The organism is Limisphaerales bacterium (assembly GCA_014382585.1).
Lineage (GTDB): Bacteria > Verrucomicrobiota > Verrucomicrobiia > Limisphaerales > UBA1100 > JACNJL01.
In genome coordinates this window covers 1-57671 of sequence record JACNJL010000017.1, presented here as the reverse complement: position 1 = coordinate 57671, position 57671 = coordinate 1, and the positions used below count along the sequence as shown (strand labels likewise).

At 57.4% G+C, this 57671-nt stretch carries 49 protein-coding genes and 2 tRNA genes (1 of these 51 running past the window's edge); 26 read left to right on the top strand and 25 right to left on the bottom strand.

Translation table 11 applies throughout. The features are described 5' to 3' along the window. The 3 genes in view from H8E27_01105 to H8E27_01095 are tightly spaced (at most 2 nt apart) and all read right to left on the bottom strand, a layout consistent with a single transcriptional unit that may run on beyond the window. Nucleotides 1–763: the 5' portion of a hypothetical protein gene (locus H8E27_01105; protein MBC8324215.1), read on the bottom strand. The gene continues 545 nt to the left of window position 1, outside the view; the window shows 763 of its 1308 coding nt (coding positions 1–763); its start codon is at nt 761–763; its stop codon lies off the left edge, out of view. Continuing rightward, on the bottom strand, nt 763–1596 hold the full coding sequence (locus H8E27_01100) for an FkbM family methyltransferase (GenBank protein MBC8324214.1): 834 nt from the start codon (nt 1594–1596) through the stop codon (nt 763–765). Before H8E27_01100 ends, H8E27_01105 begins: the two co-directional genes overlap by 1 nt. Before the next feature lie 2 nt (nt 1597–1598). After that, the gene (locus H8E27_01095; GenBank protein MBC8324213.1) at nt 1599–2552 is read right to left on the bottom strand and encodes an SDR family NAD(P)-dependent oxidoreductase; all 954 of its coding nucleotides are present in this window, start codon (nt 2550–2552) and stop codon (nt 1599–1601) included. A gap of 111 nt (nt 2553–2663) precedes the next feature. On the opposite strand from H8E27_01095, the gene H8E27_01090 reads away from it, so the two are divergent. After that, the gene (locus tag H8E27_01090) at nt 2664–3533 is read left to right on the top strand and encodes a phosphoribosylaminoimidazolesuccinocarboxamide synthase (protein MBC8324212.1); all 870 of its coding nucleotides are present in this window, start codon (nt 2664–2666) and stop codon (nt 3531–3533) included. A gap of 96 nt (nt 3534–3629) precedes the next feature. Next, a complete protein-coding gene (locus tag H8E27_01085) occupies nt 3630–4550 on the top strand; it encodes a tyrosine recombinase (protein MBC8324211.1) in 921 nt (306 codons plus the stop codon). 51 nt (nt 4551–4601) lie between these two features. Here the strand turns inward: H8E27_01085 and H8E27_01080 are convergent, their stop codons facing one another. Continuing rightward, the gene (locus H8E27_01080; protein MBC8324210.1) at nt 4602–5012 is read right to left on the bottom strand and encodes a hypothetical protein; all 411 of its coding nucleotides are present in this window, start codon (nt 5010–5012) and stop codon (nt 4602–4604) included. A 215-nt stretch (nt 5013–5227) separates the two neighbouring features. On the opposite strand from H8E27_01080, the gene H8E27_01075 reads away from it, so the two are divergent. The 3 genes from H8E27_01075 to H8E27_01065 all read left to right on the top strand — a co-directional run bounded on the left by H8E27_01075 (nt 5228) and on the right by H8E27_01065 (nt 11031). Next, a complete protein-coding gene (locus H8E27_01075) occupies nt 5228–6418 on the top strand; it encodes a VCBS repeat-containing protein (protein ID MBC8324209.1) in 1191 nt (396 codons plus the stop codon). A gap of 68 nt (nt 6419–6486) precedes the next feature. Next, complete coding sequence (locus H8E27_01070) at nt 6487–9603, top strand: PSD1 domain-containing protein (protein MBC8324208.1); 3117 nt, start codon at nt 6487–6489, stop codon at nt 9601–9603. Between the two features lie 3 nt (nt 9604–9606). Continuing rightward, a complete protein-coding gene (locus tag H8E27_01065; GenBank protein MBC8324207.1) occupies nt 9607–11031 on the top strand; it encodes a DUF1501 domain-containing protein in 1425 nt (474 codons plus the stop codon). Between the two features lie 6 nt (nt 11032–11037). Here the strand turns inward: H8E27_01065 and H8E27_01060 are convergent, their stop codons facing one another. From H8E27_01060 to H8E27_01045, 4 genes are all read right to left on the bottom strand, one after another. Further along, nucleotides 11038–11616, bottom strand: coding sequence for a DUF2062 domain-containing protein (locus H8E27_01060; GenBank protein ID MBC8324206.1), 579 nt, complete (start codon nt 11614–11616; stop codon nt 11038–11040). Further along, complete coding sequence (locus tag H8E27_01055) at nt 11598–12143, bottom strand: YceI family protein (GenBank protein ID MBC8324205.1); 546 nt, start codon at nt 12141–12143, stop codon at nt 11598–11600. Before H8E27_01055 ends, H8E27_01060 begins: the two co-directional genes overlap by 19 nt. 41 nt (nt 12144–12184) lie before the next feature. Then, nucleotides 12185–13759, bottom strand: a complete 1575-nt coding sequence (locus H8E27_01050) for a Gfo/Idh/MocA family oxidoreductase (GenBank protein ID MBC8324204.1) — start codon at nt 13757–13759, stop codon at nt 12185–12187. Nucleotides 13760–13968: 209 nt separating this feature from the next. Then, complete coding sequence (locus H8E27_01045) at nt 13969–14964, bottom strand: ThuA domain-containing protein (GenBank protein MBC8324203.1); 996 nt, start codon at nt 14962–14964, stop codon at nt 13969–13971. Nucleotides 14965–15147: 183 nt separating this feature from the next. Here H8E27_01045 and H8E27_01040 point away from each other — a divergent pair, with 183 nt between their 5' ends. From H8E27_01040 to H8E27_01030, 3 genes are read left to right on the top strand one after another with little or no spacing between them, the layout of a single operon-like run. After that, nucleotides 15148–16368: a PAS domain-containing protein gene (locus tag H8E27_01040; GenBank protein ID MBC8324202.1), complete on the top strand. Its 1221-nt coding sequence runs from the start codon at nt 15148–15150 to the stop codon at nt 16366–16368. Continuing rightward, on the top strand, nt 16361–17734 hold the full coding sequence (locus tag H8E27_01035) for a sigma-54-dependent Fis family transcriptional regulator (GenBank protein ID MBC8324201.1): 1374 nt from the start codon (nt 16361–16363) through the stop codon (nt 17732–17734). The genes H8E27_01040 and H8E27_01035 overlap by 8 nt, the downstream gene beginning before the upstream one ends. A gap of 40 nt (nt 17735–17774) precedes the next feature. Continuing rightward, a complete protein-coding gene (locus H8E27_01030; GenBank protein MBC8324200.1) occupies nt 17775–18764 on the top strand; it encodes a hypothetical protein in 990 nt (329 codons plus the stop codon). A gap of 1 nt (nt 18765) precedes the next feature. On the opposite strand, the gene H8E27_01025 is transcribed toward H8E27_01030, so the two are convergent. Then, complete coding sequence (locus tag H8E27_01025) at nt 18766–18942, bottom strand: DUF4177 domain-containing protein (GenBank protein ID MBC8324199.1); 177 nt, start codon at nt 18940–18942, stop codon at nt 18766–18768. A gap of 81 nt (nt 18943–19023) precedes the next feature. On the opposite strand from H8E27_01025, the gene H8E27_01020 reads away from it, so the two are divergent. The 5 genes from H8E27_01020 to H8E27_01000 all read left to right on the top strand — a co-directional run bounded on the left by H8E27_01020 (nt 19024) and on the right by H8E27_01000 (nt 24992). Beyond that, on the top strand, nt 19024–19452 hold the full coding sequence (locus H8E27_01020) for a DUF4339 domain-containing protein (GenBank protein MBC8324198.1): 429 nt from the start codon (nt 19024–19026) through the stop codon (nt 19450–19452). A gap of 71 nt (nt 19453–19523) precedes the next feature. After that, nucleotides 19524–20777, top strand: coding sequence for a 1-acyl-sn-glycerol-3-phosphate acyltransferase (locus H8E27_01015; GenBank protein MBC8324197.1), 1254 nt, complete (start codon nt 19524–19526; stop codon nt 20775–20777). 69 nt (nt 20778–20846) lie between these two features. Continuing rightward, nucleotides 20847–22694 (top strand): hypothetical protein, encoded by a 1848-nt coding sequence (locus tag H8E27_01010; GenBank protein MBC8324196.1) that lies wholly within the window; start codon nt 20847–20849, stop codon nt 22692–22694. 118 nt (nt 22695–22812) lie between these two features. Then, nucleotides 22813–24240, top strand: a complete 1428-nt coding sequence (locus tag H8E27_01005; protein ID MBC8324195.1) for a sialate O-acetylesterase — start codon at nt 22813–22815, stop codon at nt 24238–24240. Nucleotides 24241–24242: 2 nt separating this feature from the next. Then, on the top strand, nt 24243–24992 hold the full coding sequence (locus H8E27_01000; protein ID MBC8324194.1) for a sialate O-acetylesterase: 750 nt from the start codon (nt 24243–24245) through the stop codon (nt 24990–24992). Nucleotides 24993–24996: 4 nt separating this feature from the next. Here the strand turns inward: H8E27_01000 and H8E27_00995 are convergent, their stop codons facing one another. Further along, on the bottom strand, nt 24997–25776 hold the full coding sequence (locus H8E27_00995; protein MBC8324193.1) for an SDR family NAD(P)-dependent oxidoreductase: 780 nt from the start codon (nt 25774–25776) through the stop codon (nt 24997–24999). 136 nt (nt 25777–25912) lie between these two features. Between H8E27_00995 and H8E27_00990 the strand changes: the two genes are divergently transcribed. Together H8E27_00990 and H8E27_00985 are read left to right on the top strand one after the other, a co-directional pair. Then, a complete protein-coding gene (locus tag H8E27_00990; protein ID MBC8324192.1) occupies nt 25913–26632 on the top strand; it encodes a DUF1028 domain-containing protein in 720 nt (239 codons plus the stop codon). Between the two features lie 38 nt (nt 26633–26670). Further along, nucleotides 26671–27831 (top strand): acetylxylan esterase, encoded by a 1161-nt coding sequence (locus tag H8E27_00985; protein MBC8324191.1) that lies wholly within the window; start codon nt 26671–26673, stop codon nt 27829–27831. A gap of 57 nt (nt 27832–27888) precedes the next feature. Here the strand turns inward: H8E27_00985 and H8E27_00980 are convergent, their stop codons facing one another. Together H8E27_00980 and H8E27_00975 are read right to left on the bottom strand one after the other, a co-directional pair. After that, nucleotides 27889–29184, bottom strand: a complete 1296-nt coding sequence (locus H8E27_00980; GenBank protein MBC8324190.1) for a PQQ-binding-like beta-propeller repeat protein — start codon at nt 29182–29184, stop codon at nt 27889–27891. 111 nt (nt 29185–29295) lie between these two features. Further along, nucleotides 29296–31188: a hypothetical protein gene (locus H8E27_00975; GenBank protein MBC8324189.1), complete on the bottom strand. Its 1893-nt coding sequence runs from the start codon at nt 31186–31188 to the stop codon at nt 29296–29298. Between the two features lie 92 nt (nt 31189–31280). Here H8E27_00975 and H8E27_00970 point away from each other — a divergent pair, with 92 nt between their 5' ends. Next, nucleotides 31281–31496, top strand: coding sequence for a SlyX family protein (locus H8E27_00970; protein MBC8324188.1), 216 nt, complete (start codon nt 31281–31283; stop codon nt 31494–31496). Between the two features lies 1 nt (nt 31497). On the opposite strand, the gene H8E27_00965 is transcribed toward H8E27_00970, so the two are convergent. Both H8E27_00965 and H8E27_00960 read right to left on the bottom strand, forming a co-directional pair. Beyond that, complete coding sequence (locus tag H8E27_00965; protein ID MBC8324187.1) at nt 31498–32040, bottom strand: hypothetical protein; 543 nt, start codon at nt 32038–32040, stop codon at nt 31498–31500. 71 nt (nt 32041–32111) lie between these two features. Beyond that, nucleotides 32112–33161, bottom strand: coding sequence for a DUF1080 domain-containing protein (locus H8E27_00960; protein MBC8324186.1), 1050 nt, complete (start codon nt 33159–33161; stop codon nt 32112–32114). Nucleotides 33162–33418: 257 nt separating this feature from the next. Here H8E27_00960 and H8E27_00955 point away from each other — a divergent pair, with 257 nt between their 5' ends. Then, nucleotides 33419–33889, top strand: coding sequence for a hypothetical protein (locus H8E27_00955; protein MBC8324185.1), 471 nt, complete (start codon nt 33419–33421; stop codon nt 33887–33889). A gap of 55 nt (nt 33890–33944) precedes the next feature. Here H8E27_00955 and H8E27_00950 read toward each other — a convergent pair whose 3' ends face one another. The 6 genes from H8E27_00950 to H8E27_00925 all read right to left on the bottom strand — a co-directional run bounded on the left by H8E27_00950 (nt 33945) and on the right by H8E27_00925 (nt 42407). Continuing rightward, nucleotides 33945–34469, bottom strand: coding sequence for a 2,4'-dihydroxyacetophenone dioxygenase family protein (locus H8E27_00950; protein MBC8324184.1), 525 nt, complete (start codon nt 34467–34469; stop codon nt 33945–33947). A 164-nt stretch (nt 34470–34633) separates the two neighbouring features. Further along, entirely contained in the window at nt 34634–35461 is an 828-nt protein-coding gene (locus H8E27_00945; protein MBC8324183.1) for a phytanoyl-CoA dioxygenase family protein, read from the bottom strand. A gap of 122 nt (nt 35462–35583) precedes the next feature. Next, a complete protein-coding gene (locus tag H8E27_00940; protein MBC8324182.1) occupies nt 35584–36918 on the bottom strand; it encodes a DUF1501 domain-containing protein in 1335 nt (444 codons plus the stop codon). Between the two features lie 23 nt (nt 36919–36941). Beyond that, entirely contained in the window at nt 36942–38060 is a 1119-nt protein-coding gene (locus H8E27_00935; GenBank protein ID MBC8324181.1) for a glycosyltransferase family 1 protein, read from the bottom strand. 17 nt (nt 38061–38077) lie between these two features. Then, complete coding sequence (locus H8E27_00930; GenBank protein ID MBC8324180.1) at nt 38078–39508, bottom strand: DUF1501 domain-containing protein; 1431 nt, start codon at nt 39506–39508, stop codon at nt 38078–38080. 61 nt (nt 39509–39569) lie between these two features. After that, nucleotides 39570–42407 carry a hypothetical protein gene (locus tag H8E27_00925; GenBank protein ID MBC8324179.1) on the bottom strand — a complete coding sequence of 946 codons (2838 nt, stop codon included), beginning with the start codon at nt 42405–42407 and terminating at the stop codon, nt 39570–39572. 79 nt (nt 42408–42486) lie between these two features. Here H8E27_00925 and H8E27_00920 point away from each other — a divergent pair, with 79 nt between their 5' ends. After that, nucleotides 42487–46251 carry a VCBS repeat-containing protein gene (locus H8E27_00920; protein MBC8324178.1) on the top strand — a complete coding sequence of 1255 codons (3765 nt, stop codon included), beginning with the start codon at nt 42487–42489 and terminating at the stop codon, nt 46249–46251. An 83-nt stretch (nt 46252–46334) separates the two neighbouring features. Here the strand turns inward: H8E27_00920 and H8E27_00915 are convergent, their stop codons facing one another. Then, entirely contained in the window at nt 46335–46541 is a 207-nt protein-coding gene (locus H8E27_00915) for a zinc ribbon domain-containing protein (protein MBC8324177.1), read from the bottom strand. 143 nt (nt 46542–46684) lie between these two features. Here H8E27_00915 and H8E27_00910 point away from each other — a divergent pair. From H8E27_00910 to H8E27_00885, 6 genes are all read left to right on the top strand, one after another. Next, nucleotides 46685–46760, top strand: a tRNA-Phe gene (locus H8E27_00910). A gap of 103 nt (nt 46761–46863) precedes the next feature. Further along, entirely contained in the window at nt 46864–48306 is a 1443-nt protein-coding gene (locus H8E27_00905; protein ID MBC8324176.1) for an LptF/LptG family permease, read from the top strand. After that, nucleotides 48306–48725, top strand: a complete 420-nt coding sequence (locus tag H8E27_00900; protein ID MBC8324175.1) for an FHA domain-containing protein — start codon at nt 48306–48308, stop codon at nt 48723–48725. The genes H8E27_00905 and H8E27_00900 overlap by 1 nt, the downstream gene beginning before the upstream one ends. 50 nt (nt 48726–48775) lie before the next feature. Next, on the top strand, nt 48776–49753 hold the full coding sequence (locus H8E27_00895) for an acetyl-CoA carboxylase carboxyltransferase subunit alpha (GenBank protein ID MBC8324174.1): 978 nt from the start codon (nt 48776–48778) through the stop codon (nt 49751–49753). Nucleotides 49754–49761: 8 nt separating this feature from the next. Continuing rightward, nucleotides 49762–50730: a class I mannose-6-phosphate isomerase gene (locus H8E27_00890; protein ID MBC8324173.1), complete on the top strand. Its 969-nt coding sequence runs from the start codon at nt 49762–49764 to the stop codon at nt 50728–50730. Further along, the gene (locus H8E27_00885) at nt 50727–51206 is read left to right on the top strand and encodes a phage holin family protein (GenBank protein ID MBC8324172.1); all 480 of its coding nucleotides are present in this window, start codon (nt 50727–50729) and stop codon (nt 51204–51206) included. The genes H8E27_00890 and H8E27_00885 overlap by 4 nt, the downstream gene beginning before the upstream one ends. Nucleotides 51207–51214: 8 nt before the next feature. Here the strand turns inward: H8E27_00885 and trmB are convergent, their stop codons facing one another. The 3 genes from trmB to recA all read right to left on the bottom strand — a co-directional run bounded on the left by trmB (nt 51215) and on the right by recA (nt 54241). After that, nucleotides 51215–51835, bottom strand: a complete 621-nt coding sequence (gene trmB, locus H8E27_00880; protein ID MBC8324171.1) for a tRNA (guanosine(46)-N7)-methyltransferase TrmB — start codon at nt 51833–51835, stop codon at nt 51215–51217. 94 nt (nt 51836–51929) lie between these two features. Next, nucleotides 51930–53129: an FIST C-terminal domain-containing protein gene (locus tag H8E27_00875; GenBank protein ID MBC8324170.1), complete on the bottom strand. Its 1200-nt coding sequence runs from the start codon at nt 53127–53129 to the stop codon at nt 51930–51932. 2 nt (nt 53130–53131) lie between these two features. Then, a complete protein-coding gene (gene recA, locus H8E27_00870) occupies nt 53132–54241 on the bottom strand; it encodes a recombinase RecA (protein MBC8324169.1) in 1110 nt (369 codons plus the stop codon). A 125-nt stretch (nt 54242–54366) separates the two neighbouring features. On the opposite strand from recA, the gene H8E27_00865 reads away from it, so the two are divergent. Continuing rightward, on the top strand, nt 54367–54669 hold the full coding sequence (locus tag H8E27_00865) for a Dabb family protein (GenBank protein MBC8324168.1): 303 nt from the start codon (nt 54367–54369) through the stop codon (nt 54667–54669). 66 nt (nt 54670–54735) lie between these two features. Next, nucleotides 54736–54811, top strand: a tRNA-Gly gene (locus H8E27_00860). Nucleotides 54812–54961: 150 nt separating this feature from the next. On the opposite strand, the gene H8E27_00855 is transcribed toward H8E27_00860, so the two are convergent. After that, nucleotides 54962–57076 carry an ATP-binding cassette domain-containing protein gene (locus tag H8E27_00855; protein ID MBC8324167.1) on the bottom strand — a complete coding sequence of 705 codons (2115 nt, stop codon included), beginning with the start codon at nt 57074–57076 and terminating at the stop codon, nt 54962–54964. Nucleotides 57077–57671 lie beyond the last annotated feature (595 nt).

Here is a 57671-nt window from a genome sequence, read left to right as displayed (position 1 = left end):
GGGTCTCGTCAAAAAATCGTTTCATCACGATCATGTCCAGGTTCATCATATAAATCACCGCGCCGCCGCCCAGCGACAGGGGAACAAACCGCCGGGCCATGTCGCGCCAATCAATTTTCATGACACTCGGCAGCCATTCACGCGGCATCAACGAGGGGCACCCCATGGTGGCGCCCGCCAACAGGAACGCAGTGAGAAACCCCAACCCCACGCCTACCATACTGTTGAGCGCCGTGGCGCCGTGGAAATGAACCAGTCCAGCCGCCACTGCGAGCCGCACCACCCCCAGCGAGAGCATCGCCCAGCCAAGCCAGAAAAATCGCTGCCGTCCCTGCAACACGCCATACACCATTGGCAGCAAAAGTGCGAACACACCCGAGGCCAGCGTGAGGAACAATATCTCGAGCGAGGGCAGTTTGAGCGATTTCACCAGTGTATCGCCTGAAAATTTCATCCAAATGCACAACCCAACCGCCAGCATAAACACGACGATGCCGATGGCAATTTGTTCGCGGGCGATGGTATGGAAATCTTCCTCGTTTTTTGCTTCCGCTGCCTTGTGAGTGAAAACGGCCTGCAAACCGATGGCCGGGATGGCGATGAGGTTCAACAATGCAAGCATGGCGGTGAACGCGCCGTACTCGGCCGGGGCATCCTTGAGGAAAGGGTGCACCGCGTACGACGTCACACCGGCAACGCCGGTGGCGAGGGTGAGCCAGCCGCTTTGGCGCAGGAAAGTGAGTTTGGATTCGCGTTCGGCCATCAGTTTTGTTTGCGTCCGACAAGATTGGTATAGCGGCGGCCTGGGTGGCGGGCGATGAGATCGGCATCATCCGTGAGTTCGGTGAGTTCGCCATTCGCGTTCAACTCGTGCAGCGTGAGGTTGAGGTCGCGAAGCGTGTTGAGAAATTCAGTGGGATCACCGCCCGCATCGCGAATGCCCTTGGGCCAAAACTCGGTGAGCAAGGTGAGCTTGGGCGAGCGCGTGATGGTGTCGCGCAGGCCATCGATGACTTTGGGTTCGTACCCTTGGACATCGATTTTGATGAGATCGACGGTATCGATTTTGTTTTCGGCAAGTAACGCATCGGGCGCCACGGCCTCCACCTCAATTTTCGGGCGGGATTCACCCGGCGCGTAAAGGCGATTGTCGCCGCGGTTGTCAGCCGAAATGTAAAGGGGCAGTTTGGCTGGTGCATCGGAGGCGGCAACAGGGAATGCCTGCACGTTTTCCGCAACATTGGCGGCGATGGTTTGCTCGAGGTACTTGAAACTGTCGGGATCGGGTTCGAGCGCGATGATTTTTCCGTTGGGTCCCACGGCGCGTGCGGCCAGCGCGGTGTAGTAGCCGATGTTCGCGCCCACATCGAGAAAGGTCATTCCTTCACGACAAGCGATTTGGAAAAAAGCCGTCTCCGCTTTTTCGTAAACGCCAAAGTGCAATGCGCCGGAAACAACGGGGTCATCAGGATTGAGCACCACAACCGCTTCGCCAAAATTAACCTGCGCGGGCAACAGCTGCCGAATGGCCCAATTCGCCAGTGGCCGCAACGGCCACGGGCGCAGCAAATAACAGTAAACAAACTCAGCGAGCATGGTCAGGCGGTTTGCTGGCGGAACCACTCGATGAAGCGCGGGATACCATCTTCGATTTTTGTTTGCGGATGATAGCCAAGGAGGCGCTGGGCTTTTTCGATGTTGGCAAAGGTAATGGGGACGTCGCCGGGCTGTGCGGGTTCGCGATTGATTTCTGCTTTTGTCCCAAGGGCGGTTTCGAGCAACTCAATGAGGCGGCTGAGTTTGACGGTTTGAGATTCACCGAGATTGATGATTTCGCAGCCGAACTCTCGCTCGGTGGCGGCAATGACGCCGTCGACGGTGTCATCCACGTACGTGTAATCGCGCGACGCTGTGCCGTCGCCAAACATTGTGATGGGCTGACCGGCGTGCATGAGTTTTGCGAATTTATGGATGGCGAGATCGGGGCGTTGGCGTGGACCGTACACGGTGAAAAATCGCAACAGGCAAACGTCCATTCCATACACGTGATGGTAAACGTGCCCCAGCGATTCGCACGCAAGCTTGCTGGCGGCATAAGGCGAAATAGCATTGAAGATGGGATCGTCCTCGCCGAAGGGCACTTTGGAATTCACGCCGTACACACTGGACGACGAGGCGATGGTGATTTTTTTGATACCCCGCTCGCGGGCAGCTTCGAGGATGTTCGTGGTGCCTTCGACGTTAACGCGTTGGTACAGCGCCGGTTGCTCAAGGCTGGGACGCACACCGGCGCGGGCGGCGAGGTGGATGATTTGGTCAAAGGTCATACTGCCAAATACATCATCGACCTCAGCACGATTCGTGATGTCCGCGTGCACAAACACGAAGGACTGCGCCCGCGCCTGCAGTTCGCGCAGGGTGTTTTGCTTGAGGGCGGGATCGTAAAAATCGTTGAGGTCATCCAGCGCGCACACCGTGTGGCCGACGTCGAGCAGCCGTTCGCACACGTGCGAGCCGATGAACCCCACCCCGCCGGTAACCAAAATATTCACGCACCGAAAATAACGGCGAACCGGTGCAGTGTCGAGGTTGTCGGCGGGCCGAGAATGGATTGTGAATTTTCCCCGCTTGCCGTGAGGCCGATCTTTTGGATACTCCCGCGTATGCCCAATGACGCATTGCTAGAGCTGAACATTCCTGAACTGACCAAAATCAAAAGCGGCAAAGTCCGTGAAATTTTTGATATGGGAGAACACCTCCTCTTCGTCGCCTCCGATCGCGTGAGCGCATTTGACGTCGTGCTGCCTAATGGCATCCCGCGCAAAGGCGAAGTGCTTACGCAGATTTCTCATTTCTGGTTCGATAAATATGCCGACCTCGTTCCCAACCACCGCGTGGCCGATGGCTTGCCCGAAAATCTCGCCCACCTCACCCCGCGCAGTATGGTTGTTAAAAAAGCCGAGCCGCTCAACATTGAATGCATCGTCCGCGGCTACATCACCGGCAGCGGCTGGAAGGAATACAAGAAGAAAGGCACCGTGTGCGACATCCCTTTGCCCGATGATTTGCTGGAATCCGCCGAGCTTGAGCAGCCGCTTTTCACCCCCAGCACCAAAGCCGACCAAGGCCACGACGAAAATATTTCCTTCGAACAAGCCGTGGAAATTGAAGGCCGCGAAACCGCCGAAAAAGTCCGTGACCTCTCGCTGCAAATTTACACCGAAGCCCGCAACTACGCCCGCGAACGCGGCATCATCATTGCCGATACCAAATTCGAATTTGGCCGCATCGACGGCGAACTCGTGCTCATCGACGAAGTGCTCACCCCCGACAGCTCACGATTCTGGCCACTGGACGAATACGAACCCGGCCGCGGCCAACACGCCTTCGACAAACAATACGTCCGCGACCACCTCGAAACCCTCGACTGGGACAAGACTCCTCCGGGTCCCGAGTTGCCCGAAGATCTCATCCAACGCTCCCAAGCCCGCTATTTCGAAGCCTACCAACGCCTCACCGGAACGGAGTTGTAATTTTAACATTGATGAGCAGAATGTTCAGGATGCTTTTCCAAATTAGTTTTCCTGAATGTCTTGAGCATCCCTGTTAAAATTTCGATCTGTTTTGAAATGCACGCCGCCATTGAAGATTTTTTGCAGCATGTCCGACACGAAAAAGGGCAGGCGGAATCAACGCAGAAAACCTACGCCGCGCTGTTAAACCGCTTCTGCAACTGGGCCGCGGGGCAGGGCATTGCCGATTGGGAATCAGTCACCCGCAAGCATCTCACGCAATTTCTCCAGCACGAACGCCGCCGCAAACCCGAAGGCAATACCCCAACGCAGGACGAACAACTCAGTCCCGATTCCATTTACCTCCAAATCTCCGCGCTGCGGGCGTTTTATAAATTCGCCGCTGAAGAACAAATTGTTTTATTGAACATCGCGGAAAACCTCACCTTGCCGCGCCGTTGGAAGCGCTTGCCCAAAGCGCTGTCGGATCTCGAAATCGAAAAACTCCTCACCCCACCAACCGAAACCACGCCCACCGATCTCTGCACCACCGCCATCCTCGAGCTCGCCTACGCTTCGGGCTTGCGTCTAGCCGAACTGCGCGGGCTGCGGCTCGAACAATTGCACCTCAAGGAAGGCTTCGTCACTGTCATCGGCAAAGGCAACAAGGAACGCGTCGTGCCAATGGGCGAGCACGCCGTCACCGCCCTCACGCACTATCTCGAGAGCGGCCGACCAAAACTGCTTTCGCCACGCTCGCCTGCCAATGTATTTCTCACCCAACGTGGCACTGCGTTTGCGCAATCCACGATGTGGGCCCGCATCAAAGCGCGCACCGCGCGCGCGGGCATCAAACGCAACGTCACCCCGCATATGCTGCGCCACAGTTTTGCCACACATTTGCTCGAACGCGGCGCGGACTTGCGCGTCATTCAAGAACTCCTCGGCCACGCCAGCATCAGCACCACGGAAATCTACACGCACGTCGCCGGTGAACGCCTGCGCGATGTGCACGATCAGTTTCATCCACGGGCATAAAGACATAAAAAAAACCGGCCCACAACGGACCGGCGTGTTTGAAATTGAAACCTATTTCTTGTCTTCACTTTTCTTTGGTTTCTTTTTTCTCTCCGGCTTTTTTGTGTGAACGTTCACCGTACGCGCTTCGGTTTTGGTCTCGGAGATGCGCTTATAGCTGCCACCCACATACATCCCTGCTTTGATTTCCGCCAATTTCGCTTTTTTGCCATCCAACGTCAGCTTCGCATCCTTCGCCAACCCGAACACGCGATCCGGTTTGCCTTTCGCGGCGTTCAACGAGATGGTGTTTTCCTCGACATCCACAGCTTTAATTTGGCCGCGGAACGGAAGGAATTCCCGTTTCTTTTTGGCCGGTTTTTCCGCGGCTGACTTTTCGTCATCCGCGTGTGCCGATGTACTGATGAATAACCCGCCAAAAATAATGGCGGCCGACAGCAGGGGGGTAATGAGTTTTTTCATGATTTTGTAACCATTTGGGGTTACCCAAAATTAACACAAACCGATCGACCCGCAATCGTTTTTTATAATATAATTAATATTTGTGGCATGATTCCTGCCCCCAGCGTGCCCCATGCCAAGTCGAGCCAAACTGAACATTACTGACTCCGCTTTTTTGGGGAGATTCCAATGAATTCCATTGGCCATTCCTGATCCGACATGGTTCACTCGCCGGGATGAATGCCATTTCTCTGGCGAAGGTGCTCTCGTTGATTTGCCTGTTTATGGGCGCCGGCATGTCTTCCGCAGCCCTCTGGAAACAGCACCTCATCGATAACACCTCACGCGGCCCCGATGGCGTTCGGCTTATGGATGTTAATCGGGACGGCCGGCCGGACATCGCCACCGGTTGGGAAGAAGGCGGGGTGGTGCGGGCGTATTTCCATCCCGGCAAGGCCAAAACAAAACAACCTTGGCCGCGCCTCGAGGTGGGCAGAGTAAGCTCGCCCGAAGATGCTTTGTTTGCTGATCTTGACGGCGACGGCGATGCCGATGTGGTTAGCTGCTGCGAAGGCCGCACGCGCTCGGTATATTTTCACTGGTCACCCGCGAACGATCCTCAGCGGGAGGTGCTGCCCTGGCGCACGGAGATCGTCCCCGCCACGCGGAACAAACAATCATGGATGTTTGCGCTGCCACTGCAAATCAATGGCGGCGGCATCGACCTCGTGCTCGGCTCCAAAGGTGCGGGGGCCTCCATCGGTTGGCTGCGTTCGCCAAAAAACCCGCGCGACATGAAGGCGTGGCAATTCCATCGCTGGTACGATGCCGGCTGGATTATGTCGTTGATCAACTATGACATCGACGGCGATGGCGACCTCGACGTGCTCGCTTCCGACCGCAAAGGCAAAACTTCCGGAATCTTGTGGCTAGAAAATCCCGGCCTCAAACCGATGCGGGCCGATCCCATTCGCCGTTGGGCCGCGCACCGCATCGGGGTTGATGGAAAGGAGGCCATGTTTATTTCCATCTCAAAGGACAAAACAATTTACGCCGCAGCACGCCCCAACCAAATCTATGTGCTTCGACCCGGACGGGATGTTCGGCGGCCGTGGCAATCCGAGAAAATTATTTATCCATCAGAAAAATATGGAACCTCCAAAGCGGCGCGTGCGGCGGATTTGGATGGCGATGGGCTTCCGGAAATTGTGGTCACCTGTGAACTGGCGCACGGTAAAAAAAGCGGAGTTTTTTACCTCAAACTAAAAGAAGAACAATGGATCGACCACGACATCGGCGGGCCGAAGGGGGTGAAGTACGACCGGATCGAAATGCTCGACCTCGACGGCGATGGTGACCTCGACCTGCTCACCTGCGAGGAACGTGAAATCAACGCAGTGGTGTGGTATGAAAACCCGCATCGCTAATCCAAACCTCCGGTATATGACAAAACGCTTTTGATTGAATCCTGCCGCACCCACGTCATAATTCACCGATGACACGGTGGATTTGCTTTGGCGCGATGTTGGCTTTTCAAGTAGCCGCCGCACCGCCAGTTTCAGAAAAACACGCGGCGGAAATGGCCCGCGGGCTTGCACTCTTTAAAAGCGACGTGCGTGCGGTGCTCAAACAGCACTGCGTAAAATGCCACGGAGGCGACAAAACACGCGGCGGACTGGATCTCACCACACGTGCGAGCTTGCTCAAGGGCGGTGACGAAGGTGTCATCGTTGTGCCGGGCAAATCCATGGAGAGCCTCCTCATTCGCCTGATTTCCCATCTCGAGAAACCGCATATGCCGGCCAAAAATCCGAAGCTGCCGGACACTGCCATCCAAAAAATTGCACAGTGGATTGACCTCGGCGCGCCTTACGACCAACCGCTCATTGCCAAGACCGGCCCCAAACAAGGAATGCAAGTCACTGACGACGACCGAAAATTTTGGTCGTTTCTCCCCCTAACAAAACCAAAAGCGCCCACGGTCAAAAACAAAACATGGACGAACAACGAAATCGACCAGTTTGTTTTGCGCAAACTGGAGGCGGCGAAAATCACTCCCAACGGCCCCGCCAATTCACGCGTGCTAATCCGCCGTGTGTACTTCGACCTCATCGGCCTCCCGCCCACACCGGCGGAAGTCAACGCATTCGTCAAATCCGCAAACCACAATCCGAATTCCGCATTGGAAAAAATCGTTGACCAACTGCTCGCCTCCAAACATTACGGCGAACGCTGGGGCCGCCATTGGCTCGACATCGCTCGCTTTGCTGAGAGCCACGGCTTCGAGCAGGATTACAATCGGCCACACGCTTATCATTATCGCGATTTCGTCATCAAAGCACTCAACGCCGATATGCCTTACGACCAATTTGTAAAATGGCAAATCGCCGGCGATGAATTTGCGCCAGACGACCCACTCGCGATGATGGCCACCGGCTTCCTTGGCGCGGGCGTCTTCCCCACGCAGCTCACCGAAAAAGAATTTGAATCCGCCCGCTACGATGAGCTCGACGATATGGCCAACACCACCGGCACCGCGATGCTCGGGCTCACCATCGGCTGCGCCCGCTGCCACGATCACAAGTTCGACCCCATCCCCACCCGCGATTACTACCGCTTCATTAACACCTTCGCCACCACCATCCGCAGCGAGATCGATTTGGAAATCGATTCCACCGAAACCACCGTCGCTCAGGCCAATTGGGAAAAAGCACACGCCCCACTCGCCGCCGCACTGGCGAATTTTGAGAAAAACGAACTCCCCAAACGCTTCACCGCATGGGCAAAAAATCCGCCGAAGAACACTGCGGCAAATTTCGACTGGATGATCCTCGACCATCTCCGGCCCAAGTCACTCGACGGCGCAACCTTCACCCAACAAGCCGACGGCTCATTCCTGTTAAGCGGGAAAAATCCCGCCACCGACCGATGGGAGCTTACCGCGGAAATCCAGACCACTGGACTAAATGCCCTCCGCATCGAAGCGCTGACCCATCCCACTATGAAACGCAACGGCCCCGGCCGCGCCAGCAATGGGAACATCGCGTTAAGCGACATTCGCGTATTTGTCGCGCCCAAAAAAGGCGGCCAACGGCAGTCAGTGAAACTGGTGAACCCGAAGGCCACCCATCAGCAAAATACAGGAGACTTGTCCGTGGCCAGTTCCATTGATAGCGACAAACGGAAAACCGGTTGGGCAGTCGACGTTGGCGGCATCGGCAAGGAACAAGCAGCGGTGTTTGAATTTGCGGAGCCTGTGGGTTTCGAGGGCGGCACGGTGCTGACCATCGAGATGGATTTCTTCGTGAACACCAGTCACACCATTGGCCGTCCGCGCCTCGCCGTCACCTCCGCGCCCAAGCCCGTCGCCATCAAAGGTAACACCCGCGCGGCCTCGCTCGCCACACTTTTGGAAACACTGCGCAAAGCTGGCGATGCGGAAAAACTCAACGCCAAACAACGCACGGAGTTGCTGAAAATTTTCCGCTCGCAAGACCCCGAATGGGCGAAACTCAACGCCCAAGTCCAAACCCATCTTGCCGCCAAACCCAAGCCGAAGCTCACCAAAGTACAAGTCACCAGCGAAGGCTTCAAGCCCACCAAACACCACGCCGACGGCCGCGGCTTCCCGCATTTTTACAAGGAAACCTACTTCCTAAAACGCGGCGACCCCAATCAAAAACAAGGCGCGGCCTCGCAGGGATTTATGCAAGTGCTGATGCGCGGCGGCAAAGACGAAACTGCGTGGCAAATCCCTGTGCCCAAAAATGCGCGCACCAGTTTCCGCCGTCGTGCGCTCGCCAATTGGATGACCGACACCCAACACGGCGCCGGCCATTTGCTCGCGCGCGTGATGGCCAACCGCCTTTGGCAACACCACCTCGGCCACGGCATCGTCAGCACGCCCAACGATTTCGGACTGCAAGGCGAAGAACCGACGCATCCGGCGTTGCTCGACTGGCTCGCCAGCGAACTCATCGCCAACGGTTGGCGGCTCAAGCCGCTCCATAAACAAATCGTGATGAGCGCCACCTATCGCCAAAGCGCCGCCTTTGATCCCGCTAAAATAAAAGCCGACCCGCAAAACAAACTCCACTGGCGCCGTACCCCGCGCCGCCTCGAAGCCGAAGTCATCCGCGACAGCCTCCTCCAAGTCAGCGGACTGCTTGACACGCAAATGCACGGCCCCGGCACCCTCGACGAGCGCATGAAACGCCGCAGCATTTATTTCATGATCAAACGCAGCAAACTCATTCCCTCGATGCAGCTCTTCGATTCGCCTGAGCCCCTTGTCAGCCAAGGTAACCGCCCCGCCACCATCATCGCCCCGCAAGCGCTGATGTTTATGAACAACGCCCAAGTCCGCGAAGCCGCCCTCGCCTTGGCCGCGCAATTCGAAAAACAGCCGAACAACGCCTCCGCCGTAAGCCTCGGGTACCAAACTGTCATCGGCCGCAAACCCACCGCAACCGAGATAAAAACTATTTCTGCCTTCATCGCCGCCCAGGAAAATTCTTATAAAATAGCCAAACAAAACAACGCCCGAAAACTTGCCTTCGCCGATATGGCGCAAGTGTTGTTTGGGTTAAACGAATTAATTTACGTGCGATAAAAAATGGACAATCCAATCCAACTAACCCGCCGCCAAATGCTCAAGCAAGCTGGGATGGGCATCGGCTCGCTGGGCCTAGCCAGCCTGCTCCAACGAGAAGGGCTCGCCGCCAACAATCCATTGGCCGCCCGTCGCCCGCATTTCAAAACCAAAGCGAAGGCAGTGATTTGGTTGTTCATCAATGGCGGACCAAGCCACGTGGATACGTGGGATTACAAGCCGGCATTGGCGCGGCATGACGGGCAGGCACTGGAGGGGTTTGACAAGTTCACCGGATTTTTCTCCAACGCGGTGGGCGGCCTGATGAAAAGCCCGTTTGATTTCCAACAACACGGCCAGTGCGGCAAGCATGTATCATCGATTTTTCCAAACCTCTCGCAGCACGTGGACAAAATGGCATTCATTCACTCTGGCCACACCGAGAGCAATAACCATTCGCCGGCGCTCTTTGCGATGAACTGCGGGCTGCCGCGCATGGGGTATCCGTGTGTGGGTTCGTGGATGACCTACGGACTCGGCAGCGAAAGCGACAGTTTGCCCGCGTTCGTGGCGATGAGTGACCCAAAAGGACGCGGCTTGCCCAAAGGCCACGCGGCCAACTGGGGCGCGGGCTTTTTGCCAAGCGTTTATCAAGGCACGCACTTCCGCCCTACCGGCGAGCCAATTGACAATCTCAAGCGTCCGAAAGAAATGAACGCTACGCAACAGCGGCGGCAATTGGATTTGTTGAAGACGCTCAATCAAAAGCACCTCGCGGACAATCCCTTTGAAGAAGAACTCGCCGCGCGCATCGAAAGTTTCGAACTGGCTTACCGAATGCAAAGCGCCGCGCCCGAGGCCTTGGCGGTGGACAAAGAACCCGCGCACATTCGCGCGCTGTACGGGATGGACGACGCCAAGTGCAAACACTTCGCCGCGCAATGTTTAACCGCGCGGCGGATGGTCGAGCGCGGCGTGAGGTTCATTCAAATTTATAGCGGCGGCATGGAAAACCAACGCAGTTGGGACGGCCACAGCGATATCGCCGGAAACCACACGCAGTTTGCCGGCGAAACCGACAAGCCGATCGCCGGTTTGCTGGCTGACCTCGCCCAGCGCGGGTTGCTCGACGAAACGCTCATCGTATGGGGCGGCGAATTTGGCCGACTGCCGGTGGCGCAAAAATCCGGCAAGCCCGGTCGCGACCATAATCCGCACGCCTTCACGTACTGGCTCGCCGGCGGCGGCGTGAAAGGCGGCGTGAGCTACGGCGAAACCGACGAAGTCGGCCACAAAGCCGCCGTCAACAAATGCCACGTCAACGACCTCCACGCCACGATGCTGCACCTGATGGGAATGAATCACGAAAAACTAACGTACCGCTACAACGGGCGCGACTTCCGCCTAACCGACGTCGGCGGCGAAGTGATTCGCGATGTGATTGGGTAACTACGCCTACGCAGCTTCTTTTTCGCGCAGCACTTCTTCGCGGCGTTCTTTACGGTGGGCTTGGTATTTTTTAAGGCCAATTAACGTGAAGAAGAATCCGATGGCACCGAGCACTACGCCAAACACCGCCGCGCCGGTAGCCCAGCCGGCGAGGGCCTGGAAGAGCTCACCGGAACTGAAGAGTTGTTTCACCGTTACCCAAACTTCACCCAACGGCTTGAGCTTGTCGTCAGCCATAAATTTTGCGCCAAAATCCGGTAGCTTGAGTATTTTGCTGCCGAGGATGAAGCTGGGCGCAATGGTCAGGAACGCAAATAATTTTGCAAACACAAAGCCGGCGATGGAAGCGGCCAGGTGGCCTTTGAGATATTTATTGAGCGGATAAATCAGAAAAAAACCCAGACCCAACGTGGGGAAAAAAATCAACTCCACAAAAATGCCGTAACCCACGCCGCGGGCCACCTGCGCGGGGGCGCCGTGGGTGCGAAGGATTTTCAAATAATCCAAACGCCCCAGCCGATAGAGGCGGGTGTACCATGGATGCAGCGGCTTGATATGGCCGTCGCTCACTTGCCGGTGACCCACGAGAAGGTAATCTTCACTTCGTCTTTGGTGACAATGTTCCCACTGGGCAATTTAGGCGAGGGGGGCTTGATGCCATAGTCGGTCATCTTCACAGTGATGCTACCTTTGACGGTAAGTTTGTCGCCAGCGCGCGATACGGTGATCGGCATGCTGATGGGCTGAGTCTTGCCGTTGATTTTCAACGTGCCTTTGCTGTCGCATTGGCTGAGCGTGCCTTTGGCGGCTTTCACGGTGACCTCGCTGAGAGTGAACTCAATCTTCGAATACTGCTTCGCGTTCATCGCCGCGTGCATCACTTCGTCCATCCGTTTTTTGCCGCTCTTGAGCGAGCGCACGGGGATGAACACCGTCGCCTTGGCTTTAAGCTTGCCGGGCTTGCCGAGCGCGGCGCCGTTAACATCGATGGTGCCGCCAATGAGTTTGCTTTCCACTTTCCACTTGTGCACGCTGGAATCGCCATCAAGCTTCAGGCTACTGCCGAATTTGGATTTGTATGTCTCCGCGACTGCGGGTAGCGCAAGGATCATAATAAATAGGATTATTATATTTTTCATCATATTGTTTTGAATTATATTGCTAAATCGGCGGCGGTGATTTCCACCCGCTTACGGGTGTTCACGGCTTCGTTGGCTTTCAGTGCGATCACGTTTGCTTGGTAGCCTTCAACGGAACCCGCTGCGGGCAACAGGCTGTTGGTGCCGGCGAGTTGTTCCTTCAAAAATTCCACCACCGTCTCGTTGTCCACCTCGCCAAAGGTATCGATGAGATCGGCCACGGTAGTTTTCACCTGATGGCAATTATAAGCAAATGCCTCGAGGCTGTAAAAAATTGGCGTCTGCGTGAAGGCCGATTCCTGATAAAGTTTCTTACCGCCCTTGCCCAGCGTCGTGGCTCCGGCCGCGAGCACCACGCCCGGCTTACCGTAGTGCGCCTCTTTGCGCGCGTACACCTCCCAGCCAATCAACGGCGCGTCAGCTTCTTTGTACATCCACGCCTGCGAGCCGCGCAGCATCACCGCGCTGTTGGTGCCGTGCATCACCTCGTATTCGCCATCGAAGGAATTTGAAAGCGTCAGCTCCTGCGTCAGTGAAAATCCATTTTCATATTCAAACATTAGATTAACCGTATCAGGAACTTGCCGACCATCGCGCCATTGGATGGTGCTGCCAATGCCACTCACGGCCACGGGTTTGAGGTTGAGAAAATAATTAACCAAATCTACCTGATGCATTCCCACTTCGCCAGCGAGCCCCGGCGAAATCTGTTTGTTCAGACGCCAGTTAATCGCCTTCTCGCGCGCGGCATTGGGCGACACGCGGCGCCAACTGGTTTTCTTGTGCCATTGCGTGCGCGCCTGCACCGCCCGGCCAAGCGCGCCCGAGCGCATGAAGGGGAACATAAAATGCCGCTGTGGCTCGCTGCGAAACTGCAGGCCGGCCTGGAAATTTTGCTGCGGCTTGTCGGCCGCCGCCTTGGCGATGGCGCGGGCATCCGCCAGCGTGTGACCCAGCGGCGCTTCGCAGTAAACATGCTTCCCCGCCTTGAGCGCGGCGAGCACGATGGCTTTGTGCTCGTGCGGCGCGGTGGCAATAATCACGCCCTCCACATTTTTATCCGCCAATAAATCCTGATAATTTGCGTAGCTTTCCGCCTTCGGATGCTCACGTTTGGAGCGGCGCAACATTGCGCCATAATGATCACTAACGGCAACCAGCGGCGCGCTTGGAAGCTGCGCCAAGTTGCGCGCGATTTCGCGCCCGTGCGGACCGTAGCCGATGAGGCCCATCTTGATCGGCGGCGTGGAATCATTTGTGCGCCGCGCGGAATCCTTGCCTTCGCTTTCCTGCGCCCGCGCCTCAAATGCCTGCATCATCGCAGCCATGGCGGCCAACGAACTCCCGGCAGCAATAAAATTGCGCCGATTCAAATCCTGTTTGTGCTTACTCATGAAAGGCCGATCAGTGTGGGGAAATTCCCGCTGATTGCAAGTCGGGAGGCAGCCGGACACCCATTTGCCTTTGCGGATTTTGCTTTGGGTTTTCTTCTTGGCGGAAATGAGCTTGCCCACGCACGCGGCGGCAGCGTTAGTCTGCTCCTGAATAATCCCAAAGCCCCTCTCAATCGCAAGGCCCTGTTTTGGCATTACCCACAATATTAACCGTGCATGCCTCCCGCTGAAATCAAAAACCTCGCTGCCCTCCAACCCTCCAAAACCAAAGCCTTCTGCAAAAAATTCGATGCGTGGCGACCTCGGAAAGAGTAGTCGGATTTTTCACACGGATTCCACGGATTCACACAAATTTTTTCCCGTGGTAATCTGAGAAATCCGTGTCTTGAAAAAGAAGTCGCTGACTACTTCAGCGCATCCAGCACTTCCTGGATGAGCTTCATGTCGCGACCGCGGCTTTTCCAGCTGTTCTCGCGAAGGAGGGTGATAAATTTTTCGTCGCCGACTTTGGCCTGCATTTTTTTCACGAGCTCAGCTTGGTCGAGCTTGAGTTTTTGCGAGGCGAAGAGGGCGAAGGCGTTGATACTTTGTTGGGCTTGCACTTCGGGGTTGGGCGCGGAAGGGCCGTCGGTGATTTTGAGCGCCCACTTGAAGCCTTCCACCAAATGTTTTTGGTACGATTCGTTTTTCCACGTGGATTCGTTGTGGCCGAGGTTGGTGAAGAACACGCGGCCCTTGCCGTAGCTACGCACCCAGCACACGGGCACGTGATAGGGCATCTGCGGTTTACTTTTGGCCATGTTCAGGCTGAAGAGCACGCGTACGGCGTTGGGGTCGAAATTATTGTACTGATAAATTTCGTCTTTCCACATGAACGACTTGCCGAGCATGGCCACGGTGGGATGATTGGGCTCGTGATTGAGAAATCCGTTCGTGCTGCCGCTGCCCCACGGGTGACCGGCGAAACTGCCGTTAATCATTTTTACGTAACTGGTGAAACCGTTCTTGCCGTGGAAAGTGTCGCCCGCGCTGTGCGTGCCTACGAAGGCCTTGCCGGATTTGATGAATTCCATCAACGCCTCGCGCGGATCGCCCGCGGGCAACAGCACGCCGGTGGTGTAAAAGAAAATGCCATCGTACTGCTTGAGATTTTCGCGCGTGATGCTCTTGATGGCGTCCTGCGAATTCACCGTGGTGAATACGCCGCTCGCATCGCCAATCTTCGCGAGCGTTTTTTCCACCACACAAAGTTCGTCGCCCTTGCGCCGCACTACACCGTGAGTGAACCCGCGCGATTGAGTGATCACGAGAATCTTTTTTGGCGCGGCCTGCGCCGGTTGGGATTGCAGCATCAACCCGCCCAAAGCGGCCATCACGAAAAAACGGAAGGTGTATTTCATTGGAGTAATTTTCTGACTCATCTGGTGAAGCGCAAATTCAACAGGGAAACGCGGCGCGGTCAAGACTTCACATCCGCAACCCAAAATGAGCCTCTTTTCCGCTCGCCAAACCGGACGCATTGTGAGACATTTTGGCACGCATTTCACTCTATCTTTGGACGGGGCAATGTGGCACTGGCTACGATGGCTACTGAAAAACACAGCTTTTTTGACCGAATCGTCGGGCGAATTGACCAACTTGATGCCGATGGTTTGCAAACGGTCGTTCAACGCTTGGCGCGTGAGCGGGATTTTTTGGGGACGCTCTTCGATACCATCGAGGATGGCGTGGTGGTGCTCGACGCGAAGGCGCATATTTCGTGGCACAATCAATCAGCCGAGCATTTGCTGGGCTTGCCGCTGGCGGAAACGGAGGGGCGCGCGATTGTCGATTATTTGCCGGGGCTCGATTGGGCGGATCTCTGCAACAGCGCGGTGAGTGACAGCCTGACCGTCACGCGGCACGAGCTGGAATTGACGTATCCCATCCGGCGTTTCCTGCGCGTGTACACCGCGGCATTGGTGGGCGAAGGCTCGAGCGGATTGGCGGTGATTGTGAATGACGCCACGGAGCAGCAACAGCAAACATTCGAGGTGATCGAAAGCGAACGCGTGGAGGCGCTCACGCTTTTGGCGGCCAGCGTGGCGCACGAGATTGGGAATCCCCTCAACGCGCTGCACATTCATTTGCAGTTGATGGAGCGCGAGGTAAAAAAACTGAAGGCCACGGACGCGGATGACCCCGATGCGCAGGCAAACTTTGCAGCGGCCGTTAACAAGCTCGATCGTTTCCTCGATATTTCAAAAGGCGAAATCAACCGGCTTGATTATATCATCAGCCAATTTTTACAGGCCATCCGCCCCACGCGTCCGGAGCGCCAGCCGGTGGCGCTCAATGACATCGTGATGGACACGCTCACGGTGATGGGCCCGGAAATTGAAAATCGCGGCGTGACGCTGGAAGAAAATTTCGCCACCGAACTACCGACCGCCCCGCTTGATGCCGGGCAGGTGCAACAGGCATTGGTGAACCTCGTCAAGAACGCCATCCAAGCGATGACCCACGGCGGCACGTTGTCGCTCACCACGCTGGCCGATGCCGAGGGCGTGTGGGTACACGTGGCTGACACCGGCGGCGGCATTGCGCAGGAAAAAATCAACCGCATTTTCCAGCCGTATTTTACCACTAAAGAAAAAGGCACCGGCCTTGGCCTGATGATCGTGCAACGGATCGTGCGCGAACACGGAGGCCGCATCGAACTCGAGAGCCACACTGGAGAAGGCACGACATTTCGTTTGTGGTTTCCGTTGACCGAACAACAACCGCTGCGGCTGACGGGCGGCGAAGAAGAAAACCATGCTTAAACCCACTGTTCTAATTGTCGACGATGAGAAACCCACGCGGAAAGGGCTGCGTGCGGCGTTGGAAGATCGATACGATGTGTACCTTGCCGAAGATGGCGAGGGCGCGGTGCGATTGCTGGAAGAGGATGCCTTTGACGTGTTGCTCACGGATTTGCGCATGCCGGGCGTGGGTGGGCTTGATTTAATCAAGCGCGCCAAATCACTGAGCAAGCCGCCAATTTGCATTTTAATGACGGCTTACGGCAGCGAGGAAATGGCCGTAGACGCCATGCGGCAGGGCGCGGATGATTACATCGCGAAGGGGCGGTTGCAGATTGATGAGCTGGAAATGCGCATCGCGCGCGCGTTGCGATCGAATCAACTGGAATCAGAAAACCGTGATCTGCGTTCGCAGATTGACACCAAGTTTGGCATCGAAAATGTCATCGGCCAATCGCCGGTGATGCAGGAAATTTTTGAGGTCGTCCAACAAGTCGCCCCCGCGCGCGCGAGTGTTTTGGTACTCGGCGAAAGCGGCACGGGTAAGGAACTCATCGCCAAAGCGATCCACAACCTCAGCCCGCGCGGCAAGCAACCGATGGTCACCGTCCATTGCGCCGCGCTCTCCCCAACGCTTTTGGAAAGCGAATTGTTTGGGCACGAAAAAGGCGCCTTCACTGGCGCGCACGAGCGGCGCATTGGCCGCTTTGAACAAGCCAATGGCGGCACGTTGTTTCTGGATGAGATCGGTGAGATTGATCCCGCCATCCAAGTGAAGCTGCTGCGCTTTCTGGGCGAGCGCACCTTCGAGCGCGTTGGTTCCAACCAAACCATTTCCGCTGACGTGCGGCTGATCGCCGCGACTAATCTTAACCTCGAAGAAGCAGTGGCGAAGGGCGATTTTCGCGAGGATTTGTTTTTTCGACTCCGCGTGGTGGAAATGCATTTGCCGCCATTGCGCGATCGCGGCACGGACATTGTTTTATTGGCCAAAGCGTTTCTGGAAGAATTTGCCAAAGAAAACGCCAAAGCCATCACGGAGTTGCACCCCGATGCGGTGGAGACGCTGATGAATCATCCATGGCCGGGCAATGTCCGCGAGCTGCGCACCGCCATCGAGCACGCGGTGGTGCTGTGCCGGGGCGACGTGATCGGCCTGCGCGATTTGCCGCCGAGCGTGCGCGGCGAATCATCGGGGGCATCGCATCCTGAATCCAAAGACGTGCTCGGCAAAAAACATCTTACTGTGGAGGACGCCGAAAAGGCGCTCATCATCCGCGCATTAAAAGACTGCCACGGCAACCGCACCCAAGCCGCCGAAAAAATCGGCATGAGCCGCCGCACCTTGCACCGTAAATTGCACACGTACAATTTGCACGATTTGTAATCCTCCTTGCCCGTGAAGACTGGCCGGCATAACGTCTGGAATGTCCACGAAGCGTCTCAGAATAATTTTCGCGGCCGGTGGACTGTTGGCGGCGGGTTGTGCCACGGGCGCGGGCTACGAAGGGTTCGGGGCCACGGCGGGGGGCAACCGGTTCCCGGTGGTAAAGGTGACTTCGCTGGCGGACAAGGGGCCGGGGACGTTGCGCGAGGCGATTCAGAAGGGCGGACGGCGGATTGTGTTTGCCAAGTCGGGCACGGTGAAGCTCAAGAAAACGCTCGTGATTAAACAGCCGAACGTGACGATTGATGGCCTCAACGCGGTAATTACGATTACCGGCGCGCCGGTGGCGATTGAGGCGACGCACGATGTTATTGTGCGGTTCATTCGGTTTCGCAAATCGCCCGATGACGGCCTCCGCATCGCGGGCGCGTGCCGACGGATTGTGATCGACCATTGCTCCCTCACCGCTGCGGGCGATGGCGCGCTGGACATTACGATTGATTACGACAAGCCGAAAGAGCGGCCCGCCGACATCACGGTTTCATGGTGCATCCTCGCGGGCACGAAGAAGGCGATGCTCATATCGAACGTCGACAACATTTCGCTGCATCACAATTTGTATCTCGGTAACGAGATGCGCAATCCGCAACTGCACGACGTGCGCAATTTTGATTTTCGCAACAACGTGATTCATCGCTGGGGCGTTTACGGCTTGCGCGCGCGCGCGGGATCCACCGGAAATGTGATGCACAATTTTTTCGGGCCGGGCGCGAATCCCAAGAAAAGCCAAAAGCTCGCGCTGGTGCTGATGGGTAAGGCGGAAACCAAATCGCCCGCCGGACCGATCCATGTGGCGGGCAATCTCGGGCCGGGCAAGTTAAACCTCAACTCAATCGGCACCGCGCCCAAGGCGTTGCGCGCACCTGCAGTCACCATCTGGAATCCGGCCCAATCCTATAGGCACATTATCCAGCACACCGGTGCCCGACCGTTGGACAAGGTGGACGAGGCTCTGTTGAAGGGGCTCTAGCCTACTCGGCCACTGGGCGGCGCAGCACTATTTCCACGTCAATCTCGTCGAAGCTGCCGGGCAGGTTGCATTGGGGCAACACAACATTCATCAGCTCCCAGCCTTCGGCGCCCAGTTTGTTCAGCTTTTCCTCTGATACATTGGCGCGTTTAACCACTTTGTATTCCCACTTCTGCATGCGCAAAGTGTAACTGCGAATGAGGAGTTGGCCAATTGTTTTTGGGCAGACAAAGCGTGCCGATCAGATTATTCTTCGGGCATGGAAATTCACCTCAACCGTGACGGCCAGCAAATGGGGCCGTACTCGTTGGAGCAAATTCAGAAACACCTTGCCGAGGGCAGCGTGTTGCCCGCAGATCTTGCGTGGCACGAGGGACTTCCGGAATGGGTGCCGGTGCAACAACTGGCGGCTGCCGCTCCCGCCAAAAAAGAATCGTGGTTCACACTCAAACGTGTGGTCATTGGCTCGGCAATATGGTTTGTGCTCATGATGGCAATTTCGATCGGGATTTTTTATCATATTTTTCAGGACTCAAAAAATAATCGCGAACGAAATGCGCGGGCGGCCAAGTTAGGTGCGGGCATGGGCGCGCTCACGGCGATGGGTTGGGGCGTGTTGTGGTTGCCGTGGGCGGCGCAAGTTGGAAAACGCCGCCGCGAGGCCAAGGCGCGGGAACTGTTGCATTGATATAATCAATAGTTCGTCCGCTCGTTTCGATTTTGTGAAATGGCTGAAATTGCGTATGCTCCATGCCGGCAATGGAAACGAAACCGCCCGGCAAACACAGTAAACCCAGTGGACTGGCCACCGAGACGGCGGAGGTCATCGTGGCCGAGCCGTACGAGTTTGTCCCGCCCAAGAGTGGCACGTTGGTGGCGCGGTTGATGCAGCCGGTTTTGCCGGTTCAGTTAAAACACGCGTGGGGCATTGTGGGACACGAAGTGCGCGGCGTGGAAAAACTGCGCGCCTCACTGGCGGCGGGGCACGGCATTGTGCTGGCGCCCAATCACGTGCGCGATCCGGATGCGTTGGTGGTGGGCTTGCTCACGAAACACGTGAACTCGCATTTTCATTTCATGGCCAGTTGGCACGTGTTCAAGCAGGGCTGGTTTCAGCGATTTCTCGTGCGGCAGCTGGGCGCCTTCAGTGTGCATCGCGAGGGCTTGGACAAAACTTCACTGAACACCGCCATCGATATTCTCGCTGAGGCACGCCGACCGCTCGTGTTGTTTCCCGAGGGCACCGTTTCGTTTCACAACGACCGACTCAGCCCATTGCAGGAAGGCACCTCGCTGATCGTGCAGCGCGCGGCGAAAAAACGTGCGGCGAAAAACGGCCAAGTCGTTGTGCATCCGGTGGCACTCAAGTATCAATTCGCCGGTGATTTGGGAGAAACGCTGCCCACCGCACTGGCTGATCTCGAACGCGAACTTTCGTGGGAACCGCAAACCGAACTATCGCCACTGGAACGGGTGCGCAAAATTGGCACCGGCTTGCTTGGCTTGCGCGAGGTGGAATATTTTGGCGAAGCGCAGAGCGGCGAATTGTTTGAACGGCTCGACCGCCTCATCGATCGCATCCTCGAACCCATCGAACAGAAATGGGAGCGCCCCGGCGAAGGCCGTGGTGTGTATGAGCGGGTGAAGGCGCTCCGCACGGTGATGCTCAAGGAACTGGTGGACGGCGACGCCACGCCCAGCCGCCGCGAACGTTGCTGGAAACAACTGCGCGATTGCACCTTCGCCCTGCACCTCGGCGCGTATCCTGCTGATTATTTGGCTGCCGAACCGTGCATCGAGCGCCTCATCGAAACGGTGGAACGCTTCGAGCACGATTTTAAGTTTGTGGACCGCCATCGGCCGCATCGCGTAATCATTGAAATTGGCGACGCCATTGCCGTCCCCACCCAACGCGACCGCACCGGCCCCACATTAATGGAAAAAATCGAAACCGCGCTATCAGGCCAACTGAAAAAACTGGCCGCAGAACTCAACCAGCCCTTGCCAAAATAAAGCCCCATTTCTCCCAGTAAGGTAAATTATAATAGTGCAATTTAAGTAATCTGATTGTAATCTTTCAGTATGAACCGGATTTTGGAACTAGGTTTGATTTTATTAGTGTTGTTTGTATCGAACAAGCCAGTTGTGGCTGTTCCGCTGGAACTGAACAGCAAGCCCAATGGCAAGGAGAAACAATTAAAACCAGCCGCGCTATCCCCAAAGGCTAAGTTGATGGCCGACTTTAAGGCTTTCGCGATTCGTAAGCGTGATTATGCCAAAGCGATTGCTGCGGAGAATAAGGTGAAACCTCCTAAAGGAGTATGGGATTTTTTTGATGCAGTGATTGCCGGAGATTTTGCAAAAGCTCAAAAGCAATATCGGCCATTAGCGCAGATGAGTGGCCAATACGATAGCCTTCCTCCTTTCTTTGGAGAAGCTTTCTGGGCTGCTGTAATACCTAAATTGGAAAAACTCTTTGAGGTAGAAATATTAGATCGTTGGCGAAAAACAATTGCGCTTCAAAGGGAAAAGAGGGCGAATGATTTTCGGTTTGTTTGGGCGCCGACCATGGAAGTGTTTGGAGCCATGGAGGCGGTGGACATGTGGCATGCGAAATATTTACGAATGTACATGGAAGTCATTATTGAGAGCATCCCCAAGGGCAGCATCTATTTTGGAGGCACGGACTCCGGACGCTTTGCCATCACTTTGGGATGTAAATCACATGAAAAGGCTGATCCTTTTTTTGCCATCACTCAGAACGCATTTGCTGATTTTACTTATTTGAGATACTTGAGGGGATTGTATGGGAAACGCATTTACATTCCTTCGGTTGAGGATAACCAAATTGCGTTCAACGATTATCTGCAGGATGCCATGCAGCGCATGGGGCGCGGACAACTCGCCCCCAACGAAAATGTGACGCTTAATTACCCGTTCCAGTGCCTGGACCCAACCTGTGGCACCCGCCAGCTCATTGCGATCGGACGGTACGAAATGCAAACATTCAAACGGGTGCAAGCACAAGGCGGCTTACCCTGCCCCAAATGCAAAAAACTAATGTCCACCCCGCTCAACCCGCAAATGCAAGTACACGGAAATGGCTCGGTGATGGCGATCAATGCGCTTTTAGCTAAAAAGATTTTTGATAAAAATCCTGAACATGATTTTTATTTGGAAGAGAGTTTTCCGCTTGGATGGATGATGCCACACATGGTTCCGCATGGCTTGATATTCAAGCTGGAACGAAAACCACTGAAGGAATTGCATCAGGACCACATCGCCCAAAGCAGAAAGGATTGGCAGAAATATATGGCACTCTGCGTGGGCGACGCTGTGGTGAAGCCGGAAACCACCGTGGCTGAATTATGCAAATGGGTTGAAACGATTTACATCAAAGGCAATCACGATAATTTCAAAGGCGACGCTTTGTTTTTGAAAGGAAAAAAAGAGGTGATGGAAAAGCTCGAATTCCGGAAAGGACCACCTTGTTCAGAACAGAAAGCGTTTTCGAAAATGAGGTGCGGCCAAGCCCAGTTGTTTTCTTGGCGGCAAACAACCACAAAAGGTGCCGAACTAAAAAAAGTATATGCGCAGGAAGCTGACTTTGCATTCCGCCAAGCCTTCGCCTTGGGCCCAATCTACCCGGAAGCAGCCTTCAAATATGTCCATTATCTAAATTCAAATCATCGCTTCGATGATGCCAAACTAATCGCCCAAACATTTGGCAAAACTTCGCCCGACCAAAAAGACTTGTCGCGCCCATTATTACTTGGAACCCTATCCGTTGAGGAGATGCATTGGGTGTCAAAAAATGAATATGAAAAGGCATTGACCGCCGCTCTTGAGAGGGCGGAGTTGGAAAAAAATAACCCTGATCTTGAGCGCAGAATCGAGGGTTATCAGCGTTTGATAAAGTCCAAAAAATAGTCGAACTTCAGGTATGGATTTTCACGGATTGACTCATCCGTGTGGATCTTGGATTCCGTGTCTCAATTACCAAGTTTTCTGCATTGACGCGGGAGGCAATCGGGGTTGCAATCGGCCCATGACACAACGTCTTTTTCCATTCGGTTGGACTGTCGTCCTATTCACCCTCACCACAATTTTTGCGCAAGCGGAAACCAAGCTGCCGTCCATACTCGGTAGCCATATGGTTTTGCAACGGGACGCGGCGTGCCCGATTTGGGGCTGGGACGATGCGGGCACGGAGGTGACCGTTTCGTTCGCCGACCAAACCCACACAGCAAAAGCCGGTAAGGATGGCCGATGGCAGGTAAAGCTCACCGCCATGAAGGCCAGCGCCAAGGGCCGCGCGCTCACGGTAAAAGGTAGCAGCACGGTGAAACTCACGGACGTGCTTGTGGGCGAAGTTTGGCTATGCTCCGGTCAGTCGAATATGGAATGGACGGTCTCCCGTTCGACAAATGCGAAAGAGGAAATCGCCAATGCCAAGCATCCGCTGATTCGCCATATAAAAATTCCCCATCGCCCCAGCGCCAAGCAGGAGAGCGATGTGCCTTCGACCGGTTGGCAGCCGAGCACGCCGGCGGTTACGGGTAATTTCACCGCAGTCGGATATTATTTCGCGCGCCATCTGCAGGGCGAACTCAACGTGCCCATCGGCCTCATCGGCAGCAACTGGGGCGGCACGCGCATCGAGCCGTGGATTCCGCCGGTGGGTTTTAAGGGTGTCCCCGCGCTCAAAAACATCGCCGACAATTTGAAAGATTTCCCCGCCAAACGCGGCAACGGGGTTAACCACCAAAGCGCGCTTGCGCTGTACAATGGCATGATTCATCCGCTGCTGCCATACACCATCAAAGGCGCACTGTGGTATCAGGGCGAAAGCAACAATGGCGAAGGGATGATGTACTACCAAAAAATGCGCGCGCTCATCGCCGGTTGGCGCAGCGTGTGGCACAACGCCGACATGCCGTTTCTGTTTGTGCAACTGGCCCCCTACCGATACGGCGGCGACCCCACGCGGCTGGCAGGCATTTGGCAGGCGCAACTCAGCGCGGTGAAAAAAATTCCCAACACCGGCATGGCCGTCACCACGGATATCACCACGGTGGGCGACATCCACCCGCCGAACAAACAGGACGTCGGCAAGCGGCTGGCATTGTGGGCGTTGGCGAAGACGTACGGCCAAAAAGACATTGTGTATTCCGGCCCGCTCTACAAATCACTCAAAGTGGAAGGCGGCCGGGCGATTGTGGATTTTGAACACGCCGCCGGCATTAAATCGCGTGATGACAAGCCACTAACGCATTTCGAGCTGCTCACCGCCGAGGGCAAATGGTTCCCCGCCGGCGCGTATGTGCACGAGGGCAAAGTCATCGTATCCAGCAAAGCCGTTCGTAACCCAATAGGCGTACGCTTCGGCTGGAATCAACTCGCTGAGCCCAACCTCGTCAATGGCGCCGGTCTGCCCGCCTCGCCCTTCACCAGCCAGCTCGGCAAAAAACTCTAGCCATGCGCCGCTGGATACTCGGGCTGTTGGCAACATCTGCCTGCGCGCTGCAGGCGGCTGATGCAAACTTCCATTTGTATCTGCTCATCGGCCAGTCAAACATGGCCGGGCGCGGCAAGATCGCGCTGGAAGATAAGGTGGCCGTGCCGCGCGTGTTGATGCTCAACAAGGCCAACGAATGGGTGTCGGCCGTCGACCCCATTTCGTTTGATAAAACCATCGCCGGCGTCAGCCTCGGCCGCACCTTTGGCATCACGATGGCCAAAGCCAATCCAAACCTCAAAATTGGCCTCATCCCCTGCGCCGTTGGCGGCACCCCCATCCGCCGTTGGCAGCGAAACGGAGACCTCTACAAGGCCGCATTAAAACGCGCCGCGGTCGCGCAAAAAAAAGGCGTCATTAAAGGCATCCTTTGGCACCAAGGCGAAAATGATTCCGGCAAGGAAGCCACCGCAAAAATCTACGAGCAACAACTTCACGCCATGATTTCAGCGTGGCGAAAGGATTTGGGTGATAAAAACATCCCCATCGTCGTCGGCGAAATGGGCCATTTTTTTAAGGCAGCCAAATTCAAACCCACCGTCGACGCCGCGCTCAAGGCGTTGCCGGGCAAAGTGAACCACGCCGCGTGGGTTTCCGCTGAGGGCCTCGGCCACAAGGGCGACGTCGTCCACTTCAATGCCGCCGGCTATCGCGAATTCGGCAAACGCTACGCCGTGGCCATGAAAAAACTACTTGGGTTTTCCAAGTAAAACGCTAACTCGTCTCGCGATGCGTCTTGTGGATGGCGGCTTGAGCGGTGCACTTGATTAATATCTCGTCGATGCACACATGCGGCGGGCGCGTGGCCATCCACACCATCGCTTCGGCGATGTCCTCGGCCACCAATGGGTCGAGCCCCACGTATGGTTTGTCAGCCAATTCTTCATCACCTTTGAAACGAACGATGGAAAACTCCGTCAACGCCAGTCCCGGATCCAGCGTGCCCACGCGCACGCCAGTGCCGTTGAGCTCCAGCCGCAGCGTTTGGGTGATTGATTTTTCTGCCGCCTTCACGCCGCAGTACACCGAGCCGTACTCGTACGCCACACGGCCGGCGATGGAGCCAATGTTGATGATCGTGCTGCCGGGGTTCTCCACCATCAACGGCAGACACGCCCGCGTCACGCGCATGAGTCCCAGGAAATTTGACTGCACCATCGCCTCCCAATCGGCGTCCTTACCTTCGGCCACGGTGTCCATCCCATGCGCGCCACCGGCATTGTTTACCAGCACATCAAGCTTGGGCGTTAGCGTTTTTTGCCAATCGACGAAGGCGTTGACGCTCTCGGTACAGGCCACGTCCAATTCATGAACATGCGCCGAGGCTGCGCCGGCCTGTTCGCATTCGGCAGCAACTGATTTAAGCCGATCCACACGCCTCGCGCCAAGGACGAGATGCGCCCCTTCGCGCGCAAAGTGCCGCGCGCCTTCCGCGCCAAACCCCGCCGACGCGCCGGTGATCAATACCCATTTGCCCTTGAGAGAAGTGTTCATACGTGGGCCTGTTGTACCTTTCCGGCCGAAAGAGTCAAAACTTCTTCGTTTAGAATTACAACCAAACGATTGCGCCGGGCCGGGACTGCGCTACAATCCGAGCATGCAACGCTTCGCCAAAATTTTATCTGTGTTCATGGGTGTCATTTGTATCTCTACACAGGCCGCTGAGGGGCCGATTGCCACGTTTTCCATTGTTGCCTTTGATCCGGCTACCGGCGAATTGGGCGTCGCGGTGCAGAGTAAATTTTTCAGCGTGGGCTCGGTAGTGCCGTGGGCTAAGGCCGGCGTGGGCGCGCTGGCCACGCAATCGTGGGCGAAAATTGAGTACGGCCCTGATGGACTGGAGTTGCTAGCCAAAGGCAAATCACCGACGGAGGTGGTGAACGCGCTAACCAAGCCCGATGCGCGGCGTGAGTTTCGGCAACTCGGCATCGTGGATGCCAAAGGCCGCGCCGCCAGCTTCACGGGCAAACGCTGTATGGATTGGGCGGGGCACGTGACGGGCAAACATTTTGCCGCGCAGGGAAACATCCTTGCCAGCGACGCGGTGGTGAAAAATATGGCGGCCGCATTTGAGAACGCACGCAAGACGCCCGAAACCGAACTGGCCGATTGGCTGATGGCCGCACTCGAAGCGGCGCAAGCCGCCGGCGGCGACAAGCGCGGGCGACAATCCGCTGCGCTATTGGTGGTGCGCGAAAAGGGCGGATACAACAGCGCCAATGACCGCTACATCGACCTGCGCGTGGCCGATCACAAAACGCCCATTCAGGAACTCGGCCGCCTGCTTGAGCTGCACAAGTCATTTTTCCGGAGCCGACATTTGGCCCCGCCCAAGCAAACAAAGGAATAGCCATTGCGCGAAGGGAACGCTTCTGCCAACCTTAGCTGATGCAACACCTCTTCCTAGCCCTCACCCTAATTGCATTCGCTACCCGTGCGGCGGAGAAACCCACGCTGTGCGTTGGCCATTATCATTCCGAAGCGGATGCCGTGAAACAACTTGCGCGGCTTGCGGCCACGCATTCCGATCTTGCCGAATGGAAAACCCGCGCGGCAGCCGTGCGGCAGCAAATTCTCACGGGCGCGAAGCTCAATCCGTTACCCAAGCATACACCGCTTAAAGCCATCATCAAAAACAAACGCACCTATAACGGCTACAGCGTGGAAGCAGCCGCCTTCGAGGCGCGACCGGGATTTTTTGTGTACGGCAATTTATACCGGCCCCTGGGTTTCAAAAGCAAACGTCCCGGCATTCTTTGTCCACACGGCCATGCGCGCGGCCCCGCGGGCGGACGACTCCGGCCGGATCAGCAACATCGCTGTGCGACACTTGCGCGAATGGGGGCGGTGGTGTTTTCGTATGACATGATCGGTTTCGGCGATTCGGAACATCTCGGCTGGAAACACAGCCATCCGCAGGCGCTCACGCTGCAAACGTGGAGCAGCGTGCGGGCGATCGATTTTCTAGAGACACTGCCGGAGGTGGACCCAAAACGCATTGGGGTGACCGGTTGTTCCGGTGGCGGCACGCAGACATTTTTGCTGACGGCGATTGATGAGCGCGTGGCGGTGAGTGTGCCGGTGGTGATGGTGTCCGCGCATTTCTTTGGCGGCTGCCATTGCGAAAGCGGCATGCCGATCCACAAGACCGAGCAGCTGGAAACGAATAACGCGGAGATCGCAGCACTCGCCGCGCCGCGCCCGTTGAAGCTCATTTCCGTGGGCGGCGATTGGACGAAGAACACGCCAACGGTAGAGCATCCGTTCATCCGGAAAATTTACAAATACTACGGCGCGGAAGCCAAAGCGGCGAACACCCACTTCGCAAAAGAAGGCCACGGCTATCAGCTTTCCAAACGGCAAGCGATGTATCCATTTATGGTGAAGCACTTGGGCCTGAACGCAAAAGGCGTGCTCGATGCCAAAACGGGTGTGTACGACGAAAGCAAAAACACCATCGAAAAACTCGAAACCATGCGCAATTTCCATTCATTTAAAGAAATGCCCAAGCACGCACTCAAGCCGGGCGCGCAGGTGACATTCAAATGACGCGGCAAGGTAGGGCGTGCTCTTCGAACGCGCCACGGCGGTTTCGGAGAAACCGCCCTACCGGCTTTCAATCCAATACAAAGCCTTGTCAGTGCGCAAAATCAAGGCGTTGCCGTCCACCGCTGCGCTGGCCATGTGTTGGCCGTCGAGTTTATTTTTGGCAAGGACTTTGAATGTTTTGCCGGCTTGAAGCACGGTGGTGATGCCTTCGCGACTGTGGAAATAAATTTTGCCGTTGGCGTGCAGCGGGGAAGCGCTGTAATTACCGCCGAGACGTTCACGCCAGTGAACGTCGCCGGTGTGAGCGTTGAGGCAAGTAACAAGCCCACCGCTGTCATCGACAAAGTAAAGCTCGTCGCCGATAAGGATGGGCGAGGGCTGTTTGGAGACGCCGCGATTGTATTTCCACACGATATCCGGTTTGCCGGTATTTTCATATCGGACAGCGAGGAGTTGCGATCGCATAAAACTAGTGCTCATAAAAAGCATGCCGTGGCCGGTGACCGGGCGCGGCACGACGGAAAACCCAAGCATCCCGTAGGCAACTTTCCACAACTCACGGCCGGTGGCGGGATCGTAGCCGTAGAGCCAATCGCTGGCAGGAGAAAAGAGCGTGTCGCGACCGTTAGCCTTAATGATAAGCGGGGTGCCGTAAGATTTTTTGAGCTGCGGGTTTTCATTCATCTTGCCGGTGCGGGCGGTGCGCCATTTTTCGAGACCGGTTTTTTTATCGAGCGCCACCACGTATTGTTTGTCGCTGCCGTCCATGTGGAAAATTAATAAATCCTTCCAAAGCACCGGCGTGCTACCGGGGCCGTTTTCGTGATTGACCCACAGTTTTTCATTCCGCCACGCCACCTTGGCGGTTTTGGCGTCGATGCACACGGTGCCGTACGAGCCGAAGTGGCAATACACACGGCCGGCTTCAATGATGGGTGAGGGTGAAGCGTAACTGTTGAGCTTGTGAACCCACTGCGGCTGTTTCTTGGTGATGACCTCAAAATTGTGCAGCAGTTTGCCGGTGCGTTTATCAACGCACACGACGTGCAGTTGCACATTGCTAAGGACTTTCACCGGAACGCCACCGGTATTTTTCTTGAGGCGTTCTTTGGCTTCCGCTTCGGTGGCAGCCGTCTCGAAGGCAGTGGTCATCCAAATCTGATCGCCCTCAATCACAGGCGACGACCAACCTTTGCCCGGGATGGGCGTGCGCCACTTGACGTTTTTGGTTTCGCTCCACTCGGTGGGCAGTTTGGCGTCCGCATGCCCTTGACCGGTCGGCCCGCGCCATTGTTTCCAATCAGCTTGAGCGGCGAAAGCGAAGGCGGCGAGCAATAGGATTGTTTTTTTCATAATAAATTATTGTGGCTGCGGACTCGCAATTTCGTCCCTCCCAAATATTTTGGGGCGCCATCATGTTTCAGCACGATGGAGGGACGAGCTTACGGGTCCGTTCGTTCAACTTTATTTTGCGGAAATACGGCGGGCGATGTATTGGCGGATGAGTGGGATTTTGGATGTTGCAGCTAGTTTGAGGGCGCGGGCTTTGTCGGCGGGGACAAGCGGTTCGATGCCGTACCAGTAAAGGAGCGGGAGGTTGTGGTCATCTTTATCCGCTTCATGCGCAATGAGCGCTTCGGCAAGAGACCAGCGTTGATCAAGCGGCAGTCGCTGCAGCGCGCTGGCGAGGTAGAGGCGGACGAATTTGGATCCATCGGTCCTGGCCATGTTCACAAGTTGATCGAGGGTGAGCTGATTCGTTTTCTTTTTTTCCAACGCGCATTGGATGGCCCAGCCGCGAAGGGTTTCGTCCTTGTCGACCATCAGCTTGAGCAATATCTCCGAGTTGAGGCCGAACATCGAGTGCATTGCGAGCATCGCGCGCAGGCGATGGGTGGGGTTGGCTTTGGGATTGAGATAAATTTCACTGAGCAAGCCGGGCGTTTCGGCCGCAGTTGCGGAGATGCCTTCGTCGGGGCCTTGGTGGCGCGTGGCTTCGGCGCGTTCCTGCAGGAGGCGGCGGGCGTGATCGGCGTACCAATCGTTTTTGTGATTTAATAAATCCACCAACTTGCTGTCGTTGAGTTGGGCGAGGTTGAGGTTTTTTACGGGCTTGCAGTTGGTGTGCGACACGCGATAGATGCGGCCGGTGCCGAGTTGATGGACAATGCGTCCGCAGATGTCGGCATCGTTCCAATCAATAACCCACAGCGCGCCGGTGGGGCCGGTGTCGAGATTGAAGCCGAGAAAATGCGGATCGTGCGCGAGCATAAAATCGCCGCCGTGTGTGCCGGCAAAGCCCGAGCCACGGCGCTGGAGGTTGTCCACGTAGAGCATATGATGGTGGATGTTGCCCATGAACGCTTGCCCGTGATATTGCTTCGGGAACGCGCCGCCGTTGTAAATCTGGCAGCCGCCGTGGGCGAAGCCGCCTTTGCGTTGGCGGTTGTTTTTTTCGGAGAACGCGCCGTTCGCATAAAAATACGCGAGGCCGCCTTCGTGTTTGCGGCCGCCATAGTTTTGGTGCACGTGGTCGGCGATGGTTTTGATGTCGTTGTAAATGTGCGGATTAAAATGCCGGCCGCCCTGCCGATGATAGCGCCCGCCCTGCACCATGTGCCACAGGTGCGGGATGACGCAGGCGGTGATAAAGGCCTGGCCGCGGCTGTCAAAATCGAGCCCCCAAGGATTGCTGGTGCCCCACGCGAAGACTTCAAAATCCTTCTTGGTGGGATGATAGCGCCACACGCCGGCGTTGAGCGGCACGCGGTCTTTTTCCGGCGTGCCGGGCCGGCCCACTTTGCTGTGGGTAAACACGCCGTGGCAGCCGTACAACCAGCCGTCCGGCCCCCACACAAAACTGTTCAGCGTTTCGTGCCGGTCCTGCCGGCCCCAGCCATCGAGCACCGCGATGGGATCGCCATCGGGAATGTCATCGCCATTTTTGTCGGGAATAAAAAGCAGATTGGGCGGCGAGCCAACCCACACGCCGCCGAAGCCCACTTGCAGTCCGGTTGGGAAAAAAATCTTGTCGATGAACACTTTGCGCTTGTCGAACCGGCCGTCTCCGTTGGTGTCTTCCAGAATGAGAATGCGCCCTTTCGGTCCTTGCTTGAAGGTGTCGCTCTTGCGCGTTTCGTAGTTCAGATTTTCACACACCCAAACCCGTCCGCGATCATCAAAGCAAAACGCAAAGGGCTGCACCACATCCGGCTCGGCGGCGAATTGCGTGACCGAAAAACCTTCCGGCAGTTTCATTCGCGCGACGGCTTGATCTGGCGTGTACGAAGGTTTTTTCTGCGCGAAAGCCGTGAACGAAACGGCGAGGAACATTAGAATCCAAAAAGTTGATTTCATACGTGGAAAAATTTTAAGGATCAATTCTCAATAATCAAGGAAGATTCAATTTTCAAATCGACTCGCGGAATGGATGAGGGCAATTTGGCCGGATGAGCGACGGCAACAACGAACGGTTGATAAAGATTGAATCGGCTTTGGCGCATTTGGAACAGTTGACTGAGTTGTTAAATGGAACGGTGATCGACCAGGCCAAATCGCTGCGGCGGCTCACGCAGCAAATGGAACAGATTCAAGAACGTGCAGCGGCGGAGGACATGAAAGCCGCAAAGGAAAATATCACCAAACCGCCACATCACGGGGGATGATTCACTCGTCCAATCGCCCGTCGCGCGGGCCGGAGTCAAAGAGGACGGTTCCCATCTTCGGCAGGCGGCGCGGGTGGATGACGTTCCACGGGCCGAATTGATTGGCCTCGCGCCCCCAACACCACGAGGCGAGTTCGCTGCAATACCAGCGGTTGGTGCTGGGTAAACCAATGAGCCCGGCGAAGTCATATTTTTTTTCCAACTCACCCCGCGCCTTGGCAAGGGCTTCGCGACCGGTTTCGGGCGTCCAACTTTCCGGTTGTACCAGCACCACGCGATGCGACATATCAAGAAAATTTGCCAGACTGTTGGTCACGTTTCCATTCCATAACGATTCGATGACCACGCCGTTTTCCGCATCCAAAATCCCCACGTGCGAAAGCGCACTGCAAGTGGCAAGCGCCACAACGTCATCGCCCGTGCGATAGCCGCGGTTCACCAGCCACATCCCGTTGCCGCCGCGCTGCTCAATCACCCGTTGCCAAGCGCGCACCTCGGCCTCATATTCTGGCCCGGTTTTTTTGATGAACCCCTGAAAACCCACGCAGCTAGTGAAAAGAAAAACCAGTATCAGGCCAAGCCAAACAGATCGGTAGGGGGTGAATTTCACGCCAATTATTTCCGCTCCACGATCCACACGTTGCGGAATTGCAGCGGGTTGCCGTGGCCCTGCAGCTTGATGGCGCCGGGCGTGCCTTCGGGATCGCGGCGGGAGCCGCCGGTCTTGCCGTTGATCTCCAGATCCTTGTGGATCACCACGCCGTTGTGTTTCAGCGTCATGCGGGCGTTTTTGATTTTCTTGCCGTCCTTCATCACGGCATTGGTGAATTCCACGTCGTAGGTCTGCCATTGGAGCGGCGGCAGGCACATGTTCACGATCGGCTCGGCCTTGGTGTAGACGCCGCCGCACTCGTTGTTTTTTCCTTCCAACCCAAACGAATCGAGGATCTGCACCTCGTAATGATCCACCTGATAAAAGCCGCTGTTGCCGCGGCCTTGACCGCGCGCGGCGGGCTTGAAGGGCAGCAGGAATTCCACGTGCATGGTGTAGTTTTGAAATTTGCGGGCCGTTTTGATATCGCGCCCGTCGGTGTTCAGCAGCTTGGTCTGCTCGTCCAGACGGCCACCCTGCCATTCGCCTTTGCCCGTGCCGTCGAACAGCACAATAGCGCCCTTGGGTGCCTTGGCACCGAGGGAGGGGCTCTTGCGTTCCAGACGTTTCAGTTCAAAGGTCTTCTTGCCGTAGGAACCGGTGAGCTTGCCGTTTTCAATCACGGCCTTGCCTTCCTTCTGGCCCTTGGGCGGGTACTGGCTGGTGGCGCTGAATTCATTTGCGCCGTTGCCAAGATAACGGCGCTTGCCGATCGCGTCGGTGAACACGGCCTTATTGCCGTTCAGTTTGCCGGCAAACAATGACCGATCATCCCCGCGATCCCAGCCATCGCCGGGCAGACCGCCCGGGTACAGCACGAGCTGAAACTCGCCGCCGCCCAGCGCGATCACCTGCGCGCCCACATCGCAGCCGCACGAAAGGTCGCCGATGTATTCCCCTTGGATCTTGAAATCCGCGGGCAACGTTTTGTCCTTCGCATCCGTCCACAAACCGGGTGCGGCAACCATATTCAGGCCGAGGGTGAGGCCAAAGAGAATCAGTGTCTTTTTCATTATTTGCTTGGGGAAAAGTCTAGCGAGCGGTGGGCGTTTGACAAGCCGCGTTAACGAATCAATGCCTCCGCCACTTCGGCGCCCAGGCCGACCTTCTCGTAATGCGCCCGGGCCAGCTCGAGTTTAGCGCGAGAGGGCAATGGTGACCACGCCACAATCTGCACTTGAATGGTGGCACGATTGCAATTATTTGTTCATCTGGAAGGGGTGTCACCGGATTGTAACCAGACAGGTTTTGCCGCGTATTCCCGTTGATTATGAAACAGTTGTTACTATTTGTGGTGCTGCTCACCTACGCGGTGGGTTGCGGGCCTTCGGCAGAAGAAAAAGCGGCGCAGTTGGCGGAGGAGGCCCGGCAGGCTCGTGAATCAGCCGAGCGCCAAGCCAAGGTTGAGGCCGAGCGCCAAGCCAAGGCCGATATTCAAGCGCGGTATGATCAGGGTGTGGATGCGATTTTGGCGGATAAATTTGAATCCTTCAAAGCCGTGACCGATTCCCAGACGCAGGCGGATGGCCCGAAGATCGGCCTGACTTGGGGCGGGATTCGTGTGATGGTTGGATTGGGCGGATTAAAGAAAGCGGACTTTCGAATTGATGACATCCAGTTGAATGCAGATCTCACCCAGGCAACGGTGAACACCAGCCACCGCGTCAACGGGGAGTGGAAGAAGGATGAAAAACCACAAATTTGGATTGTGGAAAACGGGGCCTGGCACTGGAAGTTATAGGCTCCCACGGCTCGAGGTCGAACCCGAGTGACTGACGCTCGTTTGACAAGCCGCGTTAACGAATCAACGCCTCCGCCACCTCGGCGCCCAGGCCGACCTTCTCGTAATGCGCCCGGGCCAGCTCGAGTTTCACATGCACATCATCATGGCCGGTGGGGTGGTCGTGTTCGTCGTAATAAATCACTGAACCGAGCACGTGAAAGAGCGTGATCATCGGTTCCGCGCCTTCCTCGACGACGAGCGTGTGGATTTCGCCGGGCGGTTCATAGACAAACATCCCCTCGCGCGCCACCCAGTCATGCTCCAGATAACGCCACGTGCCTTTGAGCACAAACCCGTACACCGGCGAGGCATGCCGATGCCGTCCCAATTGACCGCCGCCGCGCACGCGCAGCAGATTGATCCATTCGCCGTTGGTGGTGTTGAAAAGTAGCGGACGAAAATCCACCGTATCACTCTGAGGCACCCAGAGTCGTTCGTCTTCCGGGATGGCCGTCTCCACAAGATCAGCCAGTGCCATGGGGGTTTGCAGGGGGCGTTTGTACATGGTCAAAAAATCAGGTGGTAAGATAGCCGCCATCCACGGGCAGCACGGCGCCGGTGATGAAGGAAGCTTGGGAGGGGAAAGGCATGGGGGAAATGACCAAGGACCAATGTCCAAGGAATTCCCAATGATTCAATGCCCAAGATTAGTTGGACATTGGGATTCGGTCAATCCTTGGGTCTTGGGGGTTTGGTCATTGGTCATTCATCGTCTGGCCGCGGCGGATTTGCCCAGTAGCCCTCAGCATCCTCCCCACTGACGACGACCCCTTTCCCGTTCCAGTCCATGCCGGCGCGGACTTCGGGGGTGGTGTAGCGGAGGGTGAGGGCGCAGCGGCGGCGGGTGGATTGGTTGGCCTCGGAGCCGTGGAGGAGGAGGTCGGTATGGAGGGAGCATTGGCCGGCGCGGAGGATGTTGTCGATGGGGGTGCCGTACTTCGCGGTGTCCTCGACGGTTTGGTTGAGGGTGTTGTGTTCCTCGGGGGTGCTGGGGCGCCAGGTGAGGTGGCCGTCGTGGTGGGAGCGGGCGAGGAAGCGCATGCAGGCGTTCTCGGTGTCGGCGTCGTCGATGGCGAGCCAGCAGGTGACGGCTTTGCTGGGGGTGAGGGGCCAGTAGCTGGCGTCCTGATGCCACGCGACGCGTTTGCCGTCGCCGGGGAGTTTGCAGAAAAAATGGGAGCCCCAGCCGATGACGTTGGGCCCGAGGAGGTCGCGCACGCAGGCGACGATGCGGGGATGGGTGAGGAGGTCGTAGACGCGGGCGTGTTTTAAGTGGGCGGTGCTGATGGAGTAGCTGTCGCCGCCGGCGGCGAGGGTCTGCTCAAGGAGGCGGTCGAAGTAGGCGCGGTGGCCGGCGATTTCGGCGTCGTCAAAAATGGTGATGGGGCGGACGTAGCCGGCGGCGTTGAAGTGGTCGACCTGTTCGCGGGTGAGCGTGGCGGGCTCGGTGACGGGGCTGGGGTGGAAACGCAAGTCGCGCTCAATGCCGTCGAGGTCGGTTTGGTCGGGGGTGGTTTTGAAAGTGGCGATTGGAAAATGTCCAATGACCAAGGCCCAATGTCCAAGGAAATCTCAATGACCAAGACCCATTTTTGGGCATTGGGTTTTGGTTATTCCTTGGGATTTGGAGATTGGGCCTTGGGCCTTGGGCCTTAACCCAACAGTTCATCAATCACCCGCGCCTTGGGCACGAGGGCGTGGGGGCGCTCGAGGGAATCGTAGAGCTCGGTGCGGTGGTCGAGGCCGAGTTGCTGGTAAAGGGTGGCGACGATGTCGCCGGGGGTGACGGGGGCCTCGGCGGGGAGGGCGCCGGTGCGGTCGCTGGCGCCGTGGATGTGGCCGCCCTTGAAGCCGCCGCCGGCGAGCATGACGGTGTAGCAGTTGTTCCAGTGGTCGCGGCCGGCGTTTTTGTTGATGCGTGGCGTGCGGCCGAAGTCGCCGAGCACAGCCACCACGGTGCGCTTCAAGAGGCCGCGCTGGTGGAGGTCGGCGATGAGGCTGGAGGCGGCGGCGTCGAACTGGGGCAGCAACGGGTTTTTCAGTTTCTTGAAATTGGCGCCGTGGGTGTCCCACGTGGCGTTGGCGTCGGGCGCCCAGCTCATGGTGACGACGCGGGTGCCGGCCTCGATCAGGCGGCGGGCGAGCAGAACGCTTTGGCCGTAGATGTTGCGGCCGTAGGCGTCGCGTTTAACGGCGGGCTCGCGGTCGAGTTGAAATGCCTGCTGCGTGGCGTTGCTAGTGAGGAGGTCGAAGGCGCGTTTTTGAAACTCGGTCATCGCCTCGTGATGCGTGCGGCCGCCAGGAAGTTTTTGGGCGAGGGCTTGGTCGAGCGACTGCAGAAGATTGCCGCGCTGGTTCATGCGCTGGCTGGAGACGCCCGCGGGCAGGGAGAGATTGCGCACGCGGAAGTCCGGCTTGTTCGGGTCTTCCAAAACCCAAAATGGGTCGTGCTGCGCACCGATGAAGCCCGCGAGGAATCCCGGTTGCAACGGGCCGCCCGCGCCTTCCTTGGTCTTGTACGGCAGCGACACGTACGGCAGCGCGTTGCGGCGCGGCGGGCGCAGCTTGGTCATCACCGAGCCGATGCCGGGGTAATCATCGGGCCGAAAGCCGCCGCCGATCTCGCCGCGGTCATGGCCGGTCAACGCGGCATACACCGCGGCGGCGTGGGAATTGTTCACGCTATGATGCATCGAGCGCACGAGCGTGGTGTGGTGCATTTGCTTGGCGAGGCGCGGGAGCAATTCGCAAACGTGCATCCCCGGCACCGTGCTGCGGATAGGCGAAAACTCGCCGCGGATTTCCTTGGGCGCGTGGGGTTTCATGTCCCACATATCGAGATGCGGCGCGCCGCCGTTGAGGAAAATGATGATGCACGAATCCGCCTTGGCCGGCTTGCCGGGGCGTTCACTGGCGAGCAGACGCGGCAGCGAGAGCCCGGCGGCACCGAGGCCACCCACGAGGAGGAATTCGCGCCGCGAATTCATAGGGGGGAAGGGTAGCAAGCCGGTTACGTTTTGAAAGAAAAGATTTGGGCAAGAAACTGGATCCATTGGCGGGCGTAACGGGACATGGCATAGTTTTTTAAAACGTGTTCATGGCCGGCACGGGCCAAGGCGTCGAGTGCCTCGGGGTGGTCCCAATAATGATGCAGCAGGCGTGCCCATTCCGCGGGGGAGTTCGCGCAGGGATGAGGGGTCGGCAATTCTCCGGCAAACTCCCGAACCATGGGACAGCGGCTTTCGCCAATCGCCGGCACGCCCAAGGCGTAAAGCCGCCGCAGCCGGGAGGACGGCTTGAACAGGCAGTGTTTCATCCGGTGGTTGCGCGTGGGGGTCAATCCAAGCCGCGCCTCTCCGGCAAGGGCGGCGAAGGCTTCGTCGTCATAGGCAACCCGTTCCACGGGCGGGGTGCCCCATTGTTCGTTGCCGGCCGGATGGTTGGAGATCAACCGCAGCCGGACCTCCCTTTCACGCGCGAAGTTTTCCAGCAGAGGGCGCAATGCTAGCAGTCCCTCAAGGGTGTGCCGGTGGCCGTGCCACGCGAGCACCGGCGGGCGGCCGGAGGGCGGGCTCTGGGCGAGGCGTTCTTGCCCCGCCGCGATTTCGGCGGGGTGCTCGCATTCCTCGATGAACCAAACCCGCGTATGCCGACTGGCCACCAGGCGGGCCAAGGGCAAGCTGGAATGAACGACCACGCCTGCGAATTGCTTCAACTCGCCCCAGAGACATTCCAATTGATCACAAAACAACAGCACCCGCACCGGCTGGCCGGGCAGCGGTTCGGCGGGAGGCACGGCTTTATAGCTAACGAGCACATCGGTGGCTTGCTTGGGAAGATTGGGGCTACAGGTGATTTCCCACGGCAGCTCTTCGCACCCCACCTCTTCCCGCAAACTGCCCAACATGTTGAACACGGCAATGCGGGCCCCGGGAGTCTCGGCGGGCACCCAGAAATGAATCTTCAGTTTCTTCCGGGCGTCTTCGTGCAAATCGTCCTTGTCGCTGGGTGTCTGGACTCGGCCTTCGCGGGCCCACCCCAACCGGAAACGCAGCATGAACCAGTTCAGGCTCAGCTCGCGAAGCTTGCCTGGCTTGCGAAGAAAGCCGGTTGTTGGCGAAGTGCTCAAGCCGGAGGGAGGCTTAACTATGCGAGGATTTCCTTCACCACGCGGCCGTGCACATCCGTCAATCGAAAATCGCGGCCGTCATAGCGGTAGGTTAGCTTTTCGTGGTTGAGGCCGAGTTGGTGCAGGAGGGTGGCGTGGAGGTCGTGCATGTGCACTTTGCCTTCGACGGCGTGGTGGCCGTATTCGTCGGTGTTGCCGTGGGCGATGCCGGGCTTGATGCCGCCGCCGGCAAGCCATACGGTGAAGCCATCGGGATTGTGATCGCGGCCGGTACCTTTGTTTTGCGCGTAGGGCGTGCGGCCAAATTCGCTGCCCCACCACACGATGGTGTCGTCAAGCAATCCGCGCTGTTTGAGATCGGTCAGCAACGCAGCCACGGGTTGATCGCTGGCCCGGGCGTGCTCCATGTGCTTGGGCATATTGGAGTGCTGATCCCACGATGGGTTGTTGCCGTTGTCGGTGTAATTGACTTGAACGTAGCGCACGCCGGCTTCGCTAAGGCGGCGGGCCATCAAACAATAGCGGCCAAAGTTATCCGTCGGCTTTTGGTCGATGCCGTACATCGCGAGGGTCTTGGGGTTTTCCTTGGACAAATCGAGAATGCCGGGCGCGTTATTTTGCATTCGCCAGGCGAGCTCGAAGGAGCCGATGACCGCGTTGAGTTCGTCATCGCCGGGGCGGCGTTTGGCTTGCTCGGCGTTAAGCGCGCGCAGGAGTTCGAATTGTTTTTGCTGTTCCTTGGGGTCGATGCCCGGTGCGGTGATATTTTGAATCGTCGAATCCTTGGCCGGAATTCCGGCCCGGCCGATGGGCGTGCCTTGATAAGCCGCGGGCAAAAATGCGTTGCTGTAATTGCGTGGACCGCCGTTGCCCATCGAGGGGCCGATGCTGATGAAGCCGGGGAGGTTTTCGTTTTCTGTGCCGAGGCCGTAGTTGACCCACGAGCCCATACTGGGGCGAATGAGATTGATTGTGCCCGAGTGCATGAAGAGTGTGCTCGGTCCGTGGGCCACGCCTTCGGTGTGCATGCCTTTGAGGATGCAAAGGTCGTCCACGTGCTTGGCCATGTGCGGGAAAAGTTCGCTGACGGGTTGGCCGCATTGGCCATAATTCTTGAATTTCCAGAGCGGTTTTTTGACGGCGTGTTCGACGATTTTGCGCGTCTTGGCCAGCGTACGGGCGTCGTCGAAGCGCACCATTTTGCCATCGTCATCGATGAGCTTCTGCTTGTAGTCAAATGAATCCACGTGGCTCACGCCGCCGGCCATGAAGAGAAAAATCACGCGCTTTGCCTTGGGCACATGATGCACGAGCTTCGCCGCGAGTAAATTGTCTTTGGCCGCCGCGCGATGAGCCAAGGCACCGAACGCAAGCGAGCCAAACCCGCAGGCGGCACTTTTTAGCGCGGCTCGCCGAGAAAGAAATGGTTGATCAATGAATGGATTCATAACGAACGGCAGTTTGACGTATCAAACTGGCGGGAAATTCTAACTTCACGGTTGAATTCCATCAAGCCTCATCGGGCTTGAGAGCGGGGTCGGATTCATCGTTGACCTCCGAATCAGAAGATTGCGTTCGGCGCACGCCCAAGCCGGCAATGAACAGGCCGATCCCGAGCGCGATGAGTGGTGGCGTGGTGGGCGGTGCGGGCGCGTGATAGGTCAATACCAGAGTGCGGGCTTTATCCGAGGCCGACAGGTGGACTGCCCGCGCATGGTTATTGGCCCGGAGCAAAGGAACAGAGTGGCCTTCGAGGGTCACATTCCAGTGCTCATCAAACCGATCATTGAGCAGCATCATGGCAGCGTAATTGAGCGGGGGAATTTTCACTTCCACACGCGTGGCACTGACATCGACTGATTCGATAGCAGGCAGGTCTGACGTTTGAGAGGGCTGTTCCGGTTCGGGCAAATTATTGGCGCGCAGGATCACCTGAGAGTGGGGATCAAAGCCGGGGCTAAAGAGAATGGTGTTCGCGGTTGCTTCGTCCACGCCCTGCCGCCAGTCGGCAAATAATTTCGCACGCGGGAGGGCTCCGGTAAATTCCATAAGGACGACCGGAGCGTTGGTGGAATTTGCCCCGCCGTCAGGAGCGGGGAGGAGCCCCAAATGAAACGCCTCCATCCGCTTAAACCGCCGCAGCACGGGATCGAGCATTTGGTTTAGCGCGTTGCGGTAGGTCGGCAGCGGTTGGTCGCCGAGTTTGGAATCCACCCGAACCATCGTGGTGAGTTCCGCGTTCCCGGCATGGCAAATAAAATAGCGCGTGCTCGCAAGTTCCCATTGGCGGACCAACAACCGGATCGCATCAGCGCGCTGAGTTTCCCGTGCGGAAGCGCCGAGGGGCGGCGGTTGGAAATCCGCCAACCGCGCACGAGCGATGCCGAACTTCGGAAACAGATGTGCCGTCCATTTTTCATGAAACGCCTGACTTAAAATGTTGATGGTTTCGTGCGCCAGAATCTGGCTTTGCCGGCGGCCGCTGGATTCCAAGAAAAAATTAAATAAAATTTGATCTCTCCCGCCCATGAGAAATTCCTTCCCGCCGGGAAGTTTCTCCAATTGCATTTGAGCCTGCTGCCGGTCTGATTCGCCAGGCGCACTGAGCATCATGCGGATGAGGTGATTGAATTGCTCCACATCGCTGGCGGATTGATAGCGCATCATGCCCCCAACAAATCCGCGGGCCAACGCGGCCAACCGCGGGGTACTCCAGTTGACGCTGTCGGGGGAGGGGGGCGAAAGAAAAGAATCCATCACCGCCCGGTCGAGCGGAATCCGATTTTGCAGCTGATATTGATTCAGTAACGCCACCCGGCCATGGCCGGTGTGCTCCTTCAAGCGCTCGGCCAACGGTGCCCCGTGAGTCGTTGCATCAAATTGATCAAAGCGAATAAACGGTTTCCCCGAACGCCCAAGATCCACCAGCAAGACGACCGCCAAAGCCAACAAGCCCACGGTGCGGGATGATCGCCGCCATTGCACCAAGCTGCATCCGATCAGCGCAGCAATGGAAAGCAACAGAAACAGCACGAACAACCCCGCTTGAAATGTGCTGGCGTTGGCCAAGGCGGAGGCATCCGCCGGCAGTGCCCCGGGGGATGCCTTCAATATGCTTGCCGCCAATTGCTCGACCCGGTTGCTGAATAAGATGAACCCCAGCGTGGCCAATGCCAGCACGCCGAATGAACCCATGCGCCAAGCCGTATTAAATCCGCCACTCCCAAACGCGCGGGATTTTTCATGCGCCTCGGTGGCAAGCCATTCATCCAATCCCTTCAAGCCCAAAGCAAACAACCCCAGCAAACAAACGCTGACCAAAGCCTGCCAGTGACTTTGCCAAACTACCCATGGAATCGCCAGCACCACGGCACCCAGTATCAGGGCGCGGGTTTTGTCTTGAGGCGAAAATGAATGCTTCCGGCGCGCCGCATGCACCAGCGCCCAAAGCGCCACCAGCAACACCAACGCCCCGGCGTACGCGTGAGAATGGCTGCCCATCAACGCACCCCAATGTTGGGTGCTATCCACCACATCCGATCGATGCCCAAACAGCCCGGCCATCGGCACGGTGAGCAAATCGAGGGATCTATTCGCGGCAGTTGCCCCCAGAGCGGCGGTGGACTCAAAAAATTCCGGATGTGCCCAAACCGGCCAAGCCACTGCGGCCGCAGCCATAGGAATCAGACTCACGCAAGCCAAACGCTTTTGCGTAAACCGGCCCCCCTCCGCCGGAGGCAACCCCAACGCCAACCCAAGAATCGCGCCCACCAGCACAAATCCATCTGCGCCAATTTCCAATGACCCTATGCCCAGCGCCAGCCCGGCCACCAATGCGCCGGGCCATTGCAAACGGCCCCTCACAATCATCGCCAACGCCACAAACAACGCCGCGCCAACCACGGCCAAGCTGCCGGAAAATTCCACTGTGCGTGTAAGAAAGACGCCGTTCAACGCGGCAGCCAACGCGCCGATTCCGCAGATAAACCCGCTGCAATTAAGTTGCCGAAAACACAACCACGCGGCCATGCCCAGCAGAAACAAACACGCGGGTGGATAGTAGTTGGCATAATTCGCGGTCGGATCCGGAGTCAGTTTGCACAGCGCCTGAAACCATCCGGTGAACCCCGACGGCCAATGGCTCTGCGGCGCCCCCAACCCGGCCAGAGCATCCCAGGCGCCATGAGTAAAGTGCCGATCCCATTCCTCCACCGTTTGCCCTTCGGAATGGAGAATGAATTCGCCGGAGAAAATCGGGCCAAACAACCCGGCCAACACCAACAACAGAACCCCTGCGGCTGCCAATGCCGGAGCCAGGCCGGGACGCGTGTTGGGTGCCTCATCCATACGGCGTTTGAGGTAACAGAAAACGCACCCTCGATAAAGCGAATTGTCTTTTTCCGCGAGGGTTGTTACAACCGCCTCGATGAGCCCAATCCGACATCTCCTCGGTCAAAGCCTGTGCGCGTGGCTTTGTTTGAACACACTACTGGTCGGTGCGCCTACGGTAAAAATCACCCCGCTCGACGTGCCCAATCAGGGACGGCCGGGGTTCCATCGGCTAGAGCCCAGGGAAACCGGGCTGGTGCCCACCGGAAAATATCAGCCGATCATCGGTGAAATCATCCGCGATACCAGCAACTCAGGCTTAGCCGCCGGAGATATCAACGGCGACGGTTTGCCGGATCTGTTCGTGTGTGGCATGGATAAACCCAACGCGCTTTATCTGAATCAGGGCAATTGGAAATTTAAAAACATCACCGAGCTGGCCGGGGTGGCGTGCCGGGGCTGGCGATTAAGCGGTGCACTCTTTTCTGATGTGGATGGCGACCGCGACTTGGATCTCATCCTGACCTCCCTGCGCGACACACGGAATTTTCTTTTTCTCAATGACGGCAATGGTCGATTCACAGAAAGCCTAAATATCGGCTGGATATACAACCACCGCGCCGGCAGCGTGGGCTCCAGCATGGCCGATGTGGACGGCGATGGTGACCTTGACCTGTACGTCGCCTCTATTTTGAGACGCACCCCCGGCGAGGTGTTGGGCCCCAAAGAACTGGAACGCATTTATCAACTCGGCGTGGCAGCCAAACTCGCCGGCCGCCCTATGCCTGATGAATGGCTCAAGATTTTTTCGCTTCGCAAAGTCCCCACCACCGGCAAAGTCGTCATCGATGTCAGCAATATGCAGGACCATCTTTACCTAAATGACGGCCGCGGCAACTTCCGCGCGGTTACGGATAACGACCACCGCTTTCGCGATGTACAAGGCCGACCCATCGCCATGCCCAAAGACCCCAGCCACGAAGCTGCATTCCGCGATGTGGATGGCGATGGCGATCCGGATTTATACGTGTGTTCCGACTTCGACTGGGCCGACCGCTTTTGGCGCAACGACGGCCGCGGCAATTTTACGCTGATCGAGCCCATCGCCCTGCGCCGCACCAGCCAATTTTCGATGGGCATCGATTTTACCGATCTCAATCGCGATGGGCATTTGGATTTCATCACTGTGGATATGCTCAGCCGCTCACATAAACGGCGCAAAACTCAAATGGGAATGATGCAGGCCACCGATGCCGCCATTGGCCTCATTCATAATCGTCCGCAAATCATGCAAAATACGCTGCACCTCAACCGCGGCGACGGCACGTGGACGGAAATCGCACAGTTTGCCGGCGTCAAAGCTTCCGAGTGGTCTTGGGGCCTCGCCTTCACCGATGTGGATTTGGATGGCTATGAAGATCTTATTGTGGCCACCGGAATGATTCGGGATTTTATGGATGCCGATGCCACAGCGGAAATCGAGAATGCAAATCAAGGGACATCCACCATCAACACACTTCTTAAATCGACCGTTTATCCTACATTACCCACGCGCAATATTATCTACCGCAACCGGGGCGACCTCACCTTTGAATTTATGAGCGGCAGTGACTGGGGCTTTGACACCAAAGCCGTTTCCGGCGGCTTGGCTCAGGCTGATTTTGATGGCGATGGCGACCTTGATCTTATTTTCAATAACATCGAGCCGCTGGAAATTTATCGCAACGAATCCAACGCCCCGCGCGTCGCCGTCCGCCTCATCGGTCGGCCCGGCAACGTGCAGGCCATCGGTGCGAAAGTTCGCCTCCTCGGCGGCCCCGGTAATGCCAGTGGTCTGGCCCCGATAGAACAGGAAATCCACAGCGGCGGTGGCTACGCCTCCGGCAGCGATCCGCTGGCCGTCTTTGGCACCGGCAACCTCACTGAAGGCTTGAAACTCGAAATCATCTGGCGCGACCGGGGCACCCTCACCCGGCGTGTCATTTCTAATGTGAAGCCCAACCACCTTTACGAGATTTCGCAAGGCGAGGATGGCCCGCACCAGACTCCGGCCCCCGCTCCCGTGGAGACGCTGTTTAAAAAAGATTTTGAGAAACTGGATATCCAAATGCCAGACGGCCCAATGCGCGTGGGCCACTCGGAAACCCCCTTCGATGATTTCGCGTATCAACCGCTGCTGCCCAATCGCCTCAGCCAACTGGGCCCCGGCGTGGCCTGGACCGATGTGAATCAGGACGGCCTTGAGGATCTTGTGATCGCTGCGGGCCGCGGACGGCCGATGTTGATTTATCACGGGCAACCGGGCGGGCAATTCAAAATTGCCCGCGCCCCAGTCGCTGATCTTGATCAAACCGGCGTTCTCGGATGGATCCCCAAACCCGATGCCGCGCCCACGCTGCTCACCGGCATTTCCAATTATGAGGCACCCGGCAAAGCATTCGATCGGGCACCCCTGCGCGGCCTGAATCCGGCCAAGAATTTTTCCATCCAATTTTCCCTGCCCAGCCAACGCTCCACCTCCGGCCCCATGGCCTTGGCCGATGTGGACGGCGATGGCGACCTCGACCTTTTCCTTGGCGGTCGCATGGTGCCGGAGCGTTATCCCGAGCCGGCCGACTCGCAACTATTCATCAATCAAAATGGCGAATTGAAGCGCGATCACACAAATGCAGATGCCTTCAAACAACTGGGCCTCGTCAGCGGCGCGGTATTTGGCGACCTCGACGGCGATGGCGACCCCGATCTCGTACTCGCTCTGGAATGGGGTCCGGTGAAAATCCTCCGCAATCAAGACGGGAAATTCACCGATGCCACCCAAGCGTTTGGACTCGATACCCACCAAGGCTGGTGGAACAGCGTGACCCTCGGCGACTTCGATGCCGATGGCCGGCTCGATATTATCGCCGGCAACTGGGGCCGCAACAGCAAGTACGAACAATCCTACTCCAATACCGAACCCTTGCGGATGGCTTATGGCGATTTTGATAACAATGGGGTAATCGATATTGTCGAAAACCATTACGACAAAGAAACCGGCAAATGGGTTCCCGAACGCGGCCGCTCCTGTTCCATGAACGCCATGCCCTTCATTGGCCAACGCAACCGAACGTTTAATCAATTCGGCTCGGGCAGTCTGGAAAAAGTTTACGGCGAGTGCCTCAAGGACGGCAAAGCACTGGAAGCTAACACCCTCTCCCACACGCTTTTCCTCAACCGCGGTAACACATTTATTCCGCGCGCACTCCCGACCGAAGCCCAATTCGCGCCGGTGTTCGGCATGAACGTTGCCGATTTCAACGGCGACGGGTACGAAGATCTCTTCGTGGCTCAAAACTTTTTTGCCTCCCAAAGCGAAACCCCACGCAGCGATGGCGGGCGCGGCTTACTGTTGCGCGGCAACGGGAAAGGCGATTTTCTGTCTGTGCCCGGTCAGAAATCCGGCCTTAAAATTTACGGCGAACAACGCGGCTCCGCCGTTGCAGATTATAACCACGACGGACGCCCCGATCTCGTGGTCAGCCAAAATGGAGCCGCCACCCACCTGTACCAAAATGTTCAGGGCCACCCCGGCCTGCGCGTCCGCTTCAATGCCGGCCCCACGAATCCCACCGGCGTGGGCGCCATCGCCCGCTTGGTTTTTGCTGATGACAAAAAAGGCCCCGCCAAAATTGTCACCGCCGGTTCCGGCTATTGGTCGCAAGATTCTGCCGTGCTCATCCTTGCCCGTCCATCTACTGCTGCGGCTCCTGTGAAAATCGAAGTCCAATGGCCCCACGGACAAACCATCACCACCCCCATCCCCATCGGCGAAGACGAAATCGAAATCACCCCCCAAGGCGCTCTCATAAAACCCGGCAACTAATGGTGCCCGGGCCGGTGGCCCGGGTGGGTTTTCAAACACACTGCTTTTCCCCCGGGCCAACGGCCCGGGCACCATTAAATTCCTCAGCGTTTTCCTTTGGGGACGTTCATGCTCATGATGCTTGCGCCGTGGAAGACGACGCCGCAGCCGCCGGTGATGACGCGCTCGACGGGTTCACCGGTTTCCGGATGCTTGGTGAGCGGCTTGTCTTTCATCTTTTGCACCACCTCGAAGCGCTTGGGTTTCTGGCCTTTTTTCTTGGGAAGAGTTTGGTAAATGTAAGTGGGCATAGCGTTTGTGCGGGCGAAATTGTACCGCCCGCGGGCGGCGGACGCAAGGTTTGGCCCACTGAACAAAAGTGGAATGGGCTTGCCCGTGGGATTTTTTCGGGCATAGTGACCGGCCCGTTGGCATTGAACGATGCGGCGGTTATGGCTGGATAGCTCAGTTGGTAGAGCAACGGACTGAAAATCCGTGTGTCCCCGGTTCGAACCCGGGTCTAGCCACCATTTTCTACTCCAGTTTTCCCCTCGTGACACGGACGCGCGCTTGACGTAAATTACGGCGGGATGGGTTTCGCAAGTTCACAATGAGAACACTGGCAAGTTCGCAATGAAAACACTGCATCGGTATTTGCTGCGGGAGGTGCTGGCTACGCTGGTGCTGACGGTGGGGGTGTTCACGGCCGTGCTGCTCATGGGCAACGCCATGAAGGAGGTGCTGGCGCTGGTGGTGCGCGGGCAGGCTTCGCTGGCGGGCGTGGGCAAAGCGTTTGTGTTGCTGATTCCGTTTGTGATTTCGTTTTCGCTACCGATGGGTTTGCTGACGGCAATGCTATTGGTGTTCGGGCGGTTCAGTGCAGATCAAGAACTCACTGCGGCGCGGGCGGGCGGGTTAAGTTTGGTAAGCCTCGTGGCGCCGGTGTTGTTGCTGGCGGTGGGGTTCAGCGGGTTGAATGCGTGGATCAATCTTTCCATCGCTCCGCGCTGCCGAACCGCTTACAAGGAATTGGTTTATGACATGGCACTGTCCAATCCCGCCAAGCTGCTTTCGGCCAATACCTTTGTCACCGAAGTACCCGGCTACGTGATTTATATTGGCGAGCTGGAGCAGGGCGCGGATGAGCGGCATTGGCACATGAAACGGATTTTGCTCAACCGCATTGAGGACGGCGAACTCATCCAACGCACCCGCGCCGCGAGGGGCGAGGTGAGTTATGATTCCAAAAACAAACAATACCTATTCCGCCTCATCGACGCACAGGTCAACGTGCGCGCGGATAAATTGGGAATCGTATTTGGCGGCAACGACGAAGGCGGCGAATCCGAGCCGCAATCAACCAACAACTCAGCCGCCACCCACTCCACCAACTCAACCTCCGAAACAGAAACAAAAGCGGAACCCAACCCCTTCCCCGACTCCCCCGATTGGATGCCGATGGCCGGCGGAGAAATCATCCTGCCCATCACGCTGGCGGAGATCAGCAAGCAATCCTTCAAGCCCAAGCTCAGCTACCTCACCTTCAACCAGTTGCGCCGCGAAATGGATCGCCATGGCGAGATTATCAACATCGACTCGAACGGCTCCGTCGCACTTGTCCATTACGCCACCATCGATTCGCCCGCACCAGACACACTCTATCAAGTAACGCGCCACGGCAACCGCGTCGGCCGCGCACGCATCACCCCCGAAAAAACACCCGCCCATCTGGTCGCCGAAATCACCGAAGGCACGCTGCATCCGGGCGACCGCCTCGAGCTGGAGCGCTCACCGCTCAAGGTGCAGTTACACCGGCAAATTTCATTTTCCTTCGCCGCCATCGGCTTCACGCTGGTGAGCATCCCGCTGGGCATCCGCGCGCATCGGCGTGAGACCACCGCCGGCATCGCGATGGCGCTGGTGTTGATTTTGATTTATTACAGCTTCGTCATCCTCGGCCAGGCGCTCGCCGACAAACCTCAATATTACCCGCACCTCATCGTGTGGATTCCTGTTTTTCTTTTTCAAGCCGCCGGCATGTGGATGCTCGCGCGCGCCAATTGTGGCAGTCAATAATGCAAACTCCCGTAACCAGCCCCCCCTGCCTTGCGCAGTTGCAGTTTCTCACCGGCCAACCGCACCGGCATTATATTTGGCCCGATGAATTTCCCGTGCGCCTCGGCCGCAGCAGCGATTGCGCATTGCGTATTGAAGAGGAGGGCGTGTGGGAACAGCACGTGGCGATCGAGCTGGACGACGAACATCGTTTTCAGTTGAAGCGCGTATCGGATGCCAGCGTGATGATCAATGACGAGCCGATGACCGAAACTCAACCGCTCGCCAATGGCGATGTGCTCGCGCTCGGCTCGGTAAAACTCCAATTCTGGCTCGGCACCGTGCAGCAGCAGCGGCTTTCCACGCGCGAAGCGGCGGTGTGGGCGCTGCTGGCGGCTGTCACCGCGGTGCAGATTTGCCTACTGTTTTGGCTGGGGTGAGCAGCCTTGCGTCTTGCGGATTGGACGCCTCCCCGTTATCCTCCACGCGAATGAAGCACCTGCTCGATTTCGAGAAACCGTATATTGACCTCCAACAAAAACTGGAGGGCCTGCGCGAACATCCCGAGGGAACTAATCTCGGCATGGATATCGATCAGGAAATCCGCCAGCTTGAGGACAAAATTGCGGCCAAGAAAAAAGAGCTCTATTCCAACCTCACCGCATGGCAGCGCGTTCAGCTCGCGCGTCATCCCAAGCGGCCGTATTCACTTGATTACATCAGCCGCACGTTCAACGGCTTCTCCGAACTGCACGGCGACCGGCTTTTTCACGACGACCACGCGATCGTCGCCGGTTTCGCCAAGCTGGGCGAACAGCGCGTGATGGTGGTCGGCACCCAAAAAGGCCGCGATACCAAAGAAAACATCAAACGCAATTTCGGCTGCGCCCATCCCGAGGGCTACCGCAAAGCGCTGCGGCTGATGGGCATGGCCGATCGATTCGGACTGCCCATCATCACCCTCATTGACACCGCCGGCGCGTACCCCGGCGTGGCCGCCGAGGAACGCCACATCGCCAAAGCCATCGCCATCAACCTGCGCGAGATGGCGCTGTTTAAGGTGCCGATGATTTCCGTGGTCATCGGCGAAGGCGGCAGCGGCGGCGCGCTGGGCATCGGCGTGAGCGATCGCACATTAATTTTAGAAAACGCGTATTATTCTGTCATCAGCCCCGAAGGCTGCGCGGCGATTTTGTGGAAAGATCGCGCCGCCGCACCGCAAGCGGCCGAGGCGCTCAAGATTACCGCGGCCGATTTGCTGGAGCTGAAGCTGGTGGACGAGGTGGTGGGCGAACCATTCGGCGGCGCCCACAATGATGTCGACGCCATGGCGAACACCCTGCGCGATGTGCTGCTGCGCAATCTTGATGAGCTGAAACAAATCGATCCCGCCGAGCGATTGAAAATGCGCTACCAAAAATACCGCAGCCACGGCCAGTTTATCGAGGGACAAGCCGCGCCGGCATAGGTTCCGCTATGCTTTACCCGCTCACCTTTGAGCCCATTTTCCGGGAACGCGTCTGGGGCGGTCGCATGCTCGAAACGCTCTACGACAAACCGCTGCCGCCGGGCCAATCCATCGGCGAATCGTGGGAAATCGCCGACCGCCCCGATGCCGCCAGCGTCATCGCCAACGGGCCGCTTGCGGGATACGACCTCCGTTGGCTGATGCAAAACCACGCCAACGAACTACTCGGCAATCTGCGGCACAACGGCCGGTTCCCGTGGCTCGCCAAGTTGCTCGACGCCCGGGCCGATCTTTCCGTGCAAGTGCACCCGCCCGCCGCCTTGGCCGCGCAACTCGGCGGCGATCCCAAAACCGAAGCGTGGTACGTGAGCCACGCCAATACCGATGCCCGCCTCATTGCCGGACTGCGCCCGGGCGTATCACGTGAAACATTTGAAACGCAGCTCGACACCGTGGATTTTCCGCTATGCCTCAATGAATTACCCGTGACCGCGGGCGATGCGATGTTTATCCCGAGCGGACGACTGCACGCGCTGGGCGCGGGCACGGTGGTGTTTGAAATCCAACAAAACTCCGATACCACCTACCGCGTGTACGACTGGAACCGCACCGGCCTCGACGGGCAACCCCGCCAACTGCACCTCGCCGAGGCGCTGCAGTGCATTGATTTTGACGAAGTCAAACCGCGGCTGCACGCGCGCGAATACGAACCCCGCAACGGGCACAACACCCGCCTCATCGCGCATGCTCCGGAAGCATTTCGCCTGGAGCACGTTCAAATGGAAACGGACGCCGCCCTTGTGCTGCCCGGCGAAGGCGTACGATTGGTGGCCGTAACCGCTGGCCGCCTCACCCTCGATGGTGCGGGCGAAACATTGGCCATTGGCCCCGGGCAATTTGCACTCGTGCCCGCCATTGCCGAAACTACCGCCGCGCGCGGCGTGAATGCGCAGTTTCTCCTTACCCAAGCGGCATGATGCAATTTAACGCCAACGCCGAGCCAAAAGAAGAACGTCCCGTACGCGATTTTCTTCATCAATTCGTGGTAGGCACGCTGGCGGTGTTGGTGGCGGTGCATTTAGTGCCCGGCATTCAATATGAAAGAACCGAGCATTTAATTCTAGCTACGCTGGTGCTGGGCGCGCTTAACGCGTTCCTGCGACCGCTGCTGTTACTGGGCTGTTTGCCATTACTTATTCTCTCGCTGGGGTTTTTCCTGCTGGTCATCAACGCCGGCCTGCTAATGCTCACCGCAGAATTAGTGGACGGATTTGTGGTCGATGATTTCTGGGCGGCGTTTTGGGGGGCATTGATTGTTTCAATTGTTACGTTGATCACCAATACATTTTCCGGCAGAGGCCAATCGCGATTCCAATTCAACCGCAGTAAACCAAAAGAAAACAAATCCGGCTACGACCACGACGATGACGACGGCCCGGTGATTGATGTGTGAGCAAGAAGTTAGGAGGAAGCAGTGAGAAGTTGGAATGAAGCTCGCAAGGTCGGCTTGCCTTCGTCATTCCATTGGCGCTCGAATTCGGTGGTGAGCGCGGCCAGTTCCTTTGGCGTTTCGGTGGATGCAAAATTTTTGGCAGGCGCGAAGGATTCCTGCATTTGCTGAAAATAATCGGGGTCGTCCGTGCGAAGATGGACGATGCCTTTGGGCGCAAGAATGCGCTGGGCCAGTTCGGGGAATTGTTCGTCGATAAGGCGATGACGGCGGTGTTTGTCTTTGGGCCAAGGGTCGGGGAAATAAATGTGGATTGCCTCGAAGGCATTCGCGGGCAAAAGGTGTTGAAGCACGTAGCGCGCTTCAATGCGGAGGAGGCGGAGATTGGTGAGGTTGGCGCGGCGGCCTTTTTTGTCGAGCTTACGAATGCGGCCGAGCAGGCGCTCGATGCCGATGAAATTTTTTTCCGGATGCCGCGTGGCCCATTCCAAAAGAAACCCGCCATCCCCACAGCCAATTTCCAATTCGGCGGGTTGGGATTCTTTTGATGTGGGAAATAATTTCTCCAGCCGCAACGGTTCGGTCACGGATTCGAATTCGTGTAAAAGACTGATTGGGGATGCTGATGTCATCGGTTCTTTCTCCTTCACATCGACTTGCTCAATGTAGCCCGGACCGGTGGTCCGGGGCCCGGGCCACCGGCCCGGGCTACAGTTGAAATCAAACTCATTGTGATTCCGCGTCGGCACCGACGAAGAGGGCGAGGGAGGCGGTGTAGCCGTGGAGAAAATTGTCGTTGCCGATGGGGCCGATTTCGCCGTTGCAGAAAAATCCGCTAAGGCCAATGTCGCCGAGGTGATGCTGCACAAGACCGGCATCATGATCGGAGGCGCCAAAGAGGTTTTTGCCACGCCCGGTGCAACAGCAAAGGCAGCCGCCGTACACGGGATTGCCGTTGAGCGATTCACCGGTGCGATGCATCAGCTCGTCCATATCCTCGCCGGCGGCACGGGCGTCGCGGCGTTGAAATTGGAGTGTTTGCCCGACCCTCACCGCACCGCCCACAGCGATGCTGCCGGTGTCGGGATCTGCGCCGATGAGATTGCGGATAAGGAAATCGCCGCGATGAAATTCTTCCACGTATTCGTTGACCACCAAGCCCACGAATAAATTTTTGCGGATTTTTTCTTTGTCGGTGTCGCTCAGGTGTTCAAATGTTTCAGTAAGCACTTCGTAAGCGGGACGGTTACCAATCTCGAAAATAATATTATGTTCAACGCGCGTGATCGTCCACGTTTCGCCGATCGGCGTGCAGCCTTGCGAGATTACGCTTTGCAACATCACACCGCCCCCTACACTGAGTGCCACGCCGCCTTCCTCGTACACGTCGCCGTTGAGATACACCTGCGAAGTTTGGTCGGCCAATGTGCCACTGGAGAACCCACCGATCACCGGCTTGCCGGGCCACGAGGCGTTCCATTGCGGCAACCACGCCTCGGCGTTGAGATGGAATGGATCCACAAAGGTCAGCCAGCCGTTGGTGTCGGTCACGCCGGTGACTTCGGGCCAATAGTCCGGGCTGTCGGCTTCCTCCACTTGGGCTTGGGTGAAGTGCAGCGAATCGAGTTTCGCGCCCGGCAAATGATGGAGGGCGAGGGTGAGGCCGGGATTTTTTTCGACTTCGCACGCGTTGGCCACTAAACCACCGCCGGAACAACCGACGAGCAGGGGAATGCGCGCATGCACGCGAAGGATTTCCAGCAACTCCACGGCTTGCCCAAAAAATTGAGGCGAAGTGAACACCAGCCCAAGCGACACTTCATCGCCGGGAAAATTAACGCGGAGTTCTGCCGCCCAATCCTCGAGGGCGTCCACGTCGAACGCGCCGTCGTAATGGGCGGCGATGGAATGGCCGGATTCGGGCATCGCTATCCTGCCGCCACGGCCTCGGCGGGCTCTGCCACTTCAGCGGCGGGGGCTTCTTCTTTTTTGGCTTCTTCGGGTTCCACGCCGTTTTTCTTGTCCATGATTTGTTGCACGATTTGCGCGCATAACCCCGGCTTGTCGATCAGCGTTCTCTGCGCGGCGGCCACGCCTTGGCCGATGAGTTCGCCATCGTGCTGGATCCACGCGCCTTTTTTGCTGAGCACGCCAAAGCGCAGTCCGGCGTCGATGACGCTGCCTTCGTAGTTGATGCCTTGATTGTACATGATGTCAAACTCGGCCTCGGCGAAGGGCGGCGCGACTTTGTTTTTGACGATTTTCGTTTTCACGTGGTTCCCAATCACCTGGCCGGTGGAATCTTTAAGTGCTTCGCGTCGGCGGATGTCGATCCGCACGCTGGCGTAAAATTTCAGCGCCTTGCCGCCGGAAGTCACTTCGGGGCTGCCGAACATGACGCCCACTTTTTCGCGCAGTTGGTTGGTGAAAATGCAGGTGGTTTTGGCCTTGTTCATGATGGCGGCGAGCTTGCGGAGGGCCTGGCTCATCAGCCGCGCTTGCATGCCCATGGTGGCCATGCCCATATCGCCTTCGAGCTCGGCTTTGGGGACCAGTGCAGCGACGGAGTCGATGATGATGACGTCCAACGAGCCGGAGCGGGCGAGGGTTTCGCAAATGGTGAGTGCTTCCTCGCCGCTATCGGGCTGGGACACGAGGAGGTCATCGAGATTCACGCCGAGCTTCCTGGCGTACTTGGGGTCAAGCGCGTGCTCGGCATCAATGAAGGCGCACAAGCCGCCGGCCTTTTGGGCGTTGGCGATGACGTGTAGCATCACGGTGGTTTTGCCGGAGGATTCAGGGCCATAAATTTCCACGATGCGGCCCTTGGGCACGCCGCCGATGCCGAGCGCGAGGTCCAGCGAAAGTGCGCCGGTGGAAATGGATTCGATGTTGTTTTGCGCCTGGGCACTGCCGAGCCGCATGATGCTGCCTTCGCCAAAAGTTTTGGTGATTTGCGCCATCGCATCGTCGAGATTGCGTTGCTTGGAATCGCCGTTGTCGGCTGGCTTCTTGGTCGTTTTTTCTGCTTTTGCCATAATATCTGTTCTTCCAGTTGTGGGCGTGCTGTTCAGATAGCTTGCGCCCGGGTTGCTTGTTCGGCAAGCCCTTGTTTTTCCCAAAGGCTTGATTCGGTGGCCCTCCGCTGTTTAGGGTCGCGGCCATGTTTTCGCACGTTGTCATTTTTTGGACTAAACCCGAGGTGGCCGATGCCACGGAAAAACTGCTCGCCGGCGCGGAGGAATATCTCAAAGACATCCCCGGCGTGCGGCATTACCACTGCGGCGCGATGGCCGGCAGCCATCGGGATGTGGTGGATCAAACCTATCAAGTGGCGCTGAACCTCGTCTTTGATGACCAAGCCACGCAGGACGCGTATCAGGATCACCCGCGCCACTTGGAGTTTGTGGAGAAGGTTTTCAAGCCCAACTGCGCCCGCGTGGTGGTGTACGATTTCGAGGGCTAACAATCGGCCGCCAAATATCCGCTTGCCAAAGCCCCTCCGCATCGGGATACTCCGCCCTTCACGGATGCGAGTGTAGCTCAATTGGTAGAGCATCTGCTTGCCATGCAGAAGGTTGTGAGTTCGACCCTCATCACTCGCTCCATTTTCTTTCGCTGTTTTCGTCCTGCAAAGCATCACGGAAACAGCTTAGCACAAGGAAGGGACATTGATTGTCCTACTTGGGAATTTTCAAGTTTCAATTCTCAATTTTCAATGGAGATTCAATTTCATTGATTATTGAGACTTAGCCAGTTCACCTCAATTCCCCGATCCATTTCGCTTCCACCATCAGGAACATCACGCCGGTGAGGGCGAGGTAGGTGGCGATTAGGGCTAGGAGATAAATCCATTCGAGGGTAATGGCACCGGGCGGGGCGCGGCCGGAGGGGGGCATATCCAGCAGGGCGGTGGCGGGGCGGGTGACCATTAAAAATGACCCGGCCATGACGAGGTTGCCCTGCCAACTGGCGTCGTCGCTGTCGAGATAGTCGTCGAGGGTTTTGACGGGGTTGAAGGGGGAATGACGGATGATTGTGGGTGGGGAGTCTGGAGTCGGGGTAGCGATCGCGGCGGATGGCATGGGCACTTGGCTGTCCCATTGCGCGGAGTGGCCGAAGACGACGCGGCTGAGCAGCACTTGCAGCAGGAGCGCGATGGGGAGAATCATGACGGCCATGCGTTCGGTTTTGGAGAGGGTGGAGATGGCGAGGCCCACGAGCGCGCCGCCCGCGCCGGCGAGCCACAGAACGAGGATGGAGTTGATGAAGGAGGCGTCGCGGAGGCTGTCCATCGCGGGGCCTTCCTGTAGGAAAATGGGGATGGCGATGCGCGCGGAGAGGTACAGCAGCAGTGCGACGGGCGCGAGCAGGAGCAGGGCGGTGACGAGTTTGCCGGTGAGGAAGGCGAGGGGATCGAGCGCCACGAGACGGTCGCGGGCATAGAGTTTTTTTTCGTTTACAATCTCGCGCACCGTCAGCGTCATCCCCATCCACAGGGCGGAGACGACGAGGAAAAAATGGATGCTGATGGAGGCGGGCGCGGCGTACTGGGCGAGCACAGTGAGGGTGGCGAGGATGACGGGCTGGATGAGGTTCAGTAAAAGCGCGCTGCGGTCGCGGAAAAAAGTAAGCCAACAGCGCTTGAGGACGACTTGGAATTGGTTGACGAATCCCGCGGCGTCGGCGGTCTTAAAGTTGAGGCTGAGGAGTTGCCCCATCAGAAAATGCACGCCGGAGGAGTCGTCCGTGTGCGCCTCGCTGTGGGGTTCGGGGGGCGAGTGATGTTCCGTGGACGGCGGGCCACCGGCGGTGTCTTTTAAGTTTTCCAGTTTGCGAAAAAGATCGGCGGCGTTGCGCACGCCGTATTCGGGGTACAAATCATCCGGCACACCATAGAAGGCGAGCGTGGCAAATTTATTGGGCTCGCCTTTGGGATGTTTCAGGCCGAGCACCAGCAGCGTGTCGAAAAAATTCATCGTGTCCAGCGTGTGCGTGATGCAGACGATGGTGAACCCCCGCCGCGCCAGCCCGCGCAGCACGTCCATCAGGTCCGACGCCGTGCCGGGGTCCAGCCCGCTGGTGGGCTCGTCCAGAATGATAAACTGCGGACGCATCAGCAGCTCGATGGCGATGCTCACGCGTTTTTTTTGGCCGCCGGAAAGCACCCGCACCGGCTTGTCGCGGTGGGCGGTCATGTTCACCTCCTCCAACGTCTCGTCCACGCGCTTGGCCAGATCCGACTCCGAAAGGCTCGCCAGCCGCAGTCGGCCGGAGAGCACCAGATTTTCCTCCACCGTCAACGCCGGGTACACGAGGTCCTCCTGCATCACCGTGCCCTGCCGCGCGCGGTATTCCTCCTTGTGGCCGATCACCGGTGTGTCGCCGTCGAAATACACCGCGCCCCACGTCGGATCCCACGTGCTGTTCAGCAGCGCCACCGTCAGACTTTTGCCCGCGCCGCTCGGCCCCAGCACGCCCACGAAGGAGCCGGGATGAATCGTCAGGCTCAGCCCCTCCAGCAACTTTTTCCCACCGCGCTCCAGCCCCACATTTTCCAGCCGCACCTCCATCCCCGCGCCCTCCTCCTGCAGCAGCAGCCGGCCATTTTTGAAAAGGTACCCCGGGCTGTTGGCGAACTTCAGCACATCCCCCTCCGCCAGCCACGCGTTCTGGATGCGCGAGCCGTTCACAAACGTCCCGTAACGGCTGCCCAAGTCCACCACCGCCAGCTGTCCCTCGTGATATTCCAGCGCAAAGTGGTTCCCCGAAACCGCCACGTGCTTCACCGTCACCTCGTGCTTCCCCGATCGCCCCACCGTGACGCGGGCATTCGCATCCGGCAAAATCTCCAATGGCCAGGGGCTTTTCAAAATAGGTGGGGGTACCGATGCGTGACTGGTCAATTAACAATCCGAGGCAGCAAAATCAACCACCCAACCCCAACCGGTCAAGTTCCAAAACCCCGCCATTTCATAGCTGACACCGGTGGTGCAAAGAAAAACACTTTCACGCATGAAAGTATATTCCCCAATTATAGTTGCAATCGCGGGGGTGGGGTCCGGGTGCGGCCAAGGCGATCAAGCAGTGAAGCCAGATGCCCAAGGGACGACTCCCGCCCAACGGTCCCGCCCAACGGGAAACATCCCCGTTTTAATGGGGTGTGGAGCGCGCTGGGACAGCGCGCCTTGGCCGCTTGGCCGCCGCGGACTCGCAGGCTCGTCCCTCCAGCGCGAAGCTGCCTCAAGATAGGGCGTGCTCTCCGAGCGCGCCTTGGCCGCTTGGCCGCCGCGGACTCGCAGGCTCGTCCCTCCAGCGCGAAGCTGCCTCAAGATAGGGCGTGCTCTCCGAGCGCGCCTTGGCCGCCTCGGAGAGGCGGCCCTCCCTTTCACGGAAATCCAAAACCCCAAAGGCTCGCTGCGCTCGCCTTGAAGGGTTGAGGTTCAAGCACCAAGGTTCAAGGGATCA

Excerpts from the sequence above, each read along its gene's own strand:
- H8E27_01075 (MBC8324209.1), top strand. The coding sequence starts at position 5,228 with ATGAATGCCATTTCTCTGGCGAAGGTGCTCTCGTTGATTTGCCTGTTT.
- H8E27_01015 (MBC8324197.1), top strand. The coding sequence starts at position 19,524 with ATGGAAACGAAACCGCCCGGCAAACACAGTAAACCCAGTGGACTGGCC.
- H8E27_00920 (MBC8324178.1), top strand. The coding sequence starts at position 42,487 with ATGAGCCCAATCCGACATCTCCTCGGTCAAAGCCTGTGCGCGTGGCTT.
- H8E27_00980 (MBC8324190.1), bottom strand. The coding sequence starts at position 29,184 with ATGAAAAAAACAATCCTATTGCTCGCCGCCTTCGCTTTCGCCGCTCAA.
- H8E27_00990 (MBC8324192.1), top strand. The coding sequence starts at position 25,913 with ATGGGTGTCATTTGTATCTCTACACAGGCCGCTGAGGGGCCGATTGCC.
- H8E27_00970 (MBC8324188.1), top strand. The coding sequence starts at position 31,281 with ATGAGCGACGGCAACAACGAACGGTTGATAAAGATTGAATCGGCTTTG.
- H8E27_01065 (MBC8324207.1), top strand. The coding sequence starts at position 9,607 with ATGGACAATCCAATCCAACTAACCCGCCGCCAAATGCTCAAGCAAGCT.
- H8E27_01030 (MBC8324200.1), top strand. The coding sequence starts at position 17,775 with ATGTCCACGAAGCGTCTCAGAATAATTTTCGCGGCCGGTGGACTGTTG.
- H8E27_00890 (MBC8324173.1), top strand. The coding sequence starts at position 49,762 with ATGCTTTACCCGCTCACCTTTGAGCCCATTTTCCGGGAACGCGTCTGG.
- H8E27_01085 (MBC8324211.1), top strand. The coding sequence starts at position 3,630 with ATGCACGCCGCCATTGAAGATTTTTTGCAGCATGTCCGACACGAAAAA.
- H8E27_00985 (MBC8324191.1), top strand. The coding sequence starts at position 26,671 with ATGCAACACCTCTTCCTAGCCCTCACCCTAATTGCATTCGCTACCCGT.
- H8E27_00960 (MBC8324186.1), bottom strand. The coding sequence starts at position 33,161 with ATGAAAAAGACACTGATTCTCTTTGGCCTCACCCTCGGCCTGAATATG.
- H8E27_00940 (MBC8324182.1), bottom strand. The coding sequence starts at position 36,918 with ATGAATTCGCGGCGCGAATTCCTCCTCGTGGGTGGCCTCGGTGCCGCC.
- H8E27_01045 (MBC8324203.1), bottom strand. The coding sequence starts at position 14,964 with ATGAAATACACCTTCCGTTTTTTCGTGATGGCCGCTTTGGGCGGGTTG.
- H8E27_00905 (MBC8324176.1), top strand. The coding sequence starts at position 46,864 with ATGAAAACACTGCATCGGTATTTGCTGCGGGAGGTGCTGGCTACGCTG.
- H8E27_00975 (MBC8324189.1), bottom strand. The coding sequence starts at position 31,188 with ATGAAATCAACTTTTTGGATTCTAATGTTCCTCGCCGTTTCGTTCACG.
- H8E27_00915 (MBC8324177.1), bottom strand. The coding sequence starts at position 46,541 with ATGCCCACTTACATTTACCAAACTCTTCCCAAGAAAAAAGGCCAGAAA.
- H8E27_00995 (MBC8324193.1), bottom strand. The coding sequence starts at position 25,776 with ATGAACACTTCTCTCAAGGGCAAATGGGTATTGATCACCGGCGCGTCG.
- H8E27_01055 (MBC8324205.1), bottom strand. The coding sequence starts at position 12,143 with ATGATCCTTGCGCTACCCGCAGTCGCGGAGACATACAAATCCAAATTC.
- H8E27_01025 (MBC8324199.1), bottom strand. The coding sequence starts at position 18,942 with ATGCAGAAGTGGGAATACAAAGTGGTTAAACGCGCCAATGTATCAGAG.
- H8E27_01020 (MBC8324198.1), top strand. The coding sequence starts at position 19,024 with ATGGAAATTCACCTCAACCGTGACGGCCAGCAAATGGGGCCGTACTCG.
- H8E27_00930 (MBC8324180.1), bottom strand. The coding sequence starts at position 39,508 with ATGAATCCATTCATTGATCAACCATTTCTTTCTCGGCGAGCCGCGCTA.
- H8E27_01080 (MBC8324210.1), bottom strand. The coding sequence starts at position 5,012 with ATGAAAAAACTCATTACCCCCCTGCTGTCGGCCGCCATTATTTTTGGC.
- H8E27_01040 (MBC8324202.1), top strand. The coding sequence starts at position 15,148 with ATGGCTACTGAAAAACACAGCTTTTTTGACCGAATCGTCGGGCGAATT.
- H8E27_01090 (MBC8324212.1), top strand. The coding sequence starts at position 2,664 with ATGCCCAATGACGCATTGCTAGAGCTGAACATTCCTGAACTGACCAAA.
- H8E27_00895 (MBC8324174.1), top strand. The coding sequence starts at position 48,776 with ATGAAGCACCTGCTCGATTTCGAGAAACCGTATATTGACCTCCAACAA.
- H8E27_01010 (MBC8324196.1), top strand. The coding sequence starts at position 20,847 with ATGAACCGGATTTTGGAACTAGGTTTGATTTTATTAGTGTTGTTTGTA.
- H8E27_00900 (MBC8324175.1), top strand. The coding sequence starts at position 48,306 with ATGCAAACTCCCGTAACCAGCCCCCCCTGCCTTGCGCAGTTGCAGTTT.
- H8E27_00950 (MBC8324184.1), bottom strand. The coding sequence starts at position 34,469 with ATGGCGGCTATCTTACCACCTGATTTTTTGACCATGTACAAACGCCCC.
- H8E27_00925 (MBC8324179.1), bottom strand. The coding sequence starts at position 42,407 with ATGGATGAGGCACCCAACACGCGTCCCGGCCTGGCTCCGGCATTGGCA.
- H8E27_01070 (MBC8324208.1), top strand. The coding sequence starts at position 6,487 with ATGACACGGTGGATTTGCTTTGGCGCGATGTTGGCTTTTCAAGTAGCC.
- H8E27_00865 (MBC8324168.1), top strand. The coding sequence starts at position 54,367 with ATGTTTTCGCACGTTGTCATTTTTTGGACTAAACCCGAGGTGGCCGAT.
- H8E27_00885 (MBC8324172.1), top strand. The coding sequence starts at position 50,727 with ATGATGCAATTTAACGCCAACGCCGAGCCAAAAGAAGAACGTCCCGTA.
- H8E27_01100 (MBC8324214.1), bottom strand. The coding sequence starts at position 1,596 with ATGCTCGCTGAGTTTGTTTACTGTTATTTGCTGCGCCCGTGGCCGTTG.
- H8E27_01050 (MBC8324204.1), bottom strand. The coding sequence starts at position 13,759 with ATGCCAAAACAGGGCCTTGCGATTGAGAGGGGCTTTGGGATTATTCAG.
- H8E27_01035 (MBC8324201.1), top strand. The coding sequence starts at position 16,361 with ATGCTTAAACCCACTGTTCTAATTGTCGACGATGAGAAACCCACGCGG.
- H8E27_01000 (MBC8324194.1), top strand. The coding sequence starts at position 24,243 with ATGCGCCGCTGGATACTCGGGCTGTTGGCAACATCTGCCTGCGCGCTG.
- recA (MBC8324169.1), bottom strand. The coding sequence starts at position 54,241 with ATGGCAAAAGCAGAAAAAACGACCAAGAAGCCAGCCGACAACGGCGAT.
- H8E27_00955 (MBC8324185.1), top strand. The coding sequence starts at position 33,419 with ATGAAACAGTTGTTACTATTTGTGGTGCTGCTCACCTACGCGGTGGGT.
- H8E27_01005 (MBC8324195.1), top strand. The coding sequence starts at position 22,813 with ATGACACAACGTCTTTTTCCATTCGGTTGGACTGTCGTCCTATTCACC.
- H8E27_00875 (MBC8324170.1), bottom strand. The coding sequence starts at position 53,129 with ATGCCCGAATCCGGCCATTCCATCGCCGCCCATTACGACGGCGCGTTC.
- trmB (MBC8324171.1), bottom strand. The coding sequence starts at position 51,835 with ATGACATCAGCATCCCCAATCAGTCTTTTACACGAATTCGAATCCGTG.